The following is a 56836-nucleotide window of genomic DNA, read 5'->3' on the forward strand; positions in this document are numbered from 1 at the left end:
CGTGGAAGACGAGCGCATCGTGCGCGACGACACGCCCCTCGATCTGGTCGCGGACGCGCATTTTTACAGCAAGCAGGTGTTCGATATCCTGGTCAATGGCGACGACCACGTGATCGATACCAACCACATCAACTACGACCGCGTCGTCAATCTCTACCTCGGCAGCGGCGGCACGGCATCGGCCGAATATCTGGTCAAGTATTCTCACGGGCCGGCCAAAAATCCGAGCGGCACGCTCGTCCAGGGACCCAACGTGGAGGTGAAAGATGGAATGCGATTTCGCGTTGCCGGAACTGGTGAATCGTAATCCTTTTCTGAAGGATTTGGACGAGACGGGGCATCTGATCGACTTTGTCGGCGGATACCTCATCCTGTACGGCTGGCCCTATCTCGATGCGGACGGGCACCTCCAGCATGGAGATTGGCTGAGTTCCGTAAATTTGGCTGATGGCGTGATGGAACCGAAGGACCATCAGGCACTGTGGCGCGGTAGCCGACCATGCGATCTAAGTGGAAAGCCGTTGGCACTTGGCGGCGGCGAGAGTGCCATTGCCATCACCGACGACTATTCGACCAACCAGTCCTTCTCGTGCAAGCTGCTGGGCGATTCTGGTCAGATGCGCGAATACACCTCGTTTGCGGAAAAGATCGAAACCTATCTCGAAAAGATTACGGGACCCGCGCTTGCGGCGTTTCCTGACGCGACGCCGCTTGCCGCCATCGAAGTTAGAGCCGCCGAACAGAAATCCCCGCTCAAATTTCCGGACACGATGTCTGCGCGATATGAGATCAATGATCTGTCGACACGCTTGCGCGGCAAGAGGGTCGCAATCATCGGGCTAGGTGGAACTGGCGCCTATATCCTCGACTTCCTTGCGCGCACGCATCTCGCGACCATTCGGCTCTTCGACGACGACAAGGTGCACGTACATACCATCTTCCGGATGCCGGGCTTCATCCCTCGCGCTATCGGGCAACGCAAGGTCAACGCGCTGGCGACGCAATATAGCCAGTGGCATGGCGCGATCGAGCCGGTGCCGGAACGGGTGACGCACGACAATATCGCGCAATTGAAAGACTTCGACTTCGTCTTTGTATCGGTCGATGATGGCCCGTCGAGGCTTGTGATCGTCGATTGGCTAACTGCCAACAATGTTCCGTTTGTCGATTGCGGTATGGGCCTGACGCGCTCTGCGGTCGGCTTGAGCGCGTTCATTCGCGTAACCGGCACCGATCGTCGGGCATTCGAAGAGAATGTCGGATCGGTAAGATTGCCGATCCAAAACCCGAAGGACGACGAATATCGCAAGCGCCCGCAGATCACCGAGTTGAACGCGCTGAACGCAGCGATGGCTGTCATCCGGTTCAAACAGCACTTCGGTTTGCTCGATTACGAGGGCACTGCAAGCGCGTATATCTTTGACTCGGTGCCGTTCGAAATCGACTGAAAGGCGTGAGCCCGTGAAATATCGATATCAAGCTGTCGAGCGCATTCCCAAAGAGCTGAGCCCGGGCGTCGTCTATCACAGCGAAGAGTTTGAGATCGGAGCGCTGTTATGTGCTTGCGGGTGTGGCCACCGTGTCAGCCTTCTGGTGCCGGATAGCCACGAGATCACGTCCGCAGACGATCTGGCGACAATCCACCCGTCCATTTCGGTCTGCGATGCGCCCTGTAAATCGCATTACTTCATCCGCGGCGGTGAGGTGGAATGGCTTCCAACATTTTCGAGTGCGATGGCGGCCACCACAATGCAGCTGCAAATCGCCCGACACGCGCTGCGCGACAATGAACCTGTCCCTGTTACTTGGCGCGACCGCATCAAGTCCAGGGTTGGCGAGGCGTTCCGCAAGCTCTTGTCGATCTTTGGACGATGATGCTGGCACCTGTCCGACCAGACGCTCCGCCTGGGGAGGTGACGATATACGCAAAATCGAAAAAGGACGAGCAAGCCTAATAATCCGGGAAGGCTGAACCGCTATGACATCTCCCAATTTCGAGCATCTCAAGGCGCATATTCTTCCGTTATCCGTCGCATCAAATTTCGAGGCAGCCCGTCAGGAATGGGAGCTTGTCGCTGTTGAGATCAGCGAGGAGTGGGATAATTGCCCCTGTGGTCAGGACATCAAGGAACATTGCTACATTCGTAACCGTCACAACGGAAACAGCACCTATGTGGGCAACGTCTGCATCAATCGCTTCATCCAGATTAGTACCGGAAATCTGTTCGACGGTCTGAGGCGCATCGCCGAAGATGAGACCGCAAATGCCAACCACGATTTGATCGAGCACGCCTATCGCATGGGCTACCTGTACAGCGAAAAGGAATATCGCTTCCTGATTCAGACTGCTCGAAAGCGCACACTGTCTCAGGCCCAATTGGACTGGAAGCGCAAGATCAACCGCCGAATCCTAGCGCAAACAATCGTGCAGCGCCGGACGAAGCGATGAGCGACGTGAACCCACGGCAGCTATTTCAGATCGCGGAACGAAAGCCGTCGGTCTGCTAACGGCCCGGTTTCGGCATTTCAAATGAGGCAGCGTTGGCTCTTAGACCGTTGCCCGGAGGAACGACGGTAACGAGCGAATCCCTTCGCCCGCTCCAAATTTAAAACAAAAAAATCGTGCGGTTAAGCGGTCCTGATGGATCGCTTTTTATGCAGCGGAACCGCGCCACAACGGCGGCGATGGCATTCCTGGCGCGGGGCTTACCATTCACCGGCTATTCTGTGGCCAGGTCCGCCGCCTGCCGAACTGAGCGAGCGCTGAACCCTGGGCCACCTTAGCGATCCTGTTTGGTGTAGAGATGGTTTTGTTCCTGGCGGGATTGCCATAGAGCGATCCTGTCATGGCCTTACGAACCCCCTTGATCCCGTCGCGACCGTCACTGTCGTTTGCCTTGCTGCTATCTTTGCTCGCCGCAATATGGATTGCCGGCGGCGCTTCACGTGCGGACGTTCCTGGGCAACTGATCGTGCGTGGCGCGGCGTGGCTGGCGCTGGTCGCCGGTGCGCTCGCTGCCGACTGGCCCCGCTGGCGCGATGCGCGGCCCGTTGCACTGCTGCTGGCGGCGTCGATCACGCTGGCTGCACTGCAGCTAGTGCCGCTGCCGCCCGCCCTGTGGCAGGAGCTGCCCGGCCGAGCGCCCTTCGCGGACGCAGCGCTCGGCGGAGCAGGGCAGCCTTGGCGCCCCTGGTCGATTGTTCCCGGCGCAACGGCGAATGCGCTATTTTCATTGGTGGTGCCGTTGACGGTTTTACTGTTGCTGCTCGGCACAAGGCCGGCCGAGCGCGCAATCCTGCCCGGCATTCTGTTGGCTCTGATTGTCGCTTCGATGTTGATTGGCCTGCTGCAGTTCTCGGGTGCCGGCTTCAACAACCCGCTTGTCAACGACACGCGGGGGCAGGTTAGCGGGACTTTCGCGAACCGCAATCATTTCGCCCTTTTCGTGGCGATCGGCTGCGCACTGGCGCCGGTATGGGCATTCCAGGGCGGCCGTCGGCCGGGCTGGCGGGCCCCGATCGCATTCGGGCTGCTTCCGCTTTTTGCGCTGACCATTCTGGCAAGCGGATCACGCGCCGGCATGCTTGTCGGTGTCATTGGCCTGGCGGTGGGGCTGATCATCCCATGGCGCCCGCTGCGAAGGGAACTGGGCCGCTACCCGCGCTGGGTTTTGCCCGCGATGATCGGTGGCTTTGTCGCGATGATCCTGGCGCTGGTGGCGTTGAGCATTGCGGCGGATCGCGCAGTCTCAATCAGCCGGGTGCTGACGATTGAACCCGGCGAGGACATGCGGCGACGTGCGCTGCCGACGGTGCTGGAACTGATTCGAACGTATTTCCCGGCGGGGTCGGGGCTTGGCGCCTTCGATCCGATATTCAGGATACACGAGCCTTTTGCGCTGCTGACGTTCACCTATTTCAACCACGCCCATAACGATTTTCTCGAGATTGTGCTCGACACCGGGTTGCCGGGCCTGCTGCTGCTTTCGGTTTCGCTCGCGTGGTGGTTGTGGGCGAGCGTCAAGGCATGGCAAAAACCGGAGGCTTTGCCGCGATTGGGTTCGGCGCTGCTGCTGCTGGTGCTGGTCGCCAGTCTGTTCGACTATCCGGCGCGCACTCCTATAATCATGACCTGCGTGATTATCGCGGCGTTGTGGCTGAATGGCGAACGGCCGCGAAACGCGGAAGGGCGGGCGCGGCCAGCTTTACCCATTGGGAGGACAGACCTATAGGCCACGGCAACCCTTCCTTCATCTGTGGAAGTTTCAGTTAGATGCGTTACCCTTGCCTTGCCCTGCTGATGGCGACCGCCGCGCTTGCGGGATGCGCCGGCCGACAAGCTCTGCAATCCACCGAGCGCCTTACCGTCGTGAAAGACAGCACGACGCTGCCCGGGCCTAACCGGCTCGATCTCACCGCGCCGGATCGGCCCTCGTTGATCGGGCCGCTAGATACGATCCAGGTCGATGTGTTCAACGTTCCCGATCTGAGCCGCGAAGTGCAGGTCGACGCCAGTGGCCGGGTTTCCATGCCGCTGGCCGGGACAATCGACGCGCGCGGCAAGACTTCGGCCGAACTCGCGGAGGCCATCGAGGCGGCGCTGCGCGGTCGCTACGTGCGCAATCCGGAAGTGACGGTGAACATCAAGAGCTCGGTGAGCCAGGTGGTGACGGTCGACGGGCAGGTGGTGGAACCGGGGCTGTATCCCGTGACCAACCAGATGACATTGATGCGGGCTATCGCCTCGGCCAAGGGCCTGTCGGAATATGCGCGGCAGGACGATGTCGTGATCCTGCGCACCGTGGATGGACGAAAAATGGCAGGTCTCTACAATGTCGGCGCTATCCGGCGGGGGGGATATGACGATCCGCCGATCTATGCGAACGACGTGATCGTTGTCGGGGATTCGCCGCAGCGTCGCCTGTTCCGCGACTTTGTCTCGCTTTCGCCTATTCTTGCCGCGCCGCTGATCGCGATCGTGAACTAGGAAGGGGCAACCGACATGAACTTGGTCACTTCCAATTTGCTGGGCGCCGGCCCGGCCACCGGGCCGATAGTCGCCCAGACGGGTATCGGCACGCACGATCGCATCCCGCTGATCCGTCAGTATCTGCGCGTCGCGCTGCGCTGGCGCTATGTAATTCTTGGCGCGGTGGCCGGTTGTGTTCTGCTAGGCCTAATCGCTACCCTGCTGATGACGCCGAAATATACCGCCACGGCGACAATCGAGATTTCGCGCGAATCAGACAAGGTCACCAATTTCCAGGGGGTCGACCGCGAAGCAAGCGTCGCCGATCAGGAATTCTATCAGACGCAATATGGCCTGTTGAAATCGCGCTCGCTTTCGGAACGGGTGGCGACGCAGTTGCGGCTCGTCGACGATCCCAAGTTCTTCCAGATGTTCGGCATTCCGGATAAGAATCCGGCATTTCAGCTCGTTAACGGGCGTTATCCGTCCATGGGCAGGCAGGAGCGCCAGCGCGTGGCTGGCGAGACGCTGCTGAAATATCTGGGTGTCAGCCCGACGAGACTGTCGCGGCTGGTCGATGTCACCTTCACCAGCCCCGATCCCGATTTCTCCGCCAAGGTCACCAATGCCTGGGCCGACAATTTCATCCAGACCAATCTGGAGCGCAAGACCCAGGCAACATCCTATGGCCGCAACCTGCTGCAGCGGCAGCTTGGGCAGCTGAAAGACAAGCTGGACGAATCCCTCCGCCAACTCGTCAGTTACGCGTCGGCGGAGAAGATCATCAACCTGCCGGCCCAGTCGGGAGATGGCAAAACAACGGGCGAACGCTCGATCGTCGCGGATGATCTCGCCTCGCTCAACGCGGCGCTTTCGCAGTCGACGGCCGATCGCATTCAGGCGGAGGCGCGCTACGAACAGGCGGGACGTGCCGGCGCCTCAACAGAGGCGCTGCGCAATATCGCCATTAACGGGCTGCGGCAGAAGCGCGCGGAGCTGTCTGCTGAATATCAGCGGATGATGATGCAGTTCGAGCCGGAATATCCCGCCGCGAAGGCGATCCAGTCGCAGATCGACCAGCTTGACCGCTCGATTGCGCGCGAGGAAAGCCGTGTTTCAGGGTCGCTGCAGGCTGATTATCGCGAGGCGCAGGAGCGCGAAAGATCGCTGCAGGCCAAGGTCGACCAACTCAAGGGCAGCTATCTCGATCTGCGCCGGCGCAGCATTCAATATAATATCTATCAGCAAGAGGTAGATACGAACCGCGCGCTTTATGACGGTCTGCTTCAGCGCTACAAGGAAATCGGCGTTGCCGGCGGTGTTGGCGTCAACAATATCTCTGTCGTCGATCCGGCCGATACGCCGCAAAAACCGTCCAGTCCGCGTCTGCTGATCAACCTTGCCATCTCGCTGTTCGCTGGGTTGGGCATTGGCGCACTCGCAGCCTTCGCGCTGGAACAGATGGACGAAGCGATCGCCGATCCGGCGGAAGTGGAGCGGCGGCTCGGCCTGGCGCTGCTCGGTTCGGTACCGAAGGTGGAGGGGGCCACTCCGAAGGAGGCGCTGCTCGATCGCAAGTCCGATCTGTTCGATGCCTATCTCGCGGTTCAGACCAACCTCGCCTTCACTACCGAACACGGCGTGCCGCGTTCCTTAGCGGTCACGTCGACACGGCCGGCGGAGGGCAAGTCGACTACCTCGCTCGCGCTTGCCACCACGCTGGCGCGTGCGCAGCGCAAGGTAATCCTGGTCGATGGCGACATGCGTTCGCCCTCGGTCCATCACCTTGGCGGGGTTAGCCATGAACGTGGGCTCAGCAACTTCCTCTCGGGTGACGACAACATCGCCTCGCTGACCTTCGCCATGACCGATCTGGGCTTCACCGCCATGTCGGCCGGGCCGATCCCTCCCAATGCGGCAGAGCTGCTGACCGGCAATCGCCTTGCGGTGCTGATCGAGCGGCTGCTGGAAACCTACGATCATGTCGTGATCGATTCTCCGCCGGTAATGGGGCTGGCCGACGCGCCGCTGATTGCCTCGCGGGTGGAGGGCGTGATCTACGCCGTGGAATCGCACGGTATCCGCTCCAGTCTGGTCAAGACCGCGCTGGGCAGGCTCGTCAGCGCCAACGCACATATCATCGGCGGCGTGCTCACCAAGTTCGAGGCGCGCAAGGCGCATTACGGCTATGGCTATGAATATGGCTACGGCTACGGCCGTGACGGCAAGGTCGACAAGGCGGCGCGCGGGGGATGAGTCGACGACGCCGTATCCTGCCACGACGAGGAGCCAGCGAATGGGGCATTCGCATCGCGCTGGCGATGGTTATGGCGACGGTGGGAACCTGGTCGGTGATGCAGTCGCTGGCATATTCGGAACGCGGCGCCGCCCCTGAACTGGCGCACCAGCTCGCGCCCGGCGACGGGCGGATCACGGCGCTCCTGTCGGAGAAACTGTCCGGCCCGGAGGCCACGCCCGCCGAGCGCGCCAAGGCTGACCAGCTGGCCCGCCTCGCCTTGCGGCAGGATCCCACCGCCGTGCCCGCTGCGGCTACGCTCGGGATCGATGCTCAGCTTCGCGGCGATACCGCCGGCGCGCGGCGCATTTTCGCTTATGCACAGATGCTCTCCCGGCGCGACCTGCGTACCCGCCTCTGGGCGATCGAGGATGCGGTGGGGCGTGGCGACGTGGCGGGGGCGCTGAGGCAATATGACATCACGCTCCGCACCTCCACATATGGTTCGGATCTGCTATTCCCGGTGTTGTCCTCCGCGATAGCCGATCCGGCGATCCGCGATGCGCTTGTCGGCACGCTCGCCGCGCAGCCGGTCTGGGCGCAGGCATTCATCGATTATGCCGCCAGTCATGCGCCCGATCCGCGCAGCGCCGGCGGACTTTTCGCCAGGCTGCGGCGCATCGGGGTGCCGATCTCCGGCAACGCCAGCGCGGTGCTGCTCAACGCGCTGCTGAGCGCCGGTTTTCGCGACGAGGCCTGGAGCTATTACGCGTCGATTCGCCCCGGGGCAGACCGGCGCATGTCGCGTGATCCGCGCTTCGTCGCCGCGCTCGACACGCCCTCCCCCTTGGACTGGGTGCCGATCGCCGATGGCGGCATTTCCGCCTCGATCCAGAGGGAAGGCAGGAATGGTATCTTCGATTTCTCCGCGCCGGCAAGCGTCGGCGGGCCAGTCTTGCGGCAGATGCAGCTGTTGCCGGCCGGTGATTATGTGCTTGGGGGCCATAGCCTGAACATCGATCCGCCGGGCGGTTCGCGACCGTATTGGACACTGACTTGCCAGGACGGGCGCGAGCTTGGGCGCGTCGCCTTTCCCAAGTCGGCCCAGGCCGGCGGCAATTTCGCTGGACGGTTCACCGTTCCCGCAGGATGCGTAACGCAATATCTATCGCTGGTCGTCCAACCATCCGATGCAGTGGGCGGGGTGAGCGGGCAGGTTGACCGGGTGCAGCTGGCCCCGGCGCATTGATCGGCAGCGAGGGAACGACGATGCTACAGCGCTTGGCCAATTCGATTGCCGTGATATCGCTGGTGGTTGCGCTCCCGGCGATGGCGCAGGACGTGTCCGGCGGGCGCGTAGCGAGCTCCACGGTCGGCGACGCGGGCCTGCGTCGGACAAAGGAAGTTGGCGTGGCCGGTATCAAGCCGATGGCACGGATCGACAATCGCATCCAGAACCGCATCCAATCGCGTATTCGCAATCGCATCGACCGGAACTACGATCCACAGGCCAACGCGACTTCCCCATTCAAGGTCGCCGGCGATCAGGCGCGCTCCGCCGGAAAGCCCCAAGGCCGGTAACTCACGCGGTTGGTCGCGACTCGCGTGTCGATCACTGCTGATGCGACCCAAGTCAATGGTGGGCGGTGACGGGCTCGAACCGCCGACCCTCTCGGTGTAAACGAGATGCTCTACCAACTGAGCTAACCGCCCTCGCCGCAGCCGATGGCAGACCCGGTCGCAGATCGCAAGCCTTAGCCGTCAGGCCAGCGGCAAGCCCATTGCTCGGGCGGCGCCAACATAGGAGCGCATCCCATCGAGCGCTGACTTGGTCAGGCCCATGAACGCGCGTCGCCGGTCGAACGGGTCGGGGCGCCGCTCAAGAATACCTGCGTCACTCATCCGCGTAATCCAGCGCAACGCGGTCGTGGGTGGCACGGCGGCGGCGATGCACAAGCTGGAGACCGATACGTCCGCCCGCTCCAGATGCGCAGCGAACAGATCGAGCATCATGTCCCACGCCGGATCCTCGAATAGCCCCTTCCCGAATTGCCTGTCACGCAGCCGGCGCGCGCGGATGAGCTGGCGGATCTCGCCTGCATCGATCGCGATCGGCTCATCTTCTCGCGCGGCATAAACCGGGCGCGCGTCGGCAACGGAAGAGGGCTCCCCGGGATGCGCGGCCTGCGGCCTGCTGAGCCGTGCGAGCACATCCGCTATCCGTGCGACCTCCTCGTTGAGCCGCGCTAGCCGTGTCGCTTCGTTCTCTGCGATATGATCGCGCAGCTGCGCGCCGTTCACCGCCCGCCATACCGAAATGGCCATCGCCCAATCCGCTAGGGTCGGGTCACAGAGAAGATCGACCCGCCGCCCGATCAGGCCGGCACCGGCGATATCGATCTGCGCGGGAGAAATACCCGCCACAATCGCCAAATTACGCCCGGTCGCGATGCCGTCGAGCCGATAAAGCGTGGACGCAAGGCGCTGGTCGTCCACGTCGCGCGCATCGAGGAGGAGCAACGGTTCGGCGGCGGTTTCCTCGAACTGATCGAGCGCGCCTTCCCAATCTACGCTGGCGAGAACTCGCCCGCCGGCCACGCGCACGGCATCTCGCAGCGGCTGATCGCGGGAAAGGCCTGGCCCGGCGACGATGAGCGCGTCGAACCGCGCGACAGCTTCGTACGGCTCCGTCATATCGTGAAACATCCCGGTTCTCCGATCTGCGGCAATCCGTTGAAATTATGCAAAGAACCGAAATGGCGCAGCCGATACATCTCCATTACGGAGTAGAATCGACAATTTTCGCCCGGACTACGTCCGAAATGGAGGAATCTGCAGAAACTCAGTCGAGTGACTTTACGATTTCCTCGACCATCTTCTTCGCATCGGCCAGCAGCATCATCGTGTTGTCCATGTAGAAAACGTCGTTGTCGACACCGGCATAGCCGACACCGCCCATCGACCGTTTAACAAACAGCACCGTTTTGGCCTTCTCCACATCAAGTACCGGCATTCCATAAATCGGGGAGGTCTTGTCGGTCTTCGCCGCCGGGTTGGTCACGTCATTGGCTCCGATCACGAAGGCTACGTCGGTTTGCGCGAACTCGGAATTGATGTCCTCCAGTTCGAACACCTCGTCATAAGGCACGTTCGCCTCGGCGAGCAGCACGTTCATATGCCCCGGCATTCGCCCCGCGACCGGGTGAATCGCATATTTCACGCGGACGCCGTGCTCCTTGAGCTTGTCGCCCATCTCGCGCAGCGCGTGCTGCGCCTGCGCTACCGCCATGCCATAGCCGGGAACGATGATGACCTGTTCGGCCTGGCTCATCAGGAACGCGGCGTCCTCCGCCGACCCGCGCTTCCACGGGCGATCGATCTTTGCCGCATCGCCGCTGCTCGCAGCTTCGGCGCCAAAGCCGCCAGCGATCACGCTGATGAAGCTCCGGTTCATCGCGCGACACATGATGTAGCTGAGAATCGCGCCCGACGAGCCGACCAGTGCGCCGGTGATAATCATCGCCGTATTATGAAGGGTGAAGCCCATCGCCGCCGCCGCCCAGCCGGAGTAGCTGTTGAGCATCGACACCACTACCGGCATGTCCGCGCCGCCGATCGGGATGATGAGCAGGAAGCCGATGACAAAGCTCAGCACCGTCACTGTCCAGAATACCCACGGCGACTGATCCTGTGTGAAATAGGCGATCAGGACGAGAATGCCGACGAGCACGCCGAGATTGAGCACGTGACGCGCGGGCAGCATGATCGGCGCGCCGCCCATATTGCCGTTCAATTTAGCAAAGGCGATGACCGAGCCGGAGAAGGTGATCGCGCCGATCGCGACGCCGAGACCCATCTCGATCCGGCTGACCGTAAGAATCTGCCCCGCCGCATCGACGATGCCGAACGCCGCCGGGTTGAGATAGGCGGCGCAGGCGACCAGCACCGCCGCCATGCCGACGAGGCTGTGAAAGGCCGCGACGAGCTGCGGCATCGCCGTCATCGCGATCCGGCGCGCGGTCGTGATGCCGATCGCGGCGCCAATGCCGATGGCCAGGAGGATTTCGCCGAAGGCAACCGGATCAAGCCGGCTGAACACCGCCCAGTAATCGATCTCGGGCGTCTGCCCGACGACCAGCACCTCGATCGTCGGCGCGTGGGTGAGGAGCGTCGTTACCACCGCGATGGCCATGCCGATCATGCCGAAGCGGTTGCCGCGTTGGCTGGAAACCGGGCTCGACAGCCCGCGCAATGCGAGAACGAAGCACACGCCGGCAATCAGATAGGCCAATGCCGCCCAGGGATTTACCGCGACGTGTTCCATTCCATTCCCCCAAAACGTCGCCCCGAACGCCGGGGTTAGATTACGTCATCACGCCGGACGATCCCGGCCTTCGCCGGGGTGATGCAAGCGTCAGTGCTTGGCGGCCGCCGGCCGGTCCTTCTTCTTGTACATCGCCAGCATCCGCGCGGTGACGGCAAAGCCGCCGAAGATATTGACGCTCGCCAGCGTCACCGCGATCAGCCCGAGCCATTTCGAACTGGCGCTGCCGGTCGCCGCCGAAGCGATCAGCGCACCCACGATGATGACCGAGGAGATCGCGTTCGTCACCGCCATCAGCGGCGTGTGCAGCGCAGGCGTGACCGACCACACCACATAATAGCCGACGAAACATGCCAGCACGAAGATCGACAGGATCGCGATGAAATCCACGGGATTAACTCCTCACCTTGCGCTCGGCCCTGGCGACGATGTCCGCCGCACACTTCGCGACCTGCGCGTTGCGGCACGTGCCGCTCATCGAGGCGATCCGCCGCGAAGACAGGTTGCTGCCCGGCTCGACCAGGTCGACCATATAGTCGAAGCGGTCACCCTTTTCGGCGACGTCACCGAGGATGACGAGCGAGAGCCCTGGCTTGTCATCCCCGCCAGCCGCGCGCAGCCGCTTGGCATTGCCCAGGCTGGCGATCAGCGCGTCGGACAGCTTTTGCGTCAGCACGCCCTCGCCGGTTGCGCGAACGTCCACCGGCCGCCGATCGGCCGCCGCCGGCGCAGCAACGGCAAGCAGAAGCGCGAGGATCATCCGAGCAACCTCGCATTGACCACCTTGCCGTCCCTGGTCAGCCGCACCGCATCACCGATTTCCTCATCGAGGATCGGGCGGCCCTGCTCCTTATCCCAGAAGGCGGAGAGGAAATTGTAGAGGTTTCGGGCGAACAGCGCGGATGCGTCCGCCGCGAGGCGCGACGGCACGTTGCGATGCCCGACGATTTTAACGCCATGCCGCTCCACGACCTGGCCGGCCACCGCCCCCTCGACATTGCCGCCCTGCTCCACCGCGAGATCGACGATCACGCTGCCCGGCTTCATCGTCGCGATCTGCGCGTCCGAAATCAGGCGCGGCGCGGCGCGGCCGGGGATCAGCGCGGTGGTGATGACGATATCCTGCTTGGCGATGTGCGCCGATACCAGCTCGGCCTGCGCCTTCTGATATTCGGGCGACATCTCGGTGGCATATCCCCCCGATCCCTCGCCTTCGATACCGGCGACATTCTCGACGAAGATCGGCTTTGCTCCGAGCGACTGAATCTGCTCCTTCGTCGCGGACCGCACGTCAGTGGCGGAAACCTGCGCACCCAGCCGGCGCGCGGTGGCGATCGCCTGAAGCCCCGCCACGCCGACGCCCATGACGAATGCCTTCGCGGCGGTGATCGTGCCCGCCGCCGTCATCATCATCGGAAAGGCGCGCCCGTATTCGGCGGCCGCGTCAAGCACCGCCTTGTAGCCGGCCAGGTTCGACTGGGACGAGAGGATGTCCATCGATTGCGCGCGCGTGATGCGCGGCATGAATTCCATCGCCAGCGCCTCTATCCCGGCCGCCGCATAGGCATCGACCCGCGCGCGTTCGCCGAACGGGTTCAGTCCGGCGGCGAGCCATGCGCCCTGCTTCACTCCTGTGATGCTCGCCGGATCGGGGCCTTGCACGCCCAGCAGGATATCCGCGCCGGAAACCACGCCTGCCCGGTCAGCCAGCGTCGCGCCAGCGTCTATATATCCCTGGTCGCCGAAGTCCGCAGCCGCGCCGGCTGCGTGCTCGACCGAGACTTCCGCGCCAAGCGCGATAAATTTCCTGACCGTTTCGGGCGTGGCGGCGACGCGCCTTTCGCCATCCACGGTTTCTTTGAGGACGGCGATCTTCATGCCGGTCAGCGGTAGATAAGCCAGATCACCAGCGCGGCGATCAACGCCACGCCGACCGAGCCCCATTTCAGCAGTTCGATGACGCTGTTATAGGTCGCGATGTGCGCCTTGATTTCTGACTTTTCGGCCATGGCGTCCTCTCGCTCCCCTGATTCGTCTCGCTCCTTATCGACGCTTGCCTCGCGCCTCAAGCCCGACCGGTTGCTGCGACGGTGCGTAGCGCGGACACACAACCGTCGCTCGATTCCGTTCCGAAGCACCGGGCCGGGTGCTTAAGCCGCCTTTTACCCATCCTGTCCTATCAGCCGAATCCGTCCCCGCCGTATCGGAATGGATCAATGGAATGACGCGTAACGGCCAACGGCTGCTGATGCTGATTGACGACGAGCCCGGCCAGCGCCGCCTGGTGGCGACTCTCGCCGCGCGTGGCGGCTGGCGCACGATATTCGCGGACGATGCGGAGATGGCACTCGCGACGCTCGGCACCCAGGATGGCATGCAGCTCGACGCGATCGTGCTCGATCAGCGCGGCACCGACGATTCCGCCGGCATCCTGATCGGCGAGATTCGCGCGCGCCGCCCCGCGCTGCCGGTGCTGGTGACCGCTACCGACGGTTCCGTTTCACACGCTGTGGAGGCGATGCGCGCCGGGGCGACCGATTTTCTCGTCAAGCCGCTCGCGCCGGAGCGGCTGCTTACGGCATTGGAGGCCGCGGTCGCCGGCACCGACGCCGGTGAGTTGCGGCCGCTGACGGAGAAGATCCCGGCAATGCTCGGCTTCGACGAAATCGTCGGCTCCGCGCCCGATTTCCGCGCCGCGCTCGCGATCGCCGCCAAGGCGGCACGTGCACGCGTCGCCGTGCTGATCGAGGGCGAGAGCGGCGTCGGCAAGGAAGTGGTCGCCGAAGCCGTGCACGCCGCATCGCCGCGCGGGCGCAAACCGATGATAACGGTCGATTGCGGCGCGATGTCGGCCAATCTCATCGAAAGCGAACTGTTCGGGCACGAGCAGGGTGCCTTCACCGGCGCGTTCGATCGCAAGGTCGGCAAGTTCATCGATGCCGACGGCGGCACGATCTTTCTCGACGAGATCGGCGAGTTGCCGATGGAGGCCCAGGTAAAGCTGCTGCGTGTGCTCCAGACCGGGGAAGTGCAGCCGATCGGCGCGCGCCACGCGCGCGAGGTGGACGTGCGCGTGATCGCGGCGACGAACCGGAAGTTGAGCGAAGAGGTGGAGGCAGGGCGGTTCCGCGAGGATCTCTTCTTCCGTCTCAGTGCCGTGCAGGTGACGATCCCGCCGCTGCGCGAGCGGACCGGCGATATCCCCGCGCTCGCGCGGCATCTGCTGGCGCGGATCGCGCGCCAGCCGGGGCTGCGCCAGCTTGGCATCACCGATGATGCGCTCTCGCTGCTGGTCGAATATGACTGGCCGGCCAATGTCCGCCAGCTTCAGAACGCGCTCTTCCGCGCCGCGGTGGTCTGTGAAGGCGATGCGCTGACGCGCGGCGATTTCCCGCAGATAGCGGCGCTTGCGGGCCGGCGGGATGCCGTGCCGGCCGCACAGCGGATGGCGACTTCCGGCGGCGTCACATTGTTTCGCGCTGACGGACACATGCGCGCGCTGGAAGAAATCGAGGCGGACGTGATCCGGCTCGCGATCGGCCACTATCGCGGGCGCATGACAGAGGTGGCGCGCCGCCTGGGGATCGGGCGCTCGACCCTGTACCGCAAACTGGTGGAACTCGGGATCGACAACGCGGCGTAGCATTGCCGATGCGCGGCCTGTTCAAGCGATGCTGTCGATCCAGCGCGGGAGATCGCCAAGCCGCTGCAACGTGGTGAAGCGGGCGCGGTCGTCCGGCGGCGCGGCCGCTTCGTGCGCCCATCCGCCCGCCTGCGGGATGAACGCCGCCCATGCCCCGGCCGCAAGCGCCGGCAATACATCGGAGCGCATCGAATCGCCCGCCATGACGCAGCGTTCGGGCCGCGCATCATGCCGCGCGAACAGGCGGCGAAACGTATCCGGCGTCTTGTCGCTGACAATCTCGATCGCGGAGAAGCGGCTGCCAAGCCCGGAGGCGGCTAGCTTCATTTCCTGGTGCAGAAGATCGCCCTTGGTCACCAGCACCAGCCGCCCGCGCGCCGCCAACCGCTCCAGCGTCTCCTCGATCCCGTCGAACAGTTCGACCGGGTGGGCGAGCAGTGCGCGCCCCGCCGCCAGAATCTCGCGCACCGCCGCGATCGGCAGCGCCTCGCCGCCAAGCTCGAGCGCAACCTCGATCATCGAAAGCGTAAAACTCTTCGCGCCATAACCATAGAGTTCAAGGTTGCGCCGCTCCACCGCCGCCATCGTCTCGCGCGCGATCCCGGCGTCAGCGAACGGGGCGAGCATGGCCATCAGCGCTTCTTCAGCCGCGGCGAAGAAGCGCATGTTGTGCCAGAGCGTATCGTCCGCATCCAGGCAGATCAGATCGACGGTCATCAGCGTTACCAGAGGATACCGCGCTCGGGCGCAAGGGGCGCCGGCGCCTCATCTCCCAGTGACTGGAGCAGGTCGATCTCTATCGTGCGACACATGGCGGAAAGCGGCACGTCGTGCACCGTATTCGAGAACGGATCGACCAGATCGTCGCCGATCCTGAGCACGGCGAGGAACATCAGACCGGCCACGGTTGATCCCAGCGGCGTTGCGAAACCGAGCGATTCGACCAGCCCGATCGGCAGCAGGACGCAGAATACATGCGCGAACAATGTCGGCATGAAGCGATACTGGGTCGGCAGCGGCGTGTTCTTCAGTCGCTCCATTCCGCCCTGCGCATTGGCGATATCCACCAACGTCGCCTCCAGCCGCGATTGCAGGATCGTGTCGATCCAGCCACGCCGCCGGGCGTCGTCAATCCGCCGCCCGGTGCCGTCGAGCAGCCCGTTGGCGATATTCACGCGCGCCAGCGCCGGCTCCGCCTCTCCCTTCGACAGAAAGCGCAATACTTCGCCATCGACCGGCTGGCGACGAAGCTGGCAGCGCAGCGCGTTGACATAGGCCAGCTGGCGCAAGACGATCGTCCGTCGCAAATCATGCGCCTCGGGAAAGTTCAGGAAATTTCGCGCCTGGCGCGAAAGGCTGCGCGAGGCGTTTATCATCGCGCCCCACAATACGCGCCCCTCCCACCAGCGTTGGTAGGCGGAGTTGCTGCGAAACCCCAGGAACAGCGCGAGCGCCGAGCCGAACAGGGTGAGCGGCAGCGACGGGGCGCGAAACGGCAGCACGAAATAGACAATGGTTACGGCTACGTCCCACACGAACAATATGGCGAGCGGGCGCCATACTTCGTGGAGGAGCCGGCTGAAGCGGGGGGCGGGTGAAACGATCATCGCGCGCAGCAACGCTCGTGCGCGAATAACGATGCGTCAGCCGACGAGCGCACGATCCCGCAGCCCGCGCCAGACGCGCAGCGCCTGTACCGTTTCCGCCACATCATGAACGCGCAGAATCTGCACACCCGCATCCGCACCTTTCACCGCCAGCGCGACCGAGCCGCCCAGGCGCTCGCCCACCGGCGCCTCGTTAGATAGCGCGCCGATCATCCGCTTGCGACTCACCCCGAGCATGATCGGGCATCCAAGCCCATGGAAAAGCGCAAGATTGTTGATGAGCGCGAGATTGTCTGCGAGCGATTTTCCGAAGCCTATGCCGGGATCGACGATGATGCGGGCGCGATCGATCCCGGCTGTCACTGCCGCCTCGATCCGCGCGTCGAGCCACTCGAACACCTCGCCCACGACATCGGCATATCCCACGCCGCCATGCGGCCCCGCCTTCGGATCGGGCGAGTGCATCAGGATCACCGGGCAGCCGGCCCGCGCGACCACGTCGGAAGATCGCTCGTCCCAGAGCAGGGCGGACACATCGTTGACGATCCGCGCGCCGGCGGCGAGCGCCGCCTCCATCACCGGCGCCTTGCGCGTATCAATCGAAACGAGCCCGCCCGCCGCCGCCAGTTGCGCGGCCACCGGCGCAACCCGCTTCGCCTCGTCGCCTTCCCAGACAAGCGGCGCGCCGGGACGAGTCGATTCGCCGCCAAGATCGATCAGCGCCGCACCGGCGGCGAGCATGTCGGTCCCCGCAGCCGCCGCGCCGACCGGATCGTCGGCATGCGCGCCGCCGTCGGAGAAACTGTCCGGCGTGACGTTCAGGATGCCTGCAACGACCGGCTGGTCGAACCGAAGCGTCCGTTCGCCCAGCGTCAGCGGCGGCCGAGACGCAATGATCCGCTCGTGCAGCAGGTGCGCGCGCGCGCCCAGGCCCGCGATTTCCGACAGCGGCACGATCCGCCGTGCAGCGCCTTCGCGCACCTCATAGGCAGCGAACCACAGCATGCCTCCCGCGAGCCGCGCGACGCTGCCTTCCGGCAAGCCGACAGGCGTGTCGACGAAATGGACCGGGCGGAGATGCAGGCCGGACAAGGTGGCTCAGATCTGTGTCGCCAGCAGATAGGTCTGCCGGACGGCATCGATCGGCTTCAGCACGCCTTGGTCCTCATAATGCCAGAAGGTCCAGCCGTTGCACGCCGGCGCGCCCTGCAATGTCGCGCCGAGCTTGTGGATCGATCCGATCGCCCCGCAGTCGCTCGCCAAACTGCCATCGGCGCGCACCGTGGCGCGGAAACGGCGCTTCGCGTCGGTGATGACGCTGCCCGCCGGCAGCAGGCCGTTCTCCACCACCACGCCGAACGCCACCTTGGGCTGCTGCTTGGGCGATTGCATCGTCGACAGTGCCGATTCGTCGAGCGGCAGCGCATCGGTGATGCGCTCGATCGCCGCCGCGCAATAGGCCGCTTCGCGCTCGATCCCGATCCAGCGCCGCCCGAGTCGCTTAGCCACCGCGCCGGTCGTGCCGGTGCCGAAGAACGGATCGAGCACCACGTCGCCCGGCTTCGTGCAGGCGAGCAACAGGCGATAGAGCAACGCCTCCGGCTTCTGCGTCGGGTGAACCTTCTGCCCGTCCTTCTTCTTTAGCCGCTCCCCGCCGCCGCAGATCGGAAACTCCCAGTCGGACCGCATCTGAAGCTCGTCGTTGAGCGTCTTCATGCTGCGATAGTTGAAGGTATATTTCGCCTTCTCGCCCTTCGACGCCCAGATCAGCGTTTCATGCGCGTTGGTGAATCGCGTGCCGCGGAAATTGGGCATCGGATTGGATTTGCGCCAGATGATGTCGTTGAGGATCCAGTATCCCAGATCCTGCACCGCCGTGCCGACGCGAAAGATATTGTGGTAGCTGCCGATCACCCAGATCGTGCCGTCATCCTTGAGGATGCGGTGTGCCTCCGCCAGCCAGGCGCGGGTGAACGCGTCATAGGCCGCGAAGGTATCGAACTTGTCCCAATCGTCGGTGACGGCATCGACATGGCTGCCGTCGGGGCGGAAAAGCTCGCCGCCGAGTTGCAGGTTATAGGGGGGATCGGCGAAGATCATGTCCACCGATCCGGCCGGCAGCGATTTCATCGTCGCGATGCAATCCCCCATGAGGATCTGGTCGAGCGGCAGGACCGCCGCCTCGTCGGCGCGCCCGCGCTTCGCCCGGACCTTCTCGATAACCCCCATGCGTGCCCCCTTCGTGAAGCGCCAGAAGCGCGAAGCAGGTGGAATCCGTCAAGCAATCATTGGTTAACGGCATGGTTGACGAGGCGGGTTGATAAGTCGTTAACGAAGCGGAACATTTCGTGCCCGCTCGTAGATGTTGAGTCCCGCCCCGCGCGCTTGACTCAATATGTCGCGGTGTGACGCGAAAGACTCACAGCGCCAGAACCGCCTGCGCGACCGGCGAAAAACTTCGGCGATGCAGCGGCGACGGCCCGAACTCGCGCAATCCGCGCAAGTGCGCGGCGCTGCCATAGCCCTTGTTCGAGGCCCAGCCGTAATGCGGATATGATTCGTGATGGCGAATCATGATTGCGTCGCGCGTGTGCTTCGCGACGATCGACGCGGCGGCGATCGACACCGACAACGCATCGCCGCCCACCAGCGCCGTCGAAGCATAATCCCATCGCGGCAGACGATTGCCATCGACGAGAACATGGCCCGGCACATGGCCGATCAACGCCGTCACCTGATCCACCGCAAGCGTCATCGCCTTCATCGTCGCCCAGTGGATATTGAGCGTATCGATCTCTTGCGGCTCGATCACGCCGATGCCGACGATCGCGCAGTCGGTGATCCGCGCGAACAGCGCCGCCCGCGCGATGGCCGAGAGCTTCTTCGAATCGTCGATTCCCCGCGGCACCCCCTTCGCCGGCAGCACCACGGCGGCGGCGACCACTGGCCCAGCGAGTGGACCGCGCCCCGCCTCGTCCACCCCCGCAACAGGAGGCAGGCAAAGCCGCTCATGCTTCAATCCGGGCATGGCAGGCGCCATGGCGGGAAGCGGCGATTCTCGCCAGCGGTGTAGAGGCAGAGCGCGTTGCCGGCGGGATCGGCAAGCCGCGCCTCGCGCCAGCCCCACGGCTGATCGATCGGGTCGGTGACCGTAATTCCGTGCGCACGCGCCGCGCCAACCGCGGCGCCAAGGTCCGCGACTTCCAGGAAAACGATCGGGCAGCCATCGATTTCGGCAGCCGCCTCGATCGACAAGGTGGCGCCACCCGCGCTCTCGAATCGGGCATAGCGGCCCGCGCTGTCGACGATCGGCTTCAGCCCGAGCGCGCGATAGAATGCGAGGCTCGCCTCATGATCCTTTGCGGGCAGCGTGATCTGATTGGGTGTCGCGCCGCCCACATCCAGGTCGAGACGCACCTTGTGGTGCCCCATCGGCCCATGACCCCCGCCGAACCCCGGCGCCTCGCGCAGCGCGATGCGCACGAAAATCCGCGCGCGGGCAATCGCATCGTGCAGCGGCAACCCCCGCCCCAGCCCCTCGGCGATCGCGCTGGAAAGCGTGCAGCCGGTGCCGTGGGTGTGCTGTGTGTCGATGCGCGGGGCAGACCAGCGCGCGACCTCGCCGCCCGGCCCGATCAGCCGGTCGGAAATCTCCTCGCCCTCGCCATGCCCGCCCTTGACCAGCACATGCGTTTGCAGCCTGCGGGCATAGGCGAGCGCCGCGGCGACGGGATCGGCGGCGTCGTCGCCAGTCAGCGCCGCCAATTCGGGCAGATTGGGCGTGACGACCGTGGCAAGCCTCGCCAGCCGCTCCATCGCCGCGATCGTGCGATCATCCGCGAGCACCGCGCCGCTCGTCGCCACCATCACCGGATCGAACACGATCGGCACCCGGCACCGCGCGGACGATAGCTCGTCGGCCACGGCCTCCACCGTATCCGGGCCACCGATCATGCCGATCTTGATCGCGTCCACCCCGATATCGTCGACCACGCACGCCATCTGCTGCACGACGAACGCGGGCGGCACCGCGTGGACAGCATGCACCCCACGCGTATTCTGCGCCGTGAGCGCCGTCAGCGCCGTCATCGGATGGCCGCCGAGCATCGTCACCGTGCGGATGTCCGCCTGGATTCCCGCCCCGCCCCCCGAATCCGAACCGGCGACGATCAGCACGCGCGACGTCACCGCGCTCAACCCTTGAAGTGGCGCTGCGTGGCGGCGGGATGCTTGCGCAGCGCAGCGCCGACCCGGGCGGGGCGATCGAGCAGCTCGCCGCCGCAATTGGGGCAGCGCTCGTCCAGCCGGTCGGCGCAATCGGCGCAGAAAGTGCATTCGAACGAGCAGATGAAGGCACCGCCCTCGTCAGCAGGCAAATCGACGCCGCAGCGTTCGCAATCGGGGCGCATCTCGAGCATGATGCGGTCATAGTGCGGCGAGCAGAGGGGATACAAGCATGCGGACGTTCATGTGGATGCTGGCGCTGGCGACGGCGTCCGGCGCGCAGGCGGAGACGCGCTATGTCCACGCCGGCCGTCTGATCGATACCGAACATGGCCGGGTACTGACCGATCAGCGCATCGACATCACCGACGGGCGCGTCACCGCGGTCGGCCCCTGGACTGCCCCCCCGCCTGGCGCGGCGGTGACCGACTGGTCCGCGCTGACCGTGCTGCCCGGGCTGATCGATTGCCATACGCACATCGCGGACGGCTATGCCGACAGCGGCGATCCGGCCGAGGCGCTCCACCATTCCGCCGCCGCCACCGTGCTGAAAGGCGCGCGACGGGCGCGCGAGACGCTGGAGGCGGGGTTCACCACGGTGCGCGATGTGGGCGTGTTCCGCGGCCTTTCAGACGTGGCGCTGCGCGACGCGATCGAGGCGGGCGACGTGATCGGCCCGCGCATGGTGGTGGCGGGCGCCTATCTCACGATTCCGAACGGCGGCGGCGCGGTGACGGGTGCTGCGCCCGATGTGCCGGTGCCGGACGAGATGCGGCTCGGCTATGTCCGCTCCGCCGACGACGCGCGCAACGCCACGGATCTGCTGCTCGGGCGCGGGGCGGATTTCATCAAGATGATCGCGACCGGCGCGGTGCTGGCGGTAGGCTCCACGCCCGGCGCGCTCGAACTGACGCCCGAGGAGATGAAGGCCGCCTGCGACGCGGCGAAGCGGCGCGGCAGCTATTGCATCGCCCACGCGCATGGCGCCGAGGGCGTAAAGGCCGCGATCCGCGCCGGCGCGCGATCGATCGAACACGCCAGCCTGATCGACGACGAGGGGCTGCGCATGGCGCGGGACATGGGCGTATGGCTCGACATGGACATCTATGACGGCGACTGGATCGACGCGCAGGGCACGAAGAATGGCTGGCCCGCCGAATATCTCCGGAAGAACCGCGAGACGACCGAGGCGCAGCGCCAGGCGTTCGCCAAGGCGGTGAAGCTGGGCGTGAAGCTGTCGTTCGGCACCGACGCCGGCGTCTATCCGCACGGCCTCAACGCCCGGCAATTCTCCTATATGGTCCGCTACGGGATGACACCCATGCAGGCGATCCAGTCCGCGACCGTCGTGTCGGCGGCGCTGCTGGGGAAAAGCGCGGATGTCGGCGCGCTGTCAGCGGGGCATCACGCCGATATGGTGGCGGTGTCCGGCGATCCGCTGGGCGACGTGCGGGTACTCGAAAAGGTGGCGCACGTGATGAAAGGGGGAGAAGTGATCCGATAGCGGACCGGCGTCGCTCCGTTTCAGCACATATCGATGATCGAGCACGTGCCCGCCGGTCGACGGGTTTGCGCGACTATGCGACAATTTCGTTCGAGCCCCGCCTTACGCCCTGCCTCGTTGCGCGCTCATGCCACGGCCTTCACCGCCTCGCACACCCGGTCCACCACCGCTTCGACATGCGCGCGGTCTTCACCCTCGGCCATGACGCGGATCACCGGCTCGGTGCCGGAGGCGCGGATGACGAGGCGGCCACGGCCGTCCAGCTCGGCTTCGGCGGCCGCGATCGCTTCCTTTACCGAGGCCACCTCCAGCGGCTTTGCCCCGCGTTCGAAGCGGACGTTCTTCAACAGTTGCGGCAAGGGATCGAAGCGGTGGAGCACCTCGCTCGCGGGCGCGCCCGCCCGCTGCACCTCGGCGAGGATCTGGAGCGCGGCGACCAGCCCGTCGCCGGTGGTGCCATGGTCAGACAGGATGATATGGCCGGATTGCTCGCCGCCGACATTGTAGCCGCGCGCGCGCATCGCCTCCAGCACATAGCGGTCGCCGACCCCGGTTCGCACCAGCCCCAGCCCCTGCGCGGCGAGGTGGCGCTCAAGTCCCAGGTTCGACATGATCGTCGCGACCAGACCACCGCCTGCCAGCTGCCCGCGCCGGGCGTAGCTGGTCGCGATCGTCGCCATGAGCTGATCCCCGTCCACGACCGCGCCGGTTTCGTCCACCACGATCAGCCGGTCCGCATCGCCATCCAGCGCGATGCCGATCGCGGCGCCGCTGGCGACCACCGTTTCGGACAAGGTCTGCGGCGCGGTCGATCCCACCCCGTCGTTGATGTTGCGACCGTTGGGCGACACGCCGATCGGCACGATCTCCGCGCCAAGCTCCCACAGCGCGGCGGGCGCGACCTGATAGGCGGCGCCATTGGCACAATCGATCACCACCTTCATCCCGTCCAGCCGCAGGTCGTTGGGGAAGGTCGATTTGGCGAAATGGATGTACCGACCCTGCGCATCGTCGATCCGCCGCGCGCGGCCGATCTGCGCGGCTGGCGCCAGCGATACCGCGTCGCCATCCACGCCGTCGATCAGCGCCTCGATCTCCTTTTCCGCCTCGTCCGACAGCTTGTAGCCGTCGGGGCCGAACAGTTTGATGCCATTGTCGGCGAAGGGATTGTGGCTGGCGGAGATCATCACGCCCAGATCGGCGCGCATCGATTGTGTCAGCATCGCAACCGCAGGGGTGGGCATCGGCCCTGTCATCACCACGTCCATGCCGACGCTGGTGAAACCTGCAACCAGCGCGGATTCGAGCATATAGCCGGAAAGCCGCGTGTCCTTGCCGATCAGCACGCGGTGACGATGGTCGCCGCGCTGGAAGTAGGTGCCGGCCGCCATTCCCACCTTCATCGCCATCGCCGCTGTCATCGGCGAGATATTGGTGAGGCCACGAATTCCGTCGGTGCCGAAATATTTTCTTGCCATCGCCTGCGTCCGCCTACCCTATTCGCGCATTGCCCGTGGCTGATAGCGTCGCGCGATCGAAAGGGCGAGCCAAAGGACAATGATGTCGCCATCCACCCGAATTCTGCTGGCGCTGATCGCCGGCATCATCATCGGAATCATGATCGCGGGATATGCGCCACAGGCGGTCGATCCGGTCACCTCGGTCGCCGGGCCGATCGGCCAGGCGTGGCTCAACGGCCTGCAGATGACGATCGTGCCGCTGGTCTTCTCGCTGCTCGTGACCGGCGTCGCGGCGACGGCGGAGGCGGCACAGGCCGGCCGCCTCGCCGGCCGCGCAGTGGGGCTTTACCTTGTCGTGATGGCCGCGTCGGCCGTCGCGGCCGCGTTCCTCACCCCGCTGTTCCTGCACATCGCCCCGCTGCCGATCGAATCCGCCGCCGCGCTGCGGCGCGCGCTGGCCGGTGCCGAAGCCATTCCGCCGGTGCCGCCCGTCGGCGCCTTCCTCGCCGGGATCATCCCCGCCAACGTGCTGAAGGCCTCGGCGGACAGCAACTTCCTGTCGATGATCGTGTTCGCGCTGATCTTCGCCTTCGCGCTGATGCGGATCGATGCGGGGTTGCGCGAGTTGCTGACGCGCTTCTTTTCCGCAATCCGCGATGCGATGCTGGTGGTGATCGGCTGGGTGCTGTGGATCGGCCCGGTCGGCGTATTCGCGCTCGCGCTCGTCGTCGGCGCGAAGGCGGGCGGCGGTGCGTTCCACGCACTGGTCCATTACATCCTGATCGTCTCGGCAGTGGGGCTGGTGGTGTCGCTGTTCGCCTATCCGCTGGCGATGTTCGGCGGGCGCGTGGGGCTCGGCCATTATATCCGCGCCGGGCTGTCGACGCAGGCGGTGGCGATCTCCACCCAATCCTCGCTCGCCTCGCTGCCGGCGATGCTGGCAAGCTCGCGCGCGATGGGCGTGCCGGTGGCGACCGCCGGCGTCACCCTGCCGCTCGCGGTGGCGATCCTGCGCGCGACCGGGCCGGCGATGAACTTCGCGGTGGCGATCTATGTCGCCACCTGGTTCGGCGTACCGCTTCACGCCACCACGCTCGCGGCGGGGGCGCTGGTGGCGATGTTGACCTCGCTCGGCTCGGTCAGCCTGCCCGGCACAGTCAGCTTCGTCGGTGCGATCTCGCCGGTGTGCGCGACGCTTGGGGCGCCGGTCGCACCGCTCGGGCTGCTGGTCGCGGTGGAGACCATGCCGGACATTGTACGCACGCTCGGCAACGTCATGTGGGATCTTGCCACCACGATTACGCTGGCGCGCGGCCAGCGCGTGGCGGAGGATGAGGCGGACACGCTCGTCGAAGGAATCGAAGCATGAAATATCGCACATTGGGTGACGGACTGAAGGTATCGGCGATCGGCATCGGCTGCATGCCCATGGCGAGCAAGGCGGGCGGGCGGATCAACTATGGCCACGCCGACGACGTGGAGAGCATCGCCACCATCCATCGCGCGATCGAGCTGGGCGTGACCTTCTTCGACACGGCCGAGGTCTATGGCCCTTTCACCAACGAGGAACTGCTCGGCCGGGCGATCAAGGGCAGGCGCGATGGGCTGGTGATCGCCACCAAGTTCGGCCTGATGGGTCCGAAGGGCGATTTCGCGGTCGATTCGCAGCCGTCGAACATCCGCCGGGCGTGCGAGGCGTCGCTGGGGCGGCTCGGTATCGAGGCGATCGATCTCTATTATCAGCACCGCGTCGATCCGAACGTGCCGATCGAGGACGTCATCGGCACGCTGGCGGATCTGAAGTCGGAAGGAAAGATCCGCCACATCGGCCTGTCCGAAGCGGGCAGCAATACGATCCGGCGCGCAGCCGCCACCCATCCGATCGCCGCGCTGCAAAGCGAATATTCGCTGTGGGAGCGCGATATCGAGGAGGATATCCTTCCCACTTGCCGCGATCTGGGCATCGCGCTGGTGCCTTACAGCCCGCTCGGGCGCGGCTTTCTCACCGGCCAGATCACGTCGCGCGCGGATCTGGAGGAGGGCGATTATCGCCTCAACGATCCGCGCTATTCCGAAGAGAATTTCGCCGCGAACCTCAAGATCGTCGATGTCGCGAAGGAGATCGCGGCCGCGCACGGCGCAAGCCCGGCGCAGGTCGCGCTGGCGTGGTTGGCGGCGCAGGGGCCCGATATCGTGCCGATCCCCGGATCGAAGCGACGCGCGACGCTGGAGGATTCGGTCGCCGCTGCGGATCTGACGCTTGGCAGCGATGATCTGGCGCGGCTTGAGGCCGTGGCGCCGCGTGGCGGCACGGCGGGGCCACGCTACCATGAGCGGATGATGGCGATGACGCGGATCTGATCTGCCGTCAGGATAGCGCCTAGCCCATCCTCGACATCGGCAGCTTATTGACAAGGATGTGAACAACCCTTATTGACATGTGTGTCAGTAAGGAGCGATTCGATGGCCGCTACCCTCCCTCCGTTTCCGGGCACCACCGGGCGCCGCGACTGGCGCACCGCGTTCGACGCGATCCGCAAGCTGCTCAACAACGGCGACGATACGGTGCAGGTTTTTCGTATCATGCGCGCACTCAACGTGAGCGATGCCGCAAACGGCTATGCGCGCCTGATCGCCACCGAAAACGGCGGGCGGATCGCCTATGACCAGGTGGAGCTGGCCCAGGTCTTCTCGCAGCCGGGGTTCGCCAGCCAGTTCGCACCGGGAACCGTCGGCGCCGCCTATCGCGAGTTCCTGGAATCCACCGGCTATTCCGCCGATGGCCTTGCGGAGGTCAGCCGCGAAGGTTCGGCCATGGAGGATCTGGCGCATCCTTATGCCTGGTTCGGCCGGCGGATCCGCGACACGCATGACATCTGGCACGTGATGACCGGCTATAAAGCGGACGAGAGCCTGGGCGAAGCGGCGCTGGTGGCATTCAGCTACGCACAGGTCGGCGGCCTCGGGTGGGCGTTCATCGGCACGGCCGCCGCGCTCAAGAGCATGCGCGTCACCAAGGGCACGCTGTTCGCGAAGGCCGTCTGGGAAGGCTATCGCAATGGCCGCGCGGCAAAATGGATTTCCGGCGAGGATTATCTCACGCTGCTGCACGAGCCGCTCGAATCCGCGCGGCAACGCCTCGGTATCCGCAAACCAGAAATCTATCTCGAGGCACAGCGGGTGCTGGGGCCGGAGATGGCCTCCTATCTCAGCAACCGCCGCGAGCAACCTGAGGCGGCGACACCCGCGCCGCAGCAGCTCGCCGCCTGAAACCGGCTCCCTCTCCCCGGGGAGAGAGGATGGAGGGGGGGCCACGGCGCGTCGTGATCCCTTGGCGCGCCGCCCCTCCATCGACACTGCGTGGTGTGCGCGGGCGGGCTGGTGTCGCCCCTGAAACAGCGCCTATGGCTGCTGCGATGCTCGATCGGCTCGTCCTTACCGATTTCCGTAACCACGATGCCCTGGCGCTGGTGCCCACGCGCGGGTTCATCGTGCTGACCGGGCCAAATGGCGCAGGCAAGACCAACGTGCTGGAGGCGGTGTCGCTGCTCGCGCCGGGGCGGGGTCTGCGCCGCGCCGCGCTGGGCGAGATGGCGCGCGCAGACGGCGACGGCGGATTCGGCGTCGCCGCTACGATCGCGGACGGGACGGAGCTCGCAACCGGCACGCTGACAAGTGCGCCCGAGCGCCGCGTCGTGCGGATCAACGGCGCGGCAGCCACCGCGAACGCCTTGGCCGAGCGCCTTTCGATCCTCTGGCTGACCCCGGCGATGGACCGATTGTTCGCCGAACCGGCCGCTGGACGGCGCCAGTTCCTCGATCGGCTCGCGCTGGCGCTGTTTCCCGGCCATGCGACCCACGCCACGCGCTACGATGCCGCGATGCGCAGCCGTAATCGCCTGCTCGCGGAAGAGCGGCCGGACGCCGAATGGCTCGGCGCGCTGGAACGTCGCATGGCGGAGCACGGCGCGGCGATCGACAGGGTGCGGCGCGAAACAGTCGCCGCGCTGGCCGAGAAACTCGCGGCGCAGCCACCGGGCGATTTTCCGCGCGCCGGGCTGGCGCTCGAAGGATGGAGCGGGGATGACGCGGCTTTGTCGGAACAACTCCGCGCGGGGCGCGCGCGCGACGCCGCCGCCGGACGGACGCTGGCCGGGCCGCATCGCGTCGATCTCGCCGTGCGGCATCTCGAAAAGGATCGCCCCGCCGCGCTCGCGTCCACCGGCGAGCAGAAAGCGCTGATGCTCGGCATCATCCTCGCCCATGCCGAGCTGGTCACCGGGCGCACCGGCACACCCCCGGTGCTGCTGCTGGACGAGGTGGCCGCGCATCTCGATCCGGGCCGCCGCGGCGCGCTCTTCGCGCGGCTCGCCGGGCGCGGGCAGGTATGGATGACCGGCACCGAACCGGCGCTTTTCGCCGACGTGCCGTCCCACGCGACGCGGATCGCGCTATCCTGACGAGCGAGGGGTTTACCCGTTCGCCCTGCGCGCTACGCTGGCGTGATGGAGCGGGATCAACTGGAGACTGCGGCGCATCGTGGCGAATGGCGCGGGGGCTGGCGCATCGTGCTGGCGGCGATGATCGGCATCGGCTTCGGCCCGGGGCTGATGCAGAATCTCTCCAGCCTGTTCACACCCAGCCTGACTGCCGCGTTCGGCTGGTCACGCGGCGATATCGCCACTGCCGCCGGTATCGGCCTGTTTGGCGCGCTGCTGGTTCCGCTGATCGGGCGGCAGGCGGATCGGTTCGGCCCACGCCCGGTAATCGTGGCGGCCACGCTGGTGCTCTCCGGCGGGCTGTGCGGCATCGCGGCCACGAACGGCGCGCTGTGGACGTACCAGCTATTAGTCTTTGTCGCCGCGCTCAGCATCGCGGGCACCAGCTCGGTCGTCTATGGCCGCATTATCGCCCCGCGGTTCGTTCGCCATCGCGGGATCGCGCTGGGTGTGGCGACGTCCGGAATCTCGATCACCACCCTTGTGTTTTCACCGGTGATCGCCGCGGTCATCGCGTCTCATGGCTGGCGCGCGGGGTTTCTCGCGCTGGCAGGGCTGGCGGCGTTTGTCGGATTGCCGCTGGTCTTGCTGCTGCTGCGCGGCGCGGCCACCCACCAGCCGGAGCGCGTTCCCGTTCCCGATAACAATATGCCGGAAATCGTGGTTGGCGGCATGAGCGGAGCGGAAGCGCGCCGCGATCCACGATTCTGGCGGCTCGGCGGGGCGGCGGCGCTCATCAATGTGGCAAGCGTCGGGCTGGTCACGCAACTGGTGCCGTTCGGTATCGACAACGGCCTTCGGCTCGACGAGGCGGCGCTGCTTGTCACGAGCTTCGGCGCGGCGCAGATCGTCGGGCGGCTGGCGATGGGGCTGCTTGTCGATCGTTTTCCGGCGCAACGGACGGCGGCCGCATTCGCAGGTGTGTCGGCGATGGCCTTCGCGGCGCTGCTGATGCCGATCCCGGGAACGGGGGCGCTGGTGGCGTCCGTCTTCTTCGCGATGCTGATGTACGGGGCGGAGAACGATCTCCTGCCCTATCTCACCGCGCGGCTTTTCGGGCTGCGCGCCTATGGCGAGACATACGGTACACTACTGACGATGGCGCTGTTCGGCACCGCCGGCGGGATCGTCATGTTCGGGCGCCTGCATGATTCGACCGGCGACTACACGATCGCGCTGTGCGTCGCGGCGGGGGCAATGGGCAGTGCGGCGCTATTGTTCCTGACACTGACCGATCGGCCCACCCACGGCCGCGGGCGCGCCGGATACGGAGACGCCGCCGCCGGTATCAAACCGACGACGGCGTCGTAGAAAGCGGTCGTCCCGCCAGATCAGGCGGCGGCGGCCTGCGTCGCGCCCCGGCGGCGCATCACCCCGCCGACCGCCGCGAAGCCGAGGATCATCAGGCCCCAGGTCGCCGGTTCCGGCACACCTGCCGCCGTGATCGCGACATTGTCGAGAACCGGGCCATAGGCGCCCGGCGTCTGCGACGCGAACGACAAGGTTGTCGAAGCGCCGCTTGCAACAAAGTTATAGGTATATTGCGCCCAGCCCAGGTTCGCCCTGTCGTGGCCAGTCGTATCGAACGTATAGTCGGTGCTGGCATTGCCAGTCGCGCCTACCTGGACGGTCTTGGATACAGGTGCGCCATCGGGATTGCCGGCAAGCCAGAAGCTGACGCTGTACTTTGTGCCCGCGACCGTATCGAACGTCTGCGCGATACCGCCCTGCCCGTTGCCATCGAGATCGACGCTGCGGCTGCCGTCCTGCGCCGTCCAGTAATTGCCGATATAATCGACGCTGTCGCCGGTCACCGTCCAGCCCGTGATCGACGTCGTGTCGCCACCCGAGACGGTGGTGAACGAACCGGGGCTTATGCCGTTCTCGAAACTGCCGTTGATGAACGCGGCCGCGCTGGCTGCACCCGGGAGCATGAACGCCGATCCGGCAGCGGCGGCGAGAAGAATATTACGCATGGTCGAAACCCCTTACTGTGCCGACCGAACCGAGCCACATATTCATCGGAACTTTCGACGATGTGCCAGCGAACTGACAGTCGCTGACTAGCACGGTAAACGTGGCATTAAGATTATTGTTGCACCGCACCATCGCAAAAATCGCTCGCTTCATCCGCGGATTGCCATTGATCGTTCCGGAACAGCATCATTTCGCGCCCATGACGCGTGATGCCTGGGTATAGATAACCTGCCACCGGCCATCACGCTTGGCCCAGACATCGGCGAAGCGCAGGCGGGCCTCGTATCTTTTTCCGCTGTCCGTGCCGCGCAGCAGCGCCACTCCGCCCATCACCGCGCCGTTCGCCCAGACCTTTTCGATCGGCTGCTCGACGGTGAAAGGCTCGAGCGTGAAGCCGGGCGCGGTGTAATCGCGGATCAGCTCCGCCCTGGTCTCGATCGCCCCGCCGGAGTTCACCAGCGTGTAATCGTCCGCCAGCAACCGCTCCAGCGCGATGCGATCGCCCTTCACCTGTGCCGCATCATACGCCCGTACCGCCTCGGCCAGGTCCGCCGGGAGCGGGGCGGCTGCGGCAAGCAGAATCGCCGTAATGGTAGCGCCCATCGTCTCTCCTCCATTTCGCTTTCGTTGCGGCCACGTCATGCCTATATAATCGGCATGGCAGAACCCCAGAATGCGAATGATTACGGCGCCTCCTCGATCAAGGTGCTGAAGGGCCTCGACGCGGTACGCAAGCGTCCCGGCATGTATATCGGCGACACCGATGATGGCTCGGGCCTCCACCATATGGTGTTCGAGGTTTCCGATAACGCGATCGACGAGGCGCTCGCCGGCCATTGCGACCGGATCGACATCGCGTTGAACGCCGACGGCTCCGTCTCGGTGACCGATAACGGCCGCGGCATCCCGACCGGAATCCATCCCGAGGAGGGTGTGTCTGCGGCCGAAGTCATCATGACCCAGCTCCACGCCGGCGGCAAATTCGAGAATACGTCCGACGACAATGCCTACAAAGTGTCGGGCGGGCTCCACGGCGTGGGCGTCAGCGTGGTCAACGCACTGTCCGAGTGGCTCGATCTCACGATCTGGCGGGACGGGGAGGAGCATTACATGCGCTTCGCCTTCGGCGATGCGGTCGCGCCGCTCAAGGTCGTCGGCAAGGCGGAGGGAAAGAAGGGGACGCGCGTCACCTTCCTGCCCAGCCCCGCCACGTTCAAGATCACCGAATTCGATTTCGAGAAGCTGGAGCATCGCTATCGCGAGCTGGCGTTCCTCAATTCGGGTGTGCGGCTGTTCCTCACAGATGCGCGCCATGAGGAGCCCCGGACGATCGAGCTTTACTATGAGGGCGGGATCGCCGCCTTCGTGAAGTGGCTCGATCGCAACAAGGCGCCGCTGTTTCCGGAGCCGATCGCGATCAGCGGTCAGCGCGACGATATCGGCATCGATGTCGCGCTGGAATGGAACGACAGTTATTACGAAAACGTCCTGTGCTTCACCAACAACATCCCGCAGCGTGACGGCGGCACCCATCTCGCCGCGTTCCGCTCCGCACTGACGCGCACGCTCAACGCCTATGCCGACAAATCCGGCATCCTGAAGAAGGAGAAGGTGAGCCTGACCGGCGACGACATGCGCGAAGGGCTGACGGCGATTGTCTCGGTAAAGTTGCCGGACCCCAAGTTCTCGTCGCAGACCAAGGACAAGCTGGTCAGTTCCGAGGTGCGCCAGCCGCTGGAAAGCCTGCTCGCCGACAAGATGAGCGACTGGCTGGAGGAAAATCCGCAGAACGCGCGCCAGATCGTGCAGAAGGTGATCGATGCGGCCGCCGCGCGCGAAGCCGCGCGGAAAGCGCGCGAGGCGAGCCGCAAGTCGGTGATGGGTATCGCCAGCCTGCCGGGCAAGCTGGCCGACTGCCAGGAGAAGGATCCGGCCAAGTCCGAGCTGTTCATCGTCGAGGGCGATTCGGCTGGCGGCTCCGCCAAGCAGGGGCGCGACCGGCACTTCCAGGCGATCCTGCCGTTGCGCGGCAAGATCCTGAATGTCGAGCGCGCGCGTTTTGACCGGATGCTGGGCAGCCGCGAGATCGGCACGCTGATTCAGGCGATGGGCACCGGCATCGGCCGCGACGAATTCAACGCGGACAAGCTGCGCTACCACAAGATCGTCATCATGACCGACGCCGACGTGGACGGCGCGCATATCCGCACGCTGCTGCTCACCTTCTTTTACCGGCAGATGCCCGAGCTGATCGAGCGCGGGCATCTCTATATCGCCCAGCCACCGCTCTATAAGGCGACGCGTGGCCGGTCCGAAGTGTACCTGAAAGACGAGAAGGCGCTCGACGATTATCTGGTCGAGGCCGGGGTCGCCGCGATGGTGCTTGAAACCAGCGCTGGCGCGCGTTCCGGGCAGGATCTCACGGCGCTGGTCGAACATGCGCGGCGCATGCGCACGGTGATGCGCTACGTCCCCCGTCGGTATGATCCAGTCATCATCGAGGCGCTGGCGATGTCCGGCGCGCTCAATCCTGATCTCGATCGCGCGCGACGCGAGGCGGCGGTGGTGGAGGTTACCCGGCGGCTCGAATCCGGTGATCGCGAGGCGGGCTGGACAGCACGGCTGACAGAGGATGGCAGCATCCATTTCGAGCGGCTGTGGCGCGGGGTGACCGATCACCATATCGTCGAGGCGGCGTTCGTCAGCTCGGCCGAGGCGCGCAAACTGCACTCGCTCGCCGCCGAACAGGCAGAAGCCTTCACCGACGCGGCCAAGCTCGTGCCGCTCAAGGGCGCGGCCGCCACCGAAGACGCTGCCGACACGCCCGTCGGGGATGACGAGGGCGAACAGGCGACCGCGATCGGCAAGGGCGAATCGCTTGTCGCGCGTCCCTCGCAACTGCTCGAGGCAATACTGGCGGTTGGCCGCAAGGGTCTGTCGATCCAGCGTTACAAAGGGCTGGGCGAGATGAACCCCGAACAGCTTTGGGAAACCACGCTCGATCCCACCAATCGATCGTTGCTCAGGGTGGCGATCGACCAGGCGGATGTGGCGGACGAAATCTTCACCCGTTTGATGGGAGACGTGGTGGAGCCGCGCCGCGAGTTCATTCAGGAGAATGCCCTCTCGGTCGCCAATCTGGACGTGTGACGATCGGCGCGGGGCGGTCATCCCGCCTGCGCGCAATCGCCCGTCAAAACCAGGTGCGGACGCCCAATACCAGCGCCGCGCCGCCGGTGCGGTCGCCATCGGCGCGCGCAAAATCGGCGGTGCGGCCGATGCGCCGCCGCCACGAGACGCCGACATAAGGGGCGAATTCGCGCTCTATCTCATAACGCAGCCGGAGGCCCAGTTCCGCCTCGCTCAATCCGGCACCGATGGCGGCGGCGGGAATATCCTGCGCGGCGAAGTTCAACTCGGCGCGAGGCTGGAGGATAAGACGCTGCGTTAGCCGCTGGTCGTAATAGCCGCCGATGCGGGCGCTCAACTCTCCCCTTGTGGAAAGAAACGCCATGGCATCCACCTGAAACCAGTAAGGCGCCAGACCCTCTACGCCGATCGTGGCATAGGTGCGCGGCGCCGCCGCGCGGAAATCCTGGCGCGCGCCCCCCTGAACGTTGAAATACGGGCCGATCGCGCGGCTGTAGAGCGCCTGCACCTCTCCCTCGTCGAGCCGGCCGGCAAACGCGCCGCCGCCCTCGCTCTTGATGACGAGCCGGTCGATATCGCCGCCGAACCAGCCCTCCCCGCTCCAGCGATAGCCGCTCGGGCCGGCGCCGATCCGCGCCTCGGCAAGATCGATCATCACCTGCGAAAAGGTCATGCCGCCATGGTCCCGGCGCAGCGCGGCGCGCGACGCGGCCATGGCATCCGCGCCCCAGAACCGATCGGCGTAATCAGCGACCGGCGCGGGCGGCGGCGGCGCGTTTCCGGCGGGCTGCGCGGTGCCGACCGGTTGCTGCATGCTGGCGGGCGCGGGGGAGGCGGCGCGGGTACAATGCCCCATCGCCGCATGCTCGGGCGGGCATTGCGCATCGCCGGACAGGATCGCAGGCGCAGACATCCCATGCGCGGCGTGCGGATCGGGAGCCGCCTTGCAATGCCCCATCGCGGCATGTTCCGGGGGGCAGGCCGATGCGGCGACCGGGGCGGGCGGGGCGGGCATCACCATGCCGTCATGGCCGGCGTGGGCGGCCCCCTGCCCGAAAGCCGCGCCACTCCATGCCAGGGCCACCAGCGGGAACACGCACCTCACGTCGCCTCCCCCTCGCGTAGGCGGACCGAGACGATCTGCATCATTCCCGCGTGCATGTGATACAGCAGGTGGCAGTGGAACGCCCAGTCGCCGACAGCGTCGGTCGTCACGTCGAACGTCACCGTCCCGCCAGGCTGTACCTGCACGGTATGCTTGCGCGGCGCATGGTCGCCATGGCCGGTGACGAGTTCGAAGAAGTGGCCGTGCAGGTGTATCGGGTGACCCATCATCGTATCGTTGACCAGCGTCACGCGCACGCGCTCTCCCTGCGCAAACGGGATCGGCGCGGTGACGGCGCTCAGTTTCTCGCCGTCGAACGCCCACATATAGCGTTCCATATTTCCGGTCAGGTGGATGCGCATCTGGCGCGACGGCGCGCGCAGATCGGGATTGCGCCGGGCAGCAACGAGATCGCGATAGGTGAGCACGCGGTGCCCCGCGTCGGCCAGCCCCTGCCCCGGCTCACCGGTGCGATCGACCGGCATGGGGGAAATCGTCTGGACGGCCGGCGTCTTCCTCACCTCCGGCGCGGTGGCGAAATCGCGCATCGCGTGCTTCATCTGGTGGCCGCCATGATCGATTCCGGTCATGTCCATGCCAGCCATGTCCATGCCCATGTCGCGCATCGTCGCTAGCGGGCGGGCGCGAAGCGGCGGCACCGCCCCGACCATCCCCGCGCGCGGGGCGAGCGTCGCGCGCGCGATGCCGGAACGGTCGATGCTCTCGCCGACGATCGTATAGGCGCGCTCCTCATGCGGCGCGACGATCAGGTCATAGGTTTCGGCGACCGCGACCTGCAGTTCATCCACCGTCACCGGCCGCACATCCTGCCCGTCAGCCTGCACCACAGTGAGCGGCAGGCCGGGGATGCGCAGGTTGAAGGTGGTCATGGCGGAGGCATTGATGACGCGCAGGCGCACGCGCTCACCCGGCGCGAACAGCGCCGTCCAGTTATCCTGCGGGCCATGGCCGTTGACGAGATAGGTGTAGGTGCTCGCCGTGACGTCCGCGATATCGGTCGGGTCCATCCGCATCGCGCCCCACGCGAGCCGCCCGCGCTCGGGCTGGTCCCGCCCCGCGAGCAGGCCCGGCAGCGTCTGCTTCTGCCGGTTGAAATAGCCGCCCTGCAGCTTGAGCCTGCGGAAGATCGCGTGCGGATGCAGGGGGCTGTGATCGGACAGCACGATCACATGCTCGCGATCCGACACGATCGGGTCCGCGCCGGCCGGATCGATCACGATCGGCCCGTAATGGCCGAGTTGCTCCTGAAGCCCGGAATGGCTGTGATACCAATAAGTGCCGGACTGGACGATCGGGAAGCGATAGATGAATGTCTCGCCCGCCCTGATGCCCGGAAAACTCACCCCCGGCACGCCATCCATCTGCATTGGCAGGATCAGCCCGTGCCAGTGGATCGAGCTGTCCTCATCGAGCGCATTCTCAACATGCAGCCGCACCTCCTGCCCCTCGCGCAGGCGGATCAGCGGCGCCGGGACGGTGTCGTTGATGCCGATCGCGTGGGTCATCCGGCCATCCACCGTCAGCATCCGGGGCGCGATCCGCAGGTGAATATCCTCGCCCGACAGCGCCGGCATCGGGCGCACGATGCCGGCGGAAACGGGCCGCGCCCACGCAGGAAAAGCCGCCGCGACGCCCAGCGCGGCGCTGCCGCGAAGAAGCGAGCGGCGATCGAGGTCGATGGTCATCGACGCGGGAGGTAAGCCGGTCGGGTGATGCTGTCACCCCTAGCGCAGCAGCGCGGCGATCTGCGCCTCCGCGATCGCCCCCGCCTCGGCCGCATCGAGCACGCCGGGCGACAGGCACAGTTCAAGCCACAGGCCGTCGACCAGCGCGGTGATCGCGATCGCGGCGCGCCGGCATGCGCCGGGCGCAATGCCACAATCGGCAAGCAGCCGTTCCAGCCCGGCGCGGAAATGCGCATATTGCTCGTCATGCAGCCGCGCCACATCGTCGCGCGCGATGACGAGGCTCCAGAACGCCACCCAGGTGGCGAGCAGCGCGCGATCGGCAATTGGCGGGGCGAAGCTCGCGGCGACATAGGCCGAAAGCCGCGCGCGCGGATCATCGCCCGCCCGCAGCACCGCCGCATCGAGCGCCGCCGTCACCTCACCGCCGACCTGCGCATAGGTCGCCGCGATCAGCGCATCGACCCCGCCGAAATGGTGCGTCACCAACCCCGGCGACACCCCCGCCTCCAGCGCGATCGCGCGCACCGATACGCCGCTCGCCCCGTCGCGCGCCAGCACGCGCGTGGTCGCCTCGATCAGCAGCTTGCGGCGCTCGTCGGCATCGGTGCGGGTGAAAGCGGGCGTATTGCGCATTCTGCAACCTTATTATACGATCGTATAGCAAGCAACCGGAGTGCCGCCGATGGCTACCCTCGCCCAATCCCGTGCCGATCCGGATGCGGATTTCTCGCTGCCCGGCTGGATCTACACGGATCCCGAATTCTTCGATGTCGAAATCGCACGCGTGATCCGCCCGTCGTGGCAGATCGTCTGCCACGAAAGTGACCTCCCGGCTCCCGGCGACTGGCGAACGATCGCCTATGCCGGCGAACAGGTGATGGCGGTGCGCGGGGAGGACGGCACGATTCGCGCCTTCCACAATGTCTGCCGCCACCGTGCGATGCGGATCGTGGAGGGGGACGCAGGCTGCGCGAAGAAGCTGGTGTGCCCCTATCACGCGTGGACCTATGAGCTCGATGGGCGGCTCTCCGGCGTGCCGATGAAGCGCGATTATCCCGCGCTCCGGCTGGAGGAGAATAGCCTCGTCCCGGTCGAGGCATCGATCTGGCGCGGCTTCGTCTTCGTGCGGCTGGAGGACGATGGCGGGCCGTCGGTGGCGGAGATGATGGCGCCCTACGATCACCAGATCGCGCCCTATCGCTTCGAGGAGATGCGCCGGATCAGCGACGTGCGGCTGCGCGAGCGCGCCGTGAACTGGAAGAACGTCGGCGACAATTATTCCGACAATCTGCACATCCCGGTGGCGCATGACGGGCTGACGCGGCTGTTCGGCAAGAGCTACGCGATCGAGGCCGCCGGCTGGGTGGACAAAATGTCCGGGCAACTCGTCGATCGCCCGTCGGACAACCCGTGGGAGCGCTTCTATCAGAAGCATCTGCCGCAAGTGGATCACCTGCCAGCAGAGAACCAGCGGCTGTGGCTGTATTACAAGCTGTGGCCGAACATGGCGTTCGACATCTACGCCGACCAGATCGATTTCATGCAGTGGCTGCCGCTCTCGCCCACCACCTGCGTGCTGCGTGAGATGTGCTTCGCGCTGCCCGATGACCGCCGCGAGATGAAGCTGGCGCGCTACGCGAACTGGCGGATCAATCGCGTGGTGAACGCCGAGGATACCTGGCTGATCGAGCGCGTGCAGCAGGGCATGGCATCGCAGAGCTACACCGCCGGCCCGATCGGCGCGAGCGAAGTGTGCCTGCGCTCCTTCGCGGCCAAGATCAGGCAGCGCATTCCCGAGGCACGGCTCCAGCGCGCGCCCGCGCCGGGCTGGTCGCGCCGGCCGCGCGCGATCGACGCATAGGAATCAGGGGGATCGACATGACCAGGAAATACGACGCGATCATCATCGGCGGCGGGCATAACGGCCTCGTCTGCGCCTTCTATCTCGCCCGCGCCGGGCTGAAGGTCCGCGTGCTCGAACGGCGACACATCGTGGGCGGGGCGGCGGTGACCGAGGAATTCCACCCCGGTTTCCGCAATTCGACTGCCAGCTACACCGTCAGCCTGCTCCGCCCCAAGGTGATCGCGGACATGAAGCTGCACGATTACGGCTATCGCATCATCGAGCGGACGATCAGCAATTTCTTCCCGTTCGCGGATACCTATCTGAAGCTCGGCGGCGGCACGCTGCGCACGCAGGCGGAGTTCACGCGCTTCAGCCGGAAGGACGCCGAAACCTACCCGCATTACGATGCCGCGCTGGAGAAGGTGGCGCAGGTGCTGCGCGATCTGTCGCTGAAGGTGCCGCCCAATGTCGGCGGGGGCCTGCGCGCACTGATGTCCGGCGCGACGCAGGGCTGGCCGCTGGCGAAAATGGGGATCGAGGCGCAGCGCGACCTGCTCGACGTGTTCACCAAATCCGCACGCGATTTCCTCGATGGCTGGTTCGAGGACGATCACGTCAAGACAGCCTTCGCCTTCGATGCCGTGGTCGGCAATTACGCCGGCGTTTCCACCCCCGGCTCGGCCTATGTGTTGCTCCATCACGTGTTCGGCGAAGTGAACGGCAAGCTTGGCGCATGGGGCCATTCGGTTGGCGGGATGGGCGCGATCACGCAGGCGATGGCGCGCGCGTGCGAGGATGCCGGCGTCGAGATCACGCTAGAGGCGCCGGTCGATCGCGTGCTGGTCGATGGCGGCAAGGCGGCGGGCGTGCGGCTGGAGAGCGGGGAAGAGATTGCCGCGCCGATCGTCGCGGCCAATGTCGGCCCGGCGCTGCTCTATCGCCGCATGGTGGACGGCAGCGATCTGCCCGCCGATTTCCTGCGGCGAATCGACAATTACAAGCTCGGCTCGGGCACGTTCCGCATGAACGTCGCGCTATCCGAACTCCCCGATTTCACCGTGCTGCCCGGCAAGGACAAGGCCGAACACCATACCGCCGGCATCATCATCGCCCCCGGCATGGACTATATGGATCAGGCGTTCGACGATGCGAAGCAGCTCGGCTGGTCGAGGAAACCGATCGTGGAGATGAAGCTGCCGTCCACCGTCGACGGCACGCTCGCCCCGCCGGGGCAGCATGTCGCCAGCCTGTTCTGCCAGCAATTCTCGCCGGTGCTGTCCGGTGGACGCTCGTGGGATGACGTGCGCGAGGAAGTCGCCGATCTCATCATCGATACGGTCAATGATCATGCCCCCAATTTCAAGGCGAGCGTGATCGCGCGGCAGATCCATTCGCCGCTGGATCTCGAGCGAAAGTTCGGGCTGATCGGCGGTGATATCTTCCACGGCCATATGAGCCTCGATCAGCTCTGGGCGGCCCGCCCGGTGCTGGGTCACGGCGATTATCGCGCGCCGGTGAAGGGGCTGTACATGTGCGGCTCGGGCACGCATCCGGGCGGCGGGGTCACGGGTGCGCCGGGGCACAATGCCGCGCACGAGATACTGCGCGATCGTTCGCTTCTCGGGCGTTTTCTGCCTATCTGACGGCGATATTTTCGCGCCCGGGGGAAGAATGGACCGCTACGATCGCCGCCATCAGGCGCTCGCCGCCGCGCTCGCGGCACTGGCCGGTTTTGTCGATGCGATCGGCTTCGTGAAGCTGGGCGGCATGTTCGTCTCGTTCATGAGCGGCAACACGACGCGGATGGCGGTGGATCTGGCGACCGGTTCGGCGGTGACGGCGATGGCCGCCGCGTTGATCGCCGCATTCCTCGCCGGCGTGATCGGCGGGGCACTGGTGGCGGCGGCGACCGGCACGGCGCGCAAGGTGGCGGTGCTGTCGCTCACCGCCGCGCTGCTAGCGGTGGCGGCCGTGCTCGACCGGTTCGTGACGGGCGGCTTGGCGGCGCTGCCGATGGCGGTCGCGATGGGCGCGGCGAACAACGTATTCCTGCGCGACGGCGAGGTGTCGGTTGGCGTCACCTATATGACCGGAACGCTCGTGAAGCTCGGTCAGCGGATCGCGGCGGCGCTGCTGGGCGACGATCCGGTCGGGTGGGCGCCCTATCTGCGGCTGTGGCTTGGGCTGCTTGCCGGCGCGATCGGGGGCGCATTGCTCTATCCGCGCATCGGATCGGTTAGCCTGGCGCTTGCGGCCGTGGCGGCCGCGGGCCTCGCGATCGCCGCGCGCCGGCTCGGTCCGTCCGATCCCTATCCGCGCCGTACCCACCAATAGACGGGCAGGCCAAGCGCGAGCAGCGCCAGCCCCCACAGGTCGGCTTTCAGCCCCAGCCCATATGTCATCCACGCGACGAAGCCCGCGGCGATCACTGCCGCGATCCGCGCTGGGATATCGCCGCGCAGCAGCTTGAGCGCGGCCAACGCGCTCGCCAGATAGGCGAGCATCCCGGCGGCGAGGCTGAGCGAGGCGATCTCCTCGAACAGCGCCCCGGTCCCCCCGCCATAGTTCAGCGCCATCACCAGCGTGACGAGCACGCCCGAGACGAGATGCGCGCGCGCCGGCGTGCCCTGCGGCGTCTCCTTCCCGAACCAGGCGGGAAAAACGCCGCCGCGCGCCATCGCCCATGGCATTTCGCCCTGCAGCAGGATGAAGCCGTTGAGCGCGCCGAAGGCGCTGATCGCGGCGAACAGCGCCACCAGATCGCCCGTTCCGGGCCCGAAAGAGCGCGCGAGAAATGCCGCCACCGGCGCGGGCGAGGCGGCGACCTCCGCGCGCGGCATCATCAGCGCGATCGCGGCGGCCACCGCGAAATAGACGAGGCCGGTGAGCGCGGTTCCCGCCAGCGTGACCAGCGGCACCACGCGCGCGGCATTCTCCACCTTGTCGGCAGGCACGGTCGCCGATTCGACACCCAGGAAGCCCCAGAAGGTAAGCGCCGCCGCCCCCGCCACCGCGCTCGCGCCAATCGGCACCGGGGCATTCGTCGCCAGCGCGCCCGATCCGTCGCCCAGCAGCAGCCACGCCGCCAGCAGGATCACGCCCGCCAGCGGCACGAGCTTGAGCCCCGCCGTCACCACCTGCACCTGGCCCGCAAGGCCGACGCCGCGGATGTTCACCGCCACCAGCCCCCAGATCAGCGCCAGCGCCAGCGCCATCGCGGGCAGGCCGCTGCCGATCGCGGGGAACGGCACGCTCAGCGCGCTCACCACCGCCACCGCCACCGCGCCGTTGCCCGCCCACACCAGCACCCAATAGCTCCACGCCACGGCGAAGCCGGCTGTCGGGCCGAACGCCGCCGTGGCGAAAGCATAGGGGCCGCCCGCCGCCGGTATCGTCGCGGCCAGCCGTGCGAAGACGAACGCCAGGCACATCGCCCCCGCGATCGTCACGCCCCAGCCGATCAGCGCATTGGCGCCCAGCGGCGCCAGCGTGGCGGGCAGCAGATAGATGCCCGAGCCGATCATGTTGCCGACGACGAGCGCCAGCGCGGCCCATATCCCCAGCGCGCGCTTCTGCTGCATCGTCGCCCCTCTTCCGCTCGTATGCCCGGGGTGTGAGGCAATCGGGGGCCGCCCGCAAGCCGCGCACCGTGCCGTTAACCGCGTCTTAGCCGCGCTGCTTTACTCCGGCCCCATGCCTGACCTGTGCCGGAGCCGATGCTGAGGCCCATCTTCCTTGCTGTGCCCACTCTCGTGCTGGCCACGTCGTGCGTGCCCAAGGCGGAGGCGCCGAATTACGCGCCGGCACCGGGAACGGCGGCCGCGCGCCCGGTGAAGAACCCGCGCGAGCTGCTCCAGCGGCTGGCGCTGGATGTGCCGACAAACATCGTCGAGGAAGCCGCGCTGGCGAAGCTCGCGCGACCAGCGGTGCTGAACGCCGCCCCCGCCTTCGAGGCGGGCGAGCAATCCGCCGACGATGCCGGCCGTGCGCTCGATTGCCTGACGCAGGCGGTCTATTACGAGGCACGATCCGAACCCGTGGATGGCGAGCGCGCCGTGGCGCAGGTGGTGCTAAACCGCGTGCGCGACCGTGCTTTTCCCAAAAGCGTGTGCGGCGTCGTCTATCAGGGATCGAACCGCAGCACCGGCTGCCAGTTCAGCTTCACCTGCGACGGATCGATGACCCGCCCGCGCGATCCGAATGCCTGGGCGCGCGCGCGCGCGGTGGCGGCGGCCGCGCTGTCCGGCGACGTCTACGCGCCGATCGGGTCCGCCACGCATTATCACGCCAATTATGTGCTGCCATGGTGGGCGTCGAGCCTGACGCGCATCGGGGCGGTGGGGGCGCATATCTTCTATCGCTGGCGCGACGGGATGGAGAACGCGCTCGCTTTCCGGCAGCGCTATGAGGGCGTGGAGCCGGAGATCGGCACGACGATCGCCGCCGCCGGCGATCAGTTCGGCGTGACGGTGCACCGCGAGGCGGCGGGCGGCGCTGCCACCGCCGCTATCACCGCTGGCAACGAAACAGTCGGGTCGGTGACGATCCACCGCAGCGGCGCGGTTGCCCCCGCCGGCCCGACGCCCGGCGCCGCGCTCGCCGCGCGGAGCACGCCGGCGATCGCCCGATCCGCGCTCAGCGCCGGGGTCCGCGTCCATCGCAATATCGCCCCGCCCGAGGGCGCCGGCCCGGAAGACATCGACCCGAGCCAGAGCTGACCGTCAGCGCAGCCGCTCCGCATGCCAGCGCAGATGGTCGGCCAGGAAGGTTGAGATGAAATAATAGCTGTGGTCGTAACCCGGCTGCATCCTGAGCGTCAGCGGGATGCCGGCCTGTGCACATGCGTCGGCCAGCAGATCGGGCTTGAGCTGGTTTTCCAGAAACTGGTCCGCCGCGCCCTGATCGACCAGCAGCGCCGGCACGCGCGCGCCGTCCTCGATCAGCGCCACCGCATCGTGTTTGCGCCATGCCGCGCGATCCGGCCCGAGATAGCCGCCCAGCGCCTTCTCGCCCCACGGCACCCGCGATGGCGCGACGATCGGCGCGAAGGCGGAGACGGCGCGATAGCGATCCGGGAAGGTCAGCCCGATCGTCAGCGCGCCATGCCCGCCCATCGAATGGCCCATGATCGATTGCCGCGCCGCATCCACCGGAAAGTTCGCCGCGACCAGCGCCGGCAATTCGTCGGCGACGTAGGACCACATGCGATAGTTTGCCGCCCACGGCGCCTCGGTCGCATCGACATAGAAGCCCGCGCCCAGCCCGAAATCATAGGCCGCGTCGGCGTCGTCGGGCACACCCTCGCCACGCGGCGACGTATCCGGCGCGACGAAGATCACGCCCAGTTCCGCACAGGCGCGGCGGAACTCGCCCTTGTCGGTGACATTGGCGTGGGTGCACGTGAGGCCGGACAGATACCAGATCACCGGCAGCCGATCGCCCTCCTCATGCGGCGGGACATAGACGGAGAAGGTCATCTCCGTGCCCGTCGCCGACGACGCATGGCGATAGACGCCCTGTGTGCCGCCGAACGCGCGATTGGTGGAAACGGTCTCCATCGCGTCAGTAAACGACGACCGAGCGGATGCTCTCGCCGGCGTGCATCAGGTCGAAACCCTTGTTGATGTCCTCCAGCGACAACCGGTGCGTGATCATCGGATCGATCTCGATCAGGCCGTTCATATACCAGTCGACGATCTTCGGCACGTCCGTCCGCCCGCGCGCACCCCCGAAGGCGGTGCCCTTCCACACCCGCCCGGTGACAAGCTGGAACGGCCGCGTCGCGATTTCCCTGCCCGCTTCGGCCACGCCGATGACGATCGATTCGCCCCTGCCGCGATGCGCGCTTTCCAGCGCCTGCCGCATCACGACGGTGTTGCCGGTGCAATCGAACGTGTAATCGCCGCCGCCGTCGGTGAGCGCGATCAGATGCTGGACGATATCGCCCACGTTCTTCGGGTTGACGAAATCGGTCATCCCGAAGCGGCGGCCCCATTCCTCGCGGTCCGGGTTGATATCGACGCCGATGATGCGCGCGGCGCCCGCGAATTTCGCGCCCTGGATCACGTTGAGGCCGATCCCGCCCAGGCCGAATACGATAACGGTGGCGCCCGGCTCCACCTTGGCGGTGTTGACCACCGCGCCGACGCCGGTGGTCACGCCGCAACCGATATAGCAGCTCGTGTCGAACGGCGCGTCCGGGCGGATCTTGGCCACCGCGATCTCCGGCAGCACGGTGAAGTTCGAGAAGGTGGAGCAGCCCATGTAATGGAAGATGGTCTGCCCCTTGTAGCTGAAGCGGCTCGTGCCGTCCGGCATCAGCCCCTTGCCCTGCGTCGCGCGGATCGCGGTGCACAGGTTCGTCTTCTGGCTTAGGCAGGATTTACACTGGCGGCATTCCGGCGTGTAGAGCGGGATGACATGATCGTCGGGCGCAACGCTGGTGACGCCCGGCCCCACCTCGCGCACGATCCCGCAGCCTTCGTGGCCCAGCACGCTCGGAAACAGCCCCTCGCTGTCCAGGCCGTCGAGCGTGTAGGCGTCGGTGTGGCAGATGCCGGTCGCCATGATTTCCACCAGCACCTCGCCGGCTTTTGGCCCTTCGAGGTCCAGCTCGACGATCTCCAGCGGCTTCTTCGCCTCGAATGCGACGGCGGCGCGGGTCTTCATTGGATGCTCCTGTAGCTAGGCTGTCGCCAGTTCCTTAAGCGGAACGGACGCATCGGCAAGCCGCTCCGGCGCGATGACCGAACCGGCCAGCACGAGCGCGCGGCCCTGCACATAGTCCCGGGTGGCGTTGACGCAGTCGAGCGCGATCACGCGGCCCTGCTTCAGATAGAGCAGGCTGAACGATCGCGTCGCCGTATCGCCGCGCAGCACGACCTGATCGTGGCCGGTCGAAAGGCCCACCGTCTGCAGTTTCAGGTCATATTGGTTCGACCAGAACCATGGCACCGCATCATAGGGGACGGGCTCTCCCATGATCGCCTTCGCCACGGTCGTCGCCTGATCGTTCGCGTTCTGCACCGATTCGAGCCGGATGTGCGCGCCGCCGGCAAAGCCGTTCGCGTGCGCGGCGCAATCGCCGATCGCGTAGATATCGGGCAGGCTGGTGCGGCAAAACGCGTCCACATCGACCCCGTTGCCGCCAGTCGCGCCGGCCGCGAGCAGCGGCTCCACCGCCGGGACGATCCCGATGCCGACGATCACCATCTCGCATGGCAGCACCTCGCCATCGGCAAGCCGCACCCCGCTGACCGCGCCGTCGCGCTCCTCGATGCACGATACCGTCGCGCCCAGCCGCACCTCGACGCCATGCGCGCGGTGCTCCGCCTCGTAGAAGCGCGACAGCGGCTCGCCCGCCACGCGCGCCAGGACGCGCGGCAGCGCCTCGAGCACCGTCACCTGCTTTTCGAGTTTCGACAGCACCGCCGCCGCCTCCAGCCCGATATAGCCGCCCCCGATCACCACCACGCGGCGGGTCGTCTCCAGTTCGCCCATCAGCCGGTCCACGTCGGCGCGCGTGCGCACCGCATGAACCCCCGCGAGCGCGTGGCCGTCGCATGTCAGACGGCGCGGGCTGCCGCCGGTCGCCCAGATCAGCGTGCCATAGCCGATCGCCATGCCGTCCGCCGCCGTCACCCGATGCGCGGCGGGATCGACCGAGGCGACGCGATGCCCGAGCAGCATCTCCACCTGCTTTTCCGCCCAGAAGGTCGCGGGGCGGATCAGGATGCGTTCGAATTCCTTCTCGCGCGACAGATAGTCTTTCGACAGCGGCGGCCGCTCATAGGGAAGCTCCGGCTCGTCGCCGACGATCGCGATCGTGCCGGCGAACTTGCGCTGCCTGAGCGCCACGGCGGCCTGCGCGCCGCCATGCCCGCCGCCCACGATCAGCACATCGAAACGCTCACCCGTCACGCCCATTTCGTCCCTCGCCTCTCCCGCCTTCTTCCACCACGCGAAAGCGCCGCGCGAGTCAATGACAGAACTGTCACTTGCCTTGTGCCGCGCCGGCCATATGTCGGCAGTGATGCACGGTGGTGGAGATCGAGGATGAACCTGCTGCTGGTGGAGGATGACGAAGATTATGCGACGACGCTGGCCGAGGAATTGCGCGCGCTCGATCATGAGGTGACGGTGGCGGCGAGCGGCGCGGTGGCGCTGCAGGCGGCGGATCGCGAACCGTTCGACGCCGCGATCATCGATCGCATGTTGCCGCAGATGGACGGCACCGAAGTCATTCGCCGGCTGCGGGAGGGCGGCAAGCGGCTGCCCGTCGTGATGCTCAGCGCGCTCGGCCGCTCGGCGGAAAAGGTGGAGGGGCTGGATGCGGGCGCCGACGATTATGTCGTGAAGCCCACGCCCGCGATCGAGCTTGACGCGCGGCTTAAGGCGCTGTTGCGCGGGCGGCAGTGGACCACCGGCGATGGCGATACGGTTCGCGCGGGTGACATCGTGGTGAGCCCGACCCGGTTTCGCGCGTGGCGCAACGATCGTCCGCTCGATCTCGTCCGGCTGGAATTGCAGTTGCTGGCCGAACTGGCGCGCAACGCCGGCACGGTGCTGACGCGCGCGATGCTGATCGAGCGGGTGTGGGGCTATGATTTCGAGCCGACCACCAACATCGTCGATGTCCAGATCCGCGCGCTGCGACGCAAGCTGATCGGGGATGGGGAAAGCGATCCGATCGTCACGCTGCGCGGCATCGGCTACATGTTGCGCGATTGATCGTGCCGGCGCTGCGATCGCTGCGATCGCTGACGCTCGCTTTCCTTGCCGCGTTTTTCGTCGCCGTGGCGCTGACCGGGTTTGCGACGCACCGCGCCATGCAGCGCGCGATCGTCGAACTGGTCGACAAGCGCATCGCGGCATTGGCGGATGGCGTTATCAGCGCCTCGCCGCCCGGCAACGTAGCCGCGATCACCAGCCGTATCGCCGCGCTCTCGCGCGATCGCGACACCGCCGATGTCGGCTTCGCGCTGACCGATGCGAACGGGCGCTGGCTGGGCGGCAACGTGCATCCGGCCCGATCGCTGCCGATCGGCTTCTCGTCACTGGCGCGCGAAGCCAGGATCGCCGGGCTGTCGACCGGGCGGGCTTTGGTGCGCGACGCCGGCGGCGGGCTGCGGCTCACCACGATCGCGGAAACGGACCCGATCGACGAGGAAGGCGCGGCACGCGGGCGGCTCTATCTCTTCGGGTTCGCGCTGATCGTCGCGATCGTCGTCGCGGGCGCGGTCGTGTTCGTGTCGCTGGTCAGCCGGCGCATCGGCGAAGTGCGGGAAACCGCGCTTGCGATCATCGATGGCGACATGCGGCGGCGGCTGCCGGTCGATCCCAGCGGCGATGCCTTCGCCGAACAGGCGGCCACCTTCAACCGCATGCTCGATCGCATCGCCGATCTGATGGCCGAGATCAGCAACGTCAGCAACGATATCGCGCATGACATGCGCACGCCGCTCGCGCGGCTGCGCAGCAGGCTTGCGCTGATCGCCGGTCGCCGCGAAGCGGCGGCGCTTCAGGACGAGATCGCGGAAACGCTTGCGCAGTGCGATGCGCTGCTCGCGATGTTCAACGCCGCGCTTCGCATTGCGGAGGTAGAGGGGGGCGATCGCCGCGCCGGCTTCACCCGGCTGGATCTTGGCGGCCTGGTCGCCGAATTCGGGGAGATGATGGCGCCGGTCGCCGCCGAATCCGGGCATCTTCTGGTCGTCGGCGATTGTGATCGTGCCGATATCGATGGGGATCGGCAATTGCTCAGCCAGGCGCTCATCAACCTGGTGGAAAACGCGCTGTGCCATACGCCCGCCGGCACCACGATCACCCTCTCCGTGTGCAGCGGTAACAGCCACGTCCGGCTGACGGTGCGCGACGACGGACCGGGAATACCCGCCGCGCAGCAGGCGACCGCGCTGCGCCGGTTCGGCAGGCTTGAGCCGAGCCGCCATGCGCGCGGGCATGGGCTTGGCCTGCCGCTGGTGCAGGCGATCGCCGGGCTGCATCGCGGCCGGCTGGATCTGGAGCAGGCACGCCCCGGCCTGCGCGCGGTGCTGACAATCGCGCGCGTCGCATAGAAAAAAGGCCCGGCGCGCCTTCGACAAAAAGGACGGGCCGGGCCTGAGAACTGACCGCGCGTGCAGGGGAGCCACGCGATCGGGGAAAACGCCGTTACATGCGGAACGTCGCCTCGACGCCGAAGGTGCGCGGCGCGTTGAAGTTGCCGTAATCGCCCAGGATGTTGTTCACGCTACCCGTCGTCACGCTGCTGGACGGCGCGCCCGGCAGGCTGTTCGACGGATCGCGGCGGAACACATATTGCGCGTTGAACAGGTTGCGCGACCACAGCGAGAACGTCACCTTCTGACCGCCAGCGCCCAGATCGATATCCGCCAGCGAGACGCGGCCGTTCACGAGGAACGAGGCGTCATTGTGGGTGGCGAACTGGTCGAACGCCTGCGTCGACTGCGAGTAATTGGCATCGAGGTGGAAGCGGATCTTCGCGTCTCCGCCGCCGACCGGAACCTCGTAATCGACCGCGCCGCTCGCGGCGTTGCGCGGGGTGAAGACGATGTAGAAGTTCTGGTACACGCTCGTGGTGAGGCCGCCGGCGGTCGCCGTAATCAGCACGGGCGGGATGCGCGTGTAGGTATAGGCATAGGAGCCCGTCAGCGTCAGGCCATCGATCGGCCGCAGCGTGAGATCGGCCTCGATCCCGCGGATCTTGGTGATGCCGGGGGCGTTGATCGTCACGAGGTTGTTGAAGTTGCTCGCGCCGAGCGGCTGGATCGAGCTGATATCGACCTGGCTGTCCTTGCGGTCCATGATGTAGCCGGCCAGGTTCAGGCGGCCGCGGTGATCCCAGAAATCCGCCTTCAGGCCGATTTCATAGGATTTCACGTCTTCCGGGTTGAACGGCTGATAGTTGGACGTGCGCGAGCTCGCGCCACCCGCGCGATATCCGGTGGCATATTTGGCATAGACGTGCACGTCGTCGCTCACGTCATAGGCCACCGTCGCCATCGGGTTGAAGCGGTTCCACGATTTGTCGAGCGGTGCGTAGCCGGCAGCGGCGGCGACGGTCGGGTTGGTATCGTAGTTTACGCCGCGCGAGAAGTGCAGGACGCCGCGCTTCTTGTCGTTGGTGTAGCGGCCACCGACGGTGAGGTGGAGCGAATCGGTCGCGTTCCAGGTCGCCTGGCCGTAGGCGGCATAGCTCTTCGACCATACTTCGGACGCGCGATCGATCGTGGCGAACGGGTTGGTGTAGATCGCCGGGTTGATCGTGTAGCCGGTGCCGTCCGCATTCCAGATATTGGAATTGGGCGTGGCGGCGTTGTCGCTGACGTGCTCGTTGAAATAATAGAGGCCGGCCACGTAATCGATGCTGCTGATCGAGCCGACGGCCTGGAATTCCTGGCTGAACTGCGTCTGGCGCAGGTTGGCGAGGCTGTAGCGGCTGAACGCGCCATTGGGGGAATAGACCGGCACGCGATGCGCCCCGCCGCTGTTATCCCACTGCGTAGCCGTAACCCCCCGCCATGCGGTGATCGAGCGCAGTTCGATCTCCGGCGAGGCGCTCCACTTGAAGTTGTTGGTGAAGCCGTGCGTTTTATCGATGCTTTCCTGCTGCGGAACGCCGATGTCGGCTACGGTCATGCGCGTCTGGCCGTTCACGACGACCAGCGGCGACAGCGGCTTCACGGTGCCCGTGAGGTTCGTGTAATTGGTGCCTGGCAGATAGCAGGCCGGCTGCGACGCCTGGGAGCCAGCGGCGCAATTGTTCGGATTGTAGTTCAGCAGCTGGCTGTAGAATGGCGTGTTCGCGTCATAGCCGGTGTCGTACGAGAAATCGTTGGTGATGTTGCTTGTCGGCTTCCAGCGCACGGCGGCACGACCGCCGCGACGATTGAACGAGTTCCAGCCGGCCTGGCCCGGCATCGGATTCTTGGTGGTCGGCCCCTGATACTGGACCACACCATCCAGCTTCACGCTGAAATTGTGATATTCGGGCAGATCGACGTGCGCATCGGCATTATAGCCGCCATAATTGCTGACGCCCGCGGTAACGCGCATGTCGAACACGCCCGATGGCGCTTTCGAAACGATGCTCAGCGCGCCGCCTTCGGTGTTGCGGCCGAACAGCGTGCCTTGCGGCCCCTTCAGCACCTCGATCCGCTCCAGATCGAACAGCGCGGCGTTCAAACCATGCTGGCGACCGATATAGACGCCATCGACGTAGATGCCGACGCCCTGCTCGCGCGCGGGCTGATTCGCGTCGAGCGGCACGATGCCGCGGATGCCGATCGTGAGCGCGGACTGCCGCGCCTCGAACGTGGCGATACGCAGCGACGGCACGGCACCGTCGGCAAGATCGTAAAGGCTCTGGACGTGGCGATCCTTGATGACCTGCGTGTCGACCACGTTGATCGCGATCGGCGTCTTCTGCAGGCTCGTCTCGCGCTTGGTCGCGGTGACGACGACATCCTTGATGCCCGAATCGTCGGTTGCGGCAGGAGCTTCAGCCGGCGCGGCATCCGCGACAGGCGCAGGCGTTGCATGCGCCGAGACCGGCAGCGCGAAAAGCGCAGCACCGGCGAGAAGACGCAGCCGCGTCCGCGAAAGAATCGTCATGAGATGTTTCCCCAAACACGGGCTGCATCGGCCCGCCGAGGGCGGCCCTATGTCAGTCGCGCGGCATCCCGGTGACACTTCGGTTACATCGATCGACCGATTGAGTTCATTTTCACTTCATTTTACGATCGTCTCATCGGCTATGCGATCGGGGTCGGCGCGCAAGCCATCGTGAAGCTCTTGATTCCGGGGCAGGGAAAAGGCTGCTGACACGCTGGCCCCGGCCGCAGCGATCATGCGTGCTGGTGGACGCGCTGCGCTACCGACGCGATGAAGAATGAAATTTCGAAAGGATCCCAGGCGCGGCGGACAGCCGGCGCGAATCGTGATGCGGGAGATCAGCGGCGGGAATAACTACGGGCGATCAGCCCAGCAGCGCGAACGCCACGCCAAAGATCGCCATTGCGATGCCGCTGGCACAGGCGAGCAGGCCAACATTGCACTCGCACACGCCGGAATTGATCCGTTCCATTATCCGTCTCCTCTCCAGTGCAATGCTCTGTCGGCATCTTGCGTTGGAAGAGTGAGAGCCTATCACGTGCGCGCAAAGACGCAAGCACGCGATTCCGCCAGCATCATGCCTCGTCGAGCGACTCGACAAGCCTGCCGAGGAGGCAGGTCAATTGTGCATGTTCCTCGTCGCTGAGCGCGGTGAGCTGCGCCGACAACACTTTCTGTCGCAGCGGCTCCGTCGCTTCCAGCATCCGCGCGCCGGCCGCGGTGATAGCGATTCGCTTCACGCGGCGATCATCCGGGTCTGCGGCGCGAGCGATCAGCGCGTCGCGCTCCATGCCGTCCAGCGCTTCCGTGACTGTGCGCGGCGCAAGATCGAACAGTTCGGCGATGTCGGCGGCGCGCGCCGCGCCTTGGCGCGCCCGGATGAACAGCAGCATCTTGGTGCGTGTCAGCGAGGCGCCCTGTTGTGTCAGCGCCCGATTGAGACGGCGATGTATCTGGAGATAGGCGCTGGCGAGGTTCTTGATGAGCTGATCGTCGCTTTTCATGAGGAACCTCATTACATGGTCTTGCATTATGCTGCAACTGCGAGCATTTGAAACGACAGCAATCGACCCCGGATACTCCCATGGCAGACCAAACGCCCGAAAACACCGCGACTCAGCCCACGGAGGAGCGCGTCTCCCCGCTGAAGAAACCGCGTGTTCGCCTGATCCTCATCATCGTAATCGCGCTTGTTGTGATCGGCGGGATCGCGTTTCTGTTGCGCTACGAAAGTTATGGCAAATACCAGCAATCGACAAATGACGCGTATGTCCAGGCCGATGCGGTAACGGTGTCGCCCAAGGTTTCCGGTTATGTCGAAAAGGTGTTCGTCGCCGATAACCAGACGGTGACTGCGGGGCAGCCGCTGCTGCAGATCGATTCGCGCGATTATAATGCGCAGGCAGCGCAGAGCCGGGCGCAGATCGACGTGGCTAACGCCAATGCGGCCGGTGTTCGCGCGCAGATTGGTGAACAACAGGCCGACATAGCGCGTGCGCAAGCCGACCTGGTCGCCGCGCGCGCCGATGCGGCATTCGCGCATAATGAAGTGTCTCGGTATCAGCCACTCGCCGCGACCGGCGCCGAAACGCGCGAACGACTGTCGCAACTAAAGAGTCAGGCGACGCAGGCCGACGCGAAGGTCGCCGCCGCTCGGGCTGCGGTCGTGAGCGCGCGGCGGCGCGTCGGCACGTTGCAAGCGCAGGTGAAACAGGCGCTGGCGCAAGGCGAAGGGGCGCGCGCGCAGCTCGCCGCCGCCGACACCAATGTGGGCGCAACCCTGATCCGAGCCGCGATCAACGGCCGCATCGGCAACAAAACCGTACGGCAAGGGCAGTTCGTGCAGGCCGCGACGCGGCTGATGACGGTCGTGCCGGTGCGCGGTCTTTATATCGACGCCAATTTCAAGGAGACGCAGCTTGGCCTGATGCGCGTCGGACAGCCGGTTTCCGTCCGCGTCGATGCGCTGCCGGGTGTGGAGATCCCCGGGCGGGTCGCCAGCGTTTCGCCCGGCACGGGCGCGCAATTCTCGATCCTGCCGCCACAGAACGCGACGGGCAACTTCACCAAGATCGTCCAGCGCGTGCCGGTGCGGATCGCAATCAGCCCTGGCCCTGAAACGCGCGCGCTGCTGGTGCCCGGCATGTCCGTGGACGTGAGCGTCGATACGCGTTCCGCAAAGGGCGCGGCCGATCGCATCAAGCGCGAGCAGCAGCAACACAACGAGCGGATCGGCCAATGAACGCCACCACCGTCGGCGCGTCGGATACACCGGCGGCGGCGACACAGGGGCTGCCCGAGCGCGCCGATGCGGCCGCGTGGCTGGCCGTCGGCGCGGGCAGCCTCGGCGCGATGATGGCGACGCTCGACATCTCGATCGTCAATTCCTCGCTGCCCACCATCCAGGGCGAAATCGGTGCGAGCGCGACCGAGGGCACGTGGATCGCGACCGCCTATCTGGTGGCCGAGATCATCATCATTCCGCTCTCGGCATGGCTGGAGCGCATGCTTGGGCTCCGCACGTTCCTGTTGATTGCGGCGACCTTGTTTACCGGCTTCTCGATGCTGTGCGGGATTTCGACCAACCTGACGATGATGATTATCGGGCGTGTCGGACAAGGGTTTACCGGCGGGGCGCTGATTCCCACCGCGATGACGATCATCGCGACGCGCCTGCCACGGGCGCAGCAACCGATCGGCAACGCGCTGTTCGGCGTTACCGCGATTCTGGGGCCGGTGCTTGGCCCCCTGGTCGGTGGCTGGCTGACCGAGAATGTCAGCTGGCACTATGCGTTCTTCATCAACCTGCCAGTCGGCATCACGCTGGTGACGCTGCTGCTGCTGACGATGCCGCATCGCAAGGCGCAGCTCGGCGAGTTGCTCAATGCCGATTGGATGGGGATCGCAGGGCTGGCGCTGGGGCTGGGCGGGCTCACCGTGGTGCTGGAGGAGGGGCAGCGCGAGCAATGGTTCCAGAGCAGCGAGATCGTCACGATATCGCTCGTCTCCGCGATCGGCTTCGTCCTGCTGTTCGCCGGGCAGATGTTCGCCCGCCGCCCGGTCATCAAGCTCAAGCTGCTGCTCGATCGGCAATTCGGATCGGTCGCGATGATGGGGATCGTCGTCGGCATGGTGCTTTATGGCACCTCCTATGTGATCCCGCAGTTCCTTGCCGCGATCGCCAATTACGATGCGCTCCAGTCCGGCAAGATCGTGCTGCTTTCAGGTATTCCCAGCCTGATGCTGATGCCGTTCACGCCACTGATGATCCGGCATTTCGATATCCGCATCGCGGTGGGCGCGGGCCTGCTCATCATGGCGACAAGCTGCTGGATCGACACGGTGTTGACGGCGCAATCGGCAGGCGGCGCTTTCGTCGAATCGCAATTGCTGCGCGGGGTGGGCACGATCCTGTCCTTCCTGTTCCTCAATCAGGCGGCGATCGCCTCTGTGCCCCCGGAGGATGCAGGCGATGCGGCGGGGCTGTTCAACGCGATGCGCAACCTTGGCGGCTCGTTCGCGCTGGCCGGCATCGCGACGATCCAGGATCGGCGATCGTGGCTGCACAGCCGTCGGATCGAGGAAACGCTCGATGCCAATTCGGGAATGCTGCAGGATTACCTCGCCGGGCTTGGCCAGGCGCTCGGCGGCCCCGATGCGGCAATGCGCACCCTGGCCGGATCGATCCAGCGCGATGCGCTGGTGATGACCTTCAACGACATCTTCTGGCTTCTCGCGGTCGGCATCGTGATCGTCGTTCCCCTTGTCCTGTTCCTGCGACCACTGCCCAAGGGGCAGTCGATCGCAATGCACTGAGGCCCATTCGCCATGCGTACTCCCCTAGCAATCCTGCCGCTCGTCGCGCTGGCCGCCTGCACGGTAGGGCCGGATTATGCCGGCCCATCCTCGGCCGGCGCGGTAAGACCCGGCGCCGCCTTCATCCGCGCCGCCGATGGCACCAGCATCGCGGCGCCCACGGTGGCGCAATGGTGGAGCGCGCTCGGCGATACGACGCTCGACGAACTGGAGCGTCGCGCGCTTGCCGCCAATCCGAACGTGCAGGTGGCGGAAGCGCGGCTGAAACAGGCGCGCGCGTCCCTGCGGCTCGAGCGCGCCAACGCGCTGCCCAGCGCGAACGCGCAGGCGACCTATCTTCACGCGCAACTGCCTGGCATCGACCTTGGGCAATCCGGCGGCGGCGGCGGGGGATCGACTGCGCTCAACTTCTACAACGTCGGGTTCGACGCGAGCTGGGAAATCGACCTGTTCGGCGGTCAGCGTCGCAAGGTGGAGGCGGCACGCGCCTCGATCGGGGCGGCGGAGGCGAGTGTCGCCGACGCGCAGGTGAGCCTCACCGCCGAGGTGGCGCAGGCCTACATCAATCTTCGCGACCGGCAGCAGCGCATCGTGCTGGCACGCGACGCGGCGGAGCGCCAGCGCGCGATGCTGGCGCTTACCCGCCAGCGCGAGGCCGCGGGCACCGCATCCGCGCTGGATGTCGATCGGCTGCAGGGGCTGGTCGAGCAGAGCGACGCCGCGATCCTGCCGCTTAGCGCCGAGCGCGACGCTTATCTCAATGCGCTGGCTGTGCTTGCGGGCGAGGCGCCAGGCGCGCTCGACTCGATCCTTGCCGAAAAGCGCGCCGTGCCGCTGCCGCCTGCCGAAGTCGCGATCGGCGATCCGACCGCGCTGCTCCAGCGACGCCCCGACATACGCGCCGCCGAGCGCCAGCTTGCCGCGGCGACCGCCAAGATCGGCGTCGCCGAAGCGGCGAAATTTCCCCGCCTGAGCTTCATGGGGTTGATCGGGATCGGCGGCACGAAACCGGGCGATATCTTCGATCTGGGAAAACTGTCGGCGCTGGCTGTGCCGCAGCTTTCGTGGAATTTTCTCGACTTCGGGCGCAACGCGGCGCGGGTCGGACAGGCGGAAGGCGCGCGCGACGAAGCGGCAGCGCAATATCGCGGCGCGGTCCTCGGGGCGCTCAGAGACGCCGAGGATTCGCTGTCGCGCTACGCCGCGCGGCGGCAGACGGCGGCGAGCGCCGCGCGCAGCCTTGCCGTCGCCAGTCGGACCACCACGCTGATGCGCCAACGGTTCGATGCCGGCACCGCGACGCTGATCGACGTACTAGACGCCGAGCGCCAGCGCGTGGCGGCGGAGCAGTCGCTGAGCCAGGCGACCGCCGCGATGACGGCCGATTATGTCTCGATCCAGAAGGCGCTCGGCCTCGGCTGGACGGATGCTAGTCCTCCACGAAACTGAGCGCCGAAAGCCCGCGCTCACGATCGTTCACGGTGAGCGCGCGGCCATCGGGCGCGGCGGAACGCTGCGGGCAGCCGGCGCGCAGGCAGGCGCGACAGCCAAGGCCGATCGGCGTCGCGGCGCCCGCTAGATCGAGCCCCCGCGCGGCGGCGAGGCTCCCCGCCTGCTCCGCCGCGACGCCCAGCCCGATCGCAAACTCCGCTATTACCTCATCGGGCGCTGCGTCCCCCCTACCGCCCGGCGCGCTCACAACGCGCGCCTGCGTGAACCAACGCCCCCCGTCTTCCAGCTCGACAAGCTGCACGGTCAATGCGCCAGGCCGCTCGAACGCGTGATGCACCCGCCACAACGGGCAACGGCCATGCGCCTGCGCCAGTATCGCGCTGCTTGCCCCGGCGTAGCGCTTCGAAAGCTGCCCGGCGCGATCAATGCGAATCATGAAGAAAGCGAGGCCGCGCGCGCCGACCCGCTGCAACGTGGTTAGACGATGAGCCACTTGCTCGAAGCTAGCGCCGAAGCGACGCTCGAGCATACTCACGTCATAGCCGGTTGCTTCGCACGCGCGCAGGAAGCGAACATAGGGCATCATCACCGCGGCGGCGAAATAGTTCGTAAGATGGCGACGAAACAACCGCTCCGCATTACGATCCACGAAAGTTGCGCCGCGCGCCAGTGCATCAATCTC

At 66.0% G+C, this 56836-nt stretch carries 52 protein-coding genes and 1 tRNA gene (2 of these 53 running past the window's edge); 26 read left to right on the plus strand and 27 right to left on the minus strand.

Annotated features, from left to right (window positions below):
- From ACM61V_RS02465 to ACM61V_RS02505, 9 genes are all read left to right on the plus strand, one after another.
- Positions 1-307: the 3' portion of a hypothetical protein gene (locus ACM61V_RS02465; protein ID WP_419713784.1), read on the plus strand. The gene continues 146 nt to the left of window position 1, outside the view; the window shows 307 of its 453 coding nt (coding positions 147-453); its start codon lies off the left edge, out of view; it ends in the stop codon at positions 305-307.
- On the plus strand, positions 267-1448 hold the full coding sequence (locus ACM61V_RS02470; protein ID WP_137785500.1) for a ThiF family adenylyltransferase: 1182 nt from the start codon (positions 267-269) through the stop codon (positions 1446-1448). The genes ACM61V_RS02465 and ACM61V_RS02470 overlap by 41 nt, the downstream gene beginning before the upstream one ends.
- A 13-nt stretch (positions 1449-1461) precedes the next feature.
- Positions 1462-1875, plus strand: a complete 414-nt coding sequence (locus ACM61V_RS02475; protein ID WP_137785501.1) for a DUF6527 family protein — start codon at positions 1462-1464, stop codon at positions 1873-1875.
- 103 nt (positions 1876-1978) lie between these two features.
- The gene (locus tag ACM61V_RS02480) at positions 1979-2449 is read left to right on the plus strand and encodes a hypothetical protein (protein WP_137785502.1); all 471 of its coding nucleotides are present in this window, start codon (positions 1979-1981) and stop codon (positions 2447-2449) included.
- Positions 2450-2864: 415 nt separating this feature from the next.
- Positions 2865-4232: an O-antigen ligase family protein gene (locus tag ACM61V_RS02485; protein WP_171007478.1), complete on the plus strand. Its 1368-nt coding sequence runs from the start codon at positions 2865-2867 to the stop codon at positions 4230-4232.
- A 41-nt stretch (positions 4233-4273) separates the two neighbouring features.
- Entirely contained in the window at positions 4274-4987 is a 714-nt protein-coding gene (locus tag ACM61V_RS02490; RefSeq protein ID WP_137785504.1) for a polysaccharide biosynthesis/export family protein, read from the plus strand.
- A gap of 15 nt (positions 4988-5002) precedes the next feature.
- Positions 5003-7225, plus strand: coding sequence for a GumC family protein (locus ACM61V_RS02495; protein ID WP_137785505.1), 2223 nt, complete (start codon positions 5003-5005; stop codon positions 7223-7225).
- Positions 7222-8454 carry a hypothetical protein gene (locus tag ACM61V_RS02500; protein WP_137785506.1) on the plus strand — a complete coding sequence of 411 codons (1233 nt, stop codon included), beginning with the start codon at positions 7222-7224 and terminating at the stop codon, positions 8452-8454. The genes ACM61V_RS02495 and ACM61V_RS02500 overlap by 4 nt, the downstream gene beginning before the upstream one ends.
- 20 nt (positions 8455-8474) lie before the next feature.
- The gene (locus ACM61V_RS02505; protein ID WP_137785507.1) at positions 8475-8786 is read left to right on the plus strand and encodes a hypothetical protein; all 312 of its coding nucleotides are present in this window, start codon (positions 8475-8477) and stop codon (positions 8784-8786) included.
- 56 nt (positions 8787-8842) lie between these two features.
- Here ACM61V_RS02505 and ACM61V_RS02510 read toward each other — a convergent pair.
- The 7 genes from ACM61V_RS02510 to ACM61V_RS02540 form a co-directional block, all read right to left on the minus strand.
- Positions 8843-8918: transfer RNA gene (locus tag ACM61V_RS02510), tRNA-Val, on the minus strand.
- A gap of 48 nt (positions 8919-8966) precedes the next feature.
- Positions 8967-9899: a hypothetical protein gene (locus ACM61V_RS02515; RefSeq protein ID WP_419713785.1), complete on the minus strand. Its 933-nt coding sequence runs from the start codon at positions 9897-9899 to the stop codon at positions 8967-8969.
- A gap of 148 nt (positions 9900-10047) precedes the next feature.
- On the minus strand, positions 10048-11529 hold the full coding sequence (locus ACM61V_RS02520; RefSeq protein WP_137785509.1) for an NAD(P)(+) transhydrogenase (Re/Si-specific) subunit beta: 1482 nt from the start codon (positions 11527-11529) through the stop codon (positions 10048-10050).
- Between the two features lie 90 nt (positions 11530-11619).
- Complete coding sequence (locus tag ACM61V_RS02525) at positions 11620-11919, minus strand: NAD(P) transhydrogenase subunit alpha (RefSeq protein ID WP_137785510.1); 300 nt, start codon at positions 11917-11919, stop codon at positions 11620-11622.
- 4 nt (positions 11920-11923) lie between these two features.
- Entirely contained in the window at positions 11924-12289 is a 366-nt protein-coding gene (locus ACM61V_RS02530; protein ID WP_137785511.1) for a hypothetical protein, read from the minus strand.
- Positions 12286-13407: an NAD(P) transhydrogenase subunit alpha gene (locus ACM61V_RS02535; RefSeq protein WP_137785512.1), complete on the minus strand. Its 1122-nt coding sequence runs from the start codon at positions 13405-13407 to the stop codon at positions 12286-12288. Before ACM61V_RS02535 ends, ACM61V_RS02530 begins: the two co-directional genes overlap by 4 nt.
- A gap of 5 nt (positions 13408-13412) precedes the next feature.
- Positions 13413-13538: an aa3-type cytochrome c oxidase subunit IV gene (locus ACM61V_RS02540; protein ID WP_137785513.1), complete on the minus strand. Its 126-nt coding sequence runs from the start codon at positions 13536-13538 to the stop codon at positions 13413-13415.
- A gap of 212 nt (positions 13539-13750) precedes the next feature.
- Here ACM61V_RS02540 and ACM61V_RS02545 point away from each other — a divergent pair, with 212 nt between their 5' ends.
- Positions 13751-15172, plus strand: coding sequence for a sigma-54-dependent transcriptional regulator (locus tag ACM61V_RS02545; protein ID WP_137785514.1), 1422 nt, complete (start codon positions 13751-13753; stop codon positions 15170-15172).
- A gap of 21 nt (positions 15173-15193) precedes the next feature.
- Here ACM61V_RS02545 and ACM61V_RS02550 read toward each other — a convergent pair whose 3' ends face one another.
- The 7 genes from ACM61V_RS02550 to ACM61V_RS02580 form a co-directional block, all read right to left on the minus strand.
- A complete protein-coding gene (locus ACM61V_RS02550) occupies positions 15194-15889 on the minus strand; it encodes an HAD family hydrolase (RefSeq protein ID WP_137785515.1) in 696 nt (231 codons plus the stop codon).
- Between the two features lie 5 nt (positions 15890-15894).
- Positions 15895-16779 carry a bestrophin family protein gene (locus ACM61V_RS02555; protein ID WP_137785516.1) on the minus strand — a complete coding sequence of 295 codons (885 nt, stop codon included), beginning with the start codon at positions 16777-16779 and terminating at the stop codon, positions 15895-15897.
- A gap of 36 nt (positions 16780-16815) precedes the next feature.
- Complete coding sequence (gene folP / locus ACM61V_RS02560) at positions 16816-17862, minus strand: dihydropteroate synthase (protein ID WP_249341411.1); 1047 nt, start codon at positions 17860-17862, stop codon at positions 16816-16818.
- Positions 17863-17877: 15 nt separating this feature from the next.
- Positions 17878-19008: a site-specific DNA-methyltransferase gene (locus tag ACM61V_RS02565; RefSeq protein ID WP_137785517.1), complete on the minus strand. Its 1131-nt coding sequence runs from the start codon at positions 19006-19008 to the stop codon at positions 17878-17880.
- 190 nt (positions 19009-19198) lie between these two features.
- Positions 19199-19807 carry a ribonuclease HII gene (locus ACM61V_RS02570; RefSeq protein WP_137785518.1) on the minus strand — a complete coding sequence of 203 codons (609 nt, stop codon included), beginning with the start codon at positions 19805-19807 and terminating at the stop codon, positions 19199-19201.
- A complete protein-coding gene (gene thiD, locus ACM61V_RS02575; protein ID WP_137785519.1) occupies positions 19795-20967 on the minus strand; it encodes a bifunctional hydroxymethylpyrimidine kinase/phosphomethylpyrimidine kinase in 1173 nt (390 codons plus the stop codon). The genes ACM61V_RS02570 and thiD overlap by 13 nt, the downstream gene beginning before the upstream one ends.
- 5 nt (positions 20968-20972) lie before the next feature.
- The gene (locus ACM61V_RS02580) at positions 20973-21197 is read right to left on the minus strand and encodes a DUF1272 domain-containing protein (RefSeq protein WP_137785520.1); all 225 of its coding nucleotides are present in this window, start codon (positions 21195-21197) and stop codon (positions 20973-20975) included.
- Positions 21198-21235: 38 nt separating this feature from the next.
- Between ACM61V_RS02580 and ACM61V_RS02585 the strand changes: the two genes are divergently transcribed.
- Entirely contained in the window at positions 21236-22507 is a 1272-nt protein-coding gene (locus ACM61V_RS02585) for a metal-dependent hydrolase family protein (RefSeq protein WP_137785521.1), read from the plus strand.
- 125 nt (positions 22508-22632) lie between these two features.
- On the opposite strand, the gene glmM is transcribed toward ACM61V_RS02585, so the two are convergent.
- Positions 22633-23985: a phosphoglucosamine mutase gene (glmM, locus tag ACM61V_RS02590; RefSeq protein WP_137785522.1), complete on the minus strand. Its 1353-nt coding sequence runs from the start codon at positions 23983-23985 to the stop codon at positions 22633-22635.
- A gap of 82 nt (positions 23986-24067) precedes the next feature.
- On the opposite strand from glmM, the gene ACM61V_RS02595 reads away from it, so the two are divergent.
- The 5 genes from ACM61V_RS02595 to ACM61V_RS02615 all read left to right on the plus strand — a co-directional run bounded on the left by ACM61V_RS02595 (position 24068) and on the right by ACM61V_RS02615 (position 29777).
- Positions 24068-25336 carry a dicarboxylate/amino acid:cation symporter gene (locus ACM61V_RS02595; RefSeq protein ID WP_137785523.1) on the plus strand — a complete coding sequence of 423 codons (1269 nt, stop codon included), beginning with the start codon at positions 24068-24070 and terminating at the stop codon, positions 25334-25336.
- Complete coding sequence (locus ACM61V_RS02600; protein ID WP_419713786.1) at positions 25333-26328, plus strand: aldo/keto reductase; 996 nt, start codon at positions 25333-25335, stop codon at positions 26326-26328. Before ACM61V_RS02595 ends, ACM61V_RS02600 begins: the two co-directional genes overlap by 4 nt.
- A 102-nt stretch (positions 26329-26430) precedes the next feature.
- Entirely contained in the window at positions 26431-27237 is an 807-nt protein-coding gene (locus ACM61V_RS02605; RefSeq protein ID WP_137785525.1) for a Coq4 family protein, read from the plus strand.
- 146 nt (positions 27238-27383) lie between these two features.
- Complete coding sequence (recF, locus tag ACM61V_RS02610; RefSeq protein WP_137785577.1) at positions 27384-28427, plus strand: DNA replication/repair protein RecF; 1044 nt, start codon at positions 27384-27386, stop codon at positions 28425-28427.
- Between the two features lie 45 nt (positions 28428-28472).
- The gene (locus ACM61V_RS02615; RefSeq protein WP_137785526.1) at positions 28473-29777 is read left to right on the plus strand and encodes an MFS transporter; all 1305 of its coding nucleotides are present in this window, start codon (positions 28473-28475) and stop codon (positions 29775-29777) included.
- 20 nt (positions 29778-29797) lie between these two features.
- Here the strand turns inward: ACM61V_RS02615 and ACM61V_RS02620 are convergent, their stop codons facing one another.
- Positions 29798-30442, minus strand: coding sequence for a choice-of-anchor C family protein (locus tag ACM61V_RS02620; protein ID WP_419713787.1), 645 nt, complete (start codon positions 30440-30442; stop codon positions 29798-29800).
- A gap of 187 nt (positions 30443-30629) precedes the next feature.
- Complete coding sequence (locus ACM61V_RS02625; protein WP_137785527.1) at positions 30630-31046, minus strand: nuclear transport factor 2 family protein; 417 nt, start codon at positions 31044-31046, stop codon at positions 30630-30632.
- A 54-nt stretch (positions 31047-31100) separates the two neighbouring features.
- Here ACM61V_RS02625 and gyrB point away from each other — a divergent pair, with 54 nt between their 5' ends.
- Complete coding sequence (gene gyrB / locus ACM61V_RS02630; RefSeq protein WP_137785528.1) at positions 31101-33593, plus strand: DNA topoisomerase (ATP-hydrolyzing) subunit B; 2493 nt, start codon at positions 31101-31103, stop codon at positions 33591-33593.
- A 43-nt stretch (positions 33594-33636) separates the two neighbouring features.
- On the opposite strand, the gene ACM61V_RS02635 is transcribed toward gyrB, so the two are convergent.
- The 3 genes from ACM61V_RS02635 to ACM61V_RS02645 are packed head-to-tail and all read right to left on the minus strand — an operon-like array spanning position 33637 to position 37040.
- Positions 33637-34689, minus strand: coding sequence for a copper resistance protein B (locus ACM61V_RS02635; protein WP_419714240.1), 1053 nt, complete (start codon positions 34687-34689; stop codon positions 33637-33639).
- Positions 34690-34694: 5 nt separating this feature from the next.
- The gene (locus ACM61V_RS02640) at positions 34695-36404 is read right to left on the minus strand and encodes a copper resistance system multicopper oxidase (RefSeq protein ID WP_419713788.1); all 1710 of its coding nucleotides are present in this window, start codon (positions 36402-36404) and stop codon (positions 34695-34697) included.
- Between the two features lie 39 nt (positions 36405-36443).
- Positions 36444-37040, minus strand: a complete 597-nt coding sequence (locus tag ACM61V_RS02645; protein ID WP_137788388.1) for a TetR family transcriptional regulator C-terminal domain-containing protein — start codon at positions 37038-37040, stop codon at positions 36444-36446.
- Positions 37041-37089: 49 nt separating this feature from the next.
- Here ACM61V_RS02645 and ACM61V_RS02650 point away from each other — a divergent pair, with 49 nt between their 5' ends.
- The 3 genes from ACM61V_RS02650 to ACM61V_RS02660 are packed head-to-tail and all read left to right on the plus strand — an operon-like array spanning position 37090 to position 40587.
- On the plus strand, positions 37090-38268 hold the full coding sequence (locus ACM61V_RS02650) for an aromatic ring-hydroxylating oxygenase subunit alpha (protein ID WP_137788387.1): 1179 nt from the start codon (positions 37090-37092) through the stop codon (positions 38266-38268).
- A gap of 17 nt (positions 38269-38285) precedes the next feature.
- Positions 38286-39896 (plus strand): phytoene desaturase family protein, encoded by a 1611-nt coding sequence (locus ACM61V_RS02655; RefSeq protein WP_137788386.1) that lies wholly within the window; start codon positions 38286-38288, stop codon positions 39894-39896.
- 28 nt (positions 39897-39924) lie between these two features.
- Positions 39925-40587 carry a YoaK family protein gene (locus tag ACM61V_RS02660; RefSeq protein WP_137788385.1) on the plus strand — a complete coding sequence of 221 codons (663 nt, stop codon included), beginning with the start codon at positions 39925-39927 and terminating at the stop codon, positions 40585-40587.
- Here ACM61V_RS02660 and ACM61V_RS02665 read toward each other — a convergent pair.
- A complete protein-coding gene (locus ACM61V_RS02665; RefSeq protein ID WP_137788384.1) occupies positions 40563-41834 on the minus strand; it encodes an amino acid permease in 1272 nt (423 codons plus the stop codon). The genes ACM61V_RS02660 and ACM61V_RS02665 overlap by 25 nt on opposite strands.
- 135 nt (positions 41835-41969) lie before the next feature.
- Here ACM61V_RS02665 and ACM61V_RS02670 point away from each other — a divergent pair, with 135 nt between their 5' ends.
- The gene (locus tag ACM61V_RS02670) at positions 41970-42971 is read left to right on the plus strand and encodes a cell wall hydrolase (protein ID WP_212742237.1); all 1002 of its coding nucleotides are present in this window, start codon (positions 41970-41972) and stop codon (positions 42969-42971) included.
- A 3-nt stretch (positions 42972-42974) separates the two neighbouring features.
- Here ACM61V_RS02670 and fghA read toward each other — a convergent pair whose 3' ends face one another.
- Genes fghA through ACM61V_RS02685 form a run of 3 tightly spaced genes read right to left on the minus strand, consistent with a single transcriptional unit; the run spans position 42975 to position 46173 of the window.
- A complete protein-coding gene (fghA, locus tag ACM61V_RS02675) occupies positions 42975-43811 on the minus strand; it encodes an S-formylglutathione hydrolase (protein WP_137788383.1) in 837 nt (278 codons plus the stop codon).
- 4 nt (positions 43812-43815) lie between these two features.
- The gene (locus tag ACM61V_RS02680; protein WP_419713789.1) at positions 43816-44922 is read right to left on the minus strand and encodes an S-(hydroxymethyl)glutathione dehydrogenase/class III alcohol dehydrogenase; all 1107 of its coding nucleotides are present in this window, start codon (positions 44920-44922) and stop codon (positions 43816-43818) included.
- 15 nt (positions 44923-44937) lie between these two features.
- Positions 44938-46173 (minus strand): NAD(P)/FAD-dependent oxidoreductase, encoded by a 1236-nt coding sequence (locus ACM61V_RS02685; RefSeq protein WP_419713790.1) that lies wholly within the window; start codon positions 46171-46173, stop codon positions 44938-44940.
- Between the two features lie 135 nt (positions 46174-46308).
- On the opposite strand from ACM61V_RS02685, the gene ACM61V_RS02690 reads away from it, so the two are divergent.
- Positions 46309-46983: a response regulator transcription factor gene (locus tag ACM61V_RS02690; protein WP_137788380.1), complete on the plus strand. Its 675-nt coding sequence runs from the start codon at positions 46309-46311 to the stop codon at positions 46981-46983.
- A 2-nt stretch (positions 46984-46985) separates the two neighbouring features.
- Positions 46986-48329 (plus strand): sensor histidine kinase, encoded by a 1344-nt coding sequence (locus tag ACM61V_RS02695; protein ID WP_249341743.1) that lies wholly within the window; start codon positions 46986-46988, stop codon positions 48327-48329.
- A gap of 94 nt (positions 48330-48423) precedes the next feature.
- Here ACM61V_RS02695 and ACM61V_RS02700 read toward each other — a convergent pair whose 3' ends face one another.
- Together ACM61V_RS02700 and ACM61V_RS02705 are read right to left on the minus strand one after the other, a co-directional pair.
- Positions 48424-50886, minus strand: a complete 2463-nt coding sequence (locus ACM61V_RS02700; protein ID WP_137788379.1) for a TonB-dependent receptor — start codon at positions 50884-50886, stop codon at positions 48424-48426.
- Between the two features lie 575 nt (positions 50887-51461).
- The gene (locus ACM61V_RS02705) at positions 51462-51890 is read right to left on the minus strand and encodes a MarR family winged helix-turn-helix transcriptional regulator (protein WP_249341742.1); all 429 of its coding nucleotides are present in this window, start codon (positions 51888-51890) and stop codon (positions 51462-51464) included.
- 80 nt (positions 51891-51970) lie between these two features.
- Here ACM61V_RS02705 and ACM61V_RS02710 point away from each other — a divergent pair, with 80 nt between their 5' ends.
- From ACM61V_RS02710 to ACM61V_RS02720, 3 genes are read left to right on the plus strand one after another with little or no spacing between them, the layout of a single operon-like run.
- Positions 51971-53128: an HlyD family secretion protein gene (locus ACM61V_RS02710; RefSeq protein ID WP_137788377.1), complete on the plus strand. Its 1158-nt coding sequence runs from the start codon at positions 51971-51973 to the stop codon at positions 53126-53128.
- Positions 53125-54702, plus strand: coding sequence for an MDR family MFS transporter (locus tag ACM61V_RS02715; protein WP_137788376.1), 1578 nt, complete (start codon positions 53125-53127; stop codon positions 54700-54702). The genes ACM61V_RS02710 and ACM61V_RS02715 overlap by 4 nt, the downstream gene beginning before the upstream one ends.
- 12 nt (positions 54703-54714) lie before the next feature.
- Positions 54715-56151, plus strand: a complete 1437-nt coding sequence (locus ACM61V_RS02720; RefSeq protein WP_137788375.1) for an efflux transporter outer membrane subunit — start codon at positions 54715-54717, stop codon at positions 56149-56151.
- On the opposite strand, the gene ACM61V_RS02725 is transcribed toward ACM61V_RS02720, so the two are convergent.
- A protein-coding gene (locus ACM61V_RS02725; protein WP_137788374.1) for a helix-turn-helix domain-containing protein crosses the window boundary here: on the minus strand, positions 56132-56836 show its 3' portion. 699 nt of this gene lie beyond the right edge of the window; the window shows 705 of its 1404 coding nt (coding positions 700-1404); its start codon lies beyond the right edge, outside the window; it ends in the stop codon at positions 56132-56134. The two genes, ACM61V_RS02720 and ACM61V_RS02725, sit on opposite strands and share 20 nt — an antisense overlap.

Origin of the sequence: Sphingomonas sp. TX0543 (genome assembly GCF_048565505.1) — a bacterium.
In the GTDB taxonomy this organism is placed as follows: Bacteria; Pseudomonadota; Alphaproteobacteria; order Sphingomonadales; family Sphingomonadaceae; genus Sphingomonas.

Excerpts from the sequence above, each read along its gene's own strand:
- ACM61V_RS02500 (WP_137785506.1), top strand. The coding sequence starts at position 7,222 with ATGAGTCGACGACGCCGTATCCTGCCACGACGAGGAGCCAGCGAATGG.
- ACM61V_RS02535 (WP_137785512.1), bottom strand. The coding sequence starts at position 13,407 with ATGAAGATCGCCGTCCTCAAAGAAACCGTGGATGGCGAAAGGCGCGTC.
- recF (WP_137785577.1), top strand. The coding sequence starts at position 27,384 with ATGCTCGATCGGCTCGTCCTTACCGATTTCCGTAACCACGATGCCCTG.
- ACM61V_RS02585 (WP_137785521.1), top strand. The coding sequence starts at position 21,236 with ATGCGGACGTTCATGTGGATGCTGGCGCTGGCGACGGCGTCCGGCGCG.
- ACM61V_RS02700 (WP_137788379.1), bottom strand. The coding sequence starts at position 50,886 with ATGACGATTCTTTCGCGGACGCGGCTGCGTCTTCTCGCCGGTGCTGCG.
- ACM61V_RS02480 (WP_137785502.1), top strand. The coding sequence starts at position 1,979 with ATGACATCTCCCAATTTCGAGCATCTCAAGGCGCATATTCTTCCGTTA.
- ACM61V_RS02710 (WP_137788377.1), top strand. The coding sequence starts at position 51,971 with ATGGCAGACCAAACGCCCGAAAACACCGCGACTCAGCCCACGGAGGAG.
- ACM61V_RS02705 (WP_249341742.1), bottom strand. The coding sequence starts at position 51,890 with ATGAAAAGCGACGATCAGCTCATCAAGAACCTCGCCAGCGCCTATCTC.
- ACM61V_RS02580 (WP_137785520.1), bottom strand. The coding sequence starts at position 21,197 with ATGCTCGAGATGCGCCCCGATTGCGAACGCTGCGGCGTCGATTTGCCT.
- fghA (WP_137788383.1), bottom strand. The coding sequence starts at position 43,811 with ATGGAGACCGTTTCCACCAATCGCGCGTTCGGCGGCACACAGGGCGTC.
- ACM61V_RS02665 (WP_137788384.1), bottom strand. The coding sequence starts at position 41,834 with ATGCAGCAGAAGCGCGCGCTGGGGATATGGGCCGCGCTGGCGCTCGTC.
- gyrB (WP_137785528.1), top strand. The coding sequence starts at position 31,101 with ATGGCAGAACCCCAGAATGCGAATGATTACGGCGCCTCCTCGATCAAG.
- ACM61V_RS02545 (WP_137785514.1), top strand. The coding sequence starts at position 13,751 with ATGACGCGTAACGGCCAACGGCTGCTGATGCTGATTGACGACGAGCCC.
- ACM61V_RS02570 (WP_137785518.1), bottom strand. The coding sequence starts at position 19,807 with ATGCCCGGATTGAAGCATGAGCGGCTTTGCCTGCCTCCTGTTGCGGGG.
- ACM61V_RS02520 (WP_137785509.1), bottom strand. The coding sequence starts at position 11,529 with ATGGAACACGTCGCGGTAAATCCCTGGGCGGCATTGGCCTATCTGATT.
- ACM61V_RS02620 (WP_419713787.1), bottom strand. The coding sequence starts at position 30,442 with ATGCGTAATATTCTTCTCGCCGCCGCTGCCGGATCGGCGTTCATGCTC.
- ACM61V_RS02660 (WP_137788385.1), top strand. The coding sequence starts at position 39,925 with ATGGACCGCTACGATCGCCGCCATCAGGCGCTCGCCGCCGCGCTCGCG.
- ACM61V_RS02690 (WP_137788380.1), top strand. The coding sequence starts at position 46,309 with ATGAACCTGCTGCTGGTGGAGGATGACGAAGATTATGCGACGACGCTG.
- ACM61V_RS02680 (WP_419713789.1), bottom strand. The coding sequence starts at position 44,922 with ATGAAGACCCGCGCCGCCGTCGCATTCGAGGCGAAGAAGCCGCTGGAG.
- ACM61V_RS02530 (WP_137785511.1), bottom strand. The coding sequence starts at position 12,289 with ATGATCCTCGCGCTTCTGCTTGCCGTTGCTGCGCCGGCGGCGGCCGAT.
- ACM61V_RS02505 (WP_137785507.1), top strand. The coding sequence starts at position 8,475 with ATGCTACAGCGCTTGGCCAATTCGATTGCCGTGATATCGCTGGTGGTT.
- glmM (WP_137785522.1), bottom strand. The coding sequence starts at position 23,985 with ATGGCAAGAAAATATTTCGGCACCGACGGAATTCGTGGCCTCACCAAT.
- ACM61V_RS02625 (WP_137785527.1), bottom strand. The coding sequence starts at position 31,046 with ATGGGCGCTACCATTACGGCGATTCTGCTTGCCGCAGCCGCCCCGCTC.
- ACM61V_RS02550 (WP_137785515.1), bottom strand. The coding sequence starts at position 15,889 with ATGACCGTCGATCTGATCTGCCTGGATGCGGACGATACGCTCTGGCAC.
- ACM61V_RS02600 (WP_419713786.1), top strand. The coding sequence starts at position 25,333 with ATGAAATATCGCACATTGGGTGACGGACTGAAGGTATCGGCGATCGGC.
- ACM61V_RS02670 (WP_212742237.1), top strand. The coding sequence starts at position 41,970 with ATGCTGAGGCCCATCTTCCTTGCTGTGCCCACTCTCGTGCTGGCCACG.
- ACM61V_RS02615 (WP_137785526.1), top strand. The coding sequence starts at position 28,473 with ATGGAGCGGGATCAACTGGAGACTGCGGCGCATCGTGGCGAATGGCGC.
- ACM61V_RS02595 (WP_137785523.1), top strand. The coding sequence starts at position 24,068 with ATGTCGCCATCCACCCGAATTCTGCTGGCGCTGATCGCCGGCATCATC.
- ACM61V_RS02655 (WP_137788386.1), top strand. The coding sequence starts at position 38,286 with ATGACCAGGAAATACGACGCGATCATCATCGGCGGCGGGCATAACGGC.
- ACM61V_RS02470 (WP_137785500.1), top strand. The coding sequence starts at position 267 with ATGGAATGCGATTTCGCGTTGCCGGAACTGGTGAATCGTAATCCTTTT.
- ACM61V_RS02515 (WP_419713785.1), bottom strand. The coding sequence starts at position 9,899 with ATGACGGAGCCGTACGAAGCTGTCGCGCGGTTCGACGCGCTCATCGTC.
- ACM61V_RS02490 (WP_137785504.1), top strand. The coding sequence starts at position 4,274 with ATGCGTTACCCTTGCCTTGCCCTGCTGATGGCGACCGCCGCGCTTGCG.
- ACM61V_RS02715 (WP_137788376.1), top strand. The coding sequence starts at position 53,125 with ATGAACGCCACCACCGTCGGCGCGTCGGATACACCGGCGGCGGCGACA.
- ACM61V_RS02650 (WP_137788387.1), top strand. The coding sequence starts at position 37,090 with ATGGCTACCCTCGCCCAATCCCGTGCCGATCCGGATGCGGATTTCTCG.
- ACM61V_RS02605 (WP_137785525.1), top strand. The coding sequence starts at position 26,431 with ATGGCCGCTACCCTCCCTCCGTTTCCGGGCACCACCGGGCGCCGCGAC.
- ACM61V_RS02645 (WP_137788388.1), bottom strand. The coding sequence starts at position 37,040 with ATGCGCAATACGCCCGCTTTCACCCGCACCGATGCCGACGAGCGCCGC.
- ACM61V_RS02640 (WP_419713788.1), bottom strand. The coding sequence starts at position 36,404 with ATGACCATCGACCTCGATCGCCGCTCGCTTCTTCGCGGCAGCGCCGCG.
- ACM61V_RS02495 (WP_137785505.1), top strand. The coding sequence starts at position 5,003 with ATGAACTTGGTCACTTCCAATTTGCTGGGCGCCGGCCCGGCCACCGGG.
- ACM61V_RS02540 (WP_137785513.1), bottom strand. The coding sequence starts at position 13,538 with ATGGCCGAAAAGTCAGAAATCAAGGCGCACATCGCGACCTATAACAGC.
- ACM61V_RS02720 (WP_137788375.1), top strand. The coding sequence starts at position 54,715 with ATGCGTACTCCCCTAGCAATCCTGCCGCTCGTCGCGCTGGCCGCCTGC.
- ACM61V_RS02565 (WP_137785517.1), bottom strand. The coding sequence starts at position 19,008 with ATGGGGGTTATCGAGAAGGTCCGGGCGAAGCGCGGGCGCGCCGACGAG.
- ACM61V_RS02555 (WP_137785516.1), bottom strand. The coding sequence starts at position 16,779 with ATGATCGTTTCACCCGCCCCCCGCTTCAGCCGGCTCCTCCACGAAGTA.